Consider the following 57,671-nt stretch of genomic DNA (forward strand, 5'->3'; position numbering starts at 1 on the left):
CCCATCCCCCAGTCACCTTCTCTACGCCCCTTGCGTATTACGGCACCGGCCGAGCGCTTACTACTGCCTGGTCGCATACGGGTCGTACCGGCGCAATAGTCCTTCCTCTGAACTGGCACCCCACACTGACTTGAGTTCCGTCCATCACTTTGTGATGCCAGAGCACCATCGAATTACCTGACGGCAGCCGCTCCTCTACGACTACGACATCGGTGCCCAGTACTTGTCTGCGTTCCGGCGCGGACTTTGTCTCATCCCCGGCAACGGAGCTGCTCAAAGCAGCGGCTAGATGTTCAAGCGCCATGTCCTGCGAAAGCGGGCTAGCGAGCACCAAGACGCGCATATCTCCTCCATCCACCGCAATCAGACGGTCTAACGGACTTGCCGAGTCAAGCTCCCACCCGCCGGGAAACCGAGCTTCCACGCCCGCATTGGTCAGTTTGACTACGGGAGCAGAATCGGGACCTGGTTTCGATGTGGATGGAGGCGTCGTTACAGGAGGCGTAGTTACAGGAGGAGCCTGTGCGTGCGATGTCTCACGCTGCTTCTGTCTCCCTTCGTTCTCCCTAACTATGCCGCCACTAATGAGCCATGCAGCAATCCCAACAATCAGAACCACCACCGTCAACAAACCAACGGCAGCTACTGACACAACTGTGCTTTGATTCGACGCTGAGCTGACTTCTGCCCTGGCTGCAGGACGCCGCCCCGCGAAATCCTCCGACGGCTCCACTTCACCGGCTTCAGCGTCGCCGATGTTTTTCAACCAGGCCGGATTTACGCACTCCCCGAGCCGCGATGCTGGGCAGTCGAAGACTAAAAATCCACGGTCGCGCAGACGATCGACTAGTAGAGCTCGCCGCGGGTTCGCTAGCCCGGGTGGAACTTCGCCGACGATGAACTCAATATCCTCCTGCCAGCGGGGCGGATACTCAGTGATACCGCGCCCACCACTAACTTCCACATCATCGGGTATCCCCTGGGGCGCATCCGGATACATGGTCAGCTGATAAGCCAGCGCAATGACTGTTTCCACCAATGGTGCGCTGTCGTTCGCTCCGACCAAATGTGTCATCCGACTGGCAATGTGGCCCCCGCTCAGACGAGTGACACAGACACGCGTTTCCTCTACTTCCACCAACACGCTATGAGACACAGTTGCCTCATCGAGTTCCACAACGGCGTCGGCAAGCGTCAGGATGTACGGATTGAGTTCGGTAGCCAATAGCGCGGAGGCCAGCCGGCACTGTCGCACAGCACCCCAATAGCTGGGCACAATGACTGTTTGCATGCTCTCGAGAAGCGGTCTAGGGCCATGCACCGCCAGTTCTGCGGTGTCTGCAGGTGCCGCGAGTCCCCACAGGTGCCAGGTGCCGTGGCGCAGCGTCGGGGTCTGGGTGGTGGAAGAAGATTCGACCCGAATCATCAACTGTCCTCCTGGTCACCAGCGGTATCCAACCAACCCAACTGCACAATCTGCGGACTCTGGCCGTGCGCCACCCAATAGCCACGGCCCGGCGGCTGCTCGCAAGGCTTTACGCCGAGGATGGGGCCGTCGTCGCGTGTGCCGTCCATAACAAAGACGCTGGCACCCTGGTCCTTAACCGCACCCATGACCGGGTCGTGGAGGGATCGCAACGCCCCGCTGATTCGACGGGCAAAAAAGATATTGAGCCCAATGTCGGCGGCGTGAGCGATGACTTCTGCCAGCGGCTGCAAGGGGTTACCCCGCGAGCCGGCCACGAGGTCATAGTCGTCCACGATGACATTGATGGTTGGACCACTCCACCAATTTCGGGCCTTCAACTGCGCTGGGGTGATATCCGGTTGCGGGAGACGGGCCTTCAGTACCTCTGCCAGCTCTGCCAGCATGGGTGTCGCCACCGCAGCCGAGCCCGCATAGCCGGCCAGCCGCTCTTGGGGCACGGCCTCCATTAGCCCACGGCGGTAGTCAATTACGACGAATTTCGAGTCCGACTGCGAGTACCGCAACTGGTGAACGATGCCCCTCAACGCGGCGGTTCTGCCACTGCCTGCCGAACCGAATATCAGTAGGTGACGATCCTTATCTGGGTGGAATATCACCGCGCCCAGACCGGCTTCTTCGAGCCCCACTGCAATCGCACCTCTCGCAGCGGCCGCTGGTCGCGGCAAACGCGCAATATCAATCCGCCGTGGCAACAACTGGAGCTTTGGTGCCTGCTCACCGTGCGGCGCTGTCTCTGCAATCCGCTTAGTGTCTGCAGCGCCGGTGAGAGCTACCAGCATCGCAAACCCGCCCGGCGCGACTCCGCGTCCTGGGCTCTCCGGCACCAGCTCCGCTGCCTTGCGGTCAATCATTGAATCCATCGACTCCGCCTGCCGCAGCTCAATCCGAGTACCAATCAGGTCGCGAACGGCAGGTCTCATGTCCGTCCAGCGATAGGCCGTGAGCAGGACATGAATTCCCACCGCCAATCCATCTGCAACCAGCGCCTGCACATCGTCACTCAGCGCCGGAAACTCCGTTTTGAACGCACCCCAGCCGTCAATGACCAACACCGAATCCGGCTGACCCGCCGCCCGTGCTGCTTCCGGAGAGAGCCATCCATTAGTGCGAAAGAGCTGTTCCCGACGACTTACCTCACGACGCAAGAAACCAATCGTACGGCGAATAAGCTCCTCGTCTCCGCGGTGTGCAACCGACGCGACATGCGGCAACTCAGCCAGGTCGCTCAAGCCGCCCGCACCACAGTCGACGATATAAAAATGCAGGTCACGGGCGCTGATGCCGTCGGCAAGCGCGAGGATCACTGTGCGTGCGGCAGTGGTCTTTCCTGACCGCGGCGCTCCGACGATTGCCATGTGCCCGCCGGTCGTGCGCAGGTCAATACGCAGTGGGTCCTGACGCTGAAACAGCGGCTTGTCCACCAGCCCAATCACACCGGTCAATCGCTGTCGCGGCAGCTGTTCGTCGGGCTGAAGCTCGATGGCCTCCGGCAATGGTGGCAGCCACACCCGATGCGCACGTGTCGATACGTGCGACACCGCTGCCACCACGGCACCGAGCACCGTCTGCTCCGATGTCTGCACAGGCGGATCGGCCATTCCACCATCGCTTGACGACGCACCGAAAGCCTCCCGCGTCCAATTTTCAGCGGTAAATTCAGCGACAGCTGCAGCCTGGCCCTGCAGCCCCTGCTCTGCCCCAGCCGTCGCACCGTCAATAGGCTGCGGACGGACCACCGGGCCGGAAACATACGCCGACCGAAACCGCACCGGCTCGGCGGCAGCAGATTTGATATATCCGATGCCCGGGATGGCCGGCAGATGATAGGCGTCCGGAACGCCCAGCACGCTGCGGGACTCCGCGACGGAAAAGGTCTTCAACCCAATACGATAGGAAAGATGGCTTTCCAACCCGCGCAAGCGGCCTTCCTCCAGGCGCTGACTGGCCAGCAGCAAATGCATGTGCAAACTGCGCCCCAACCGACCAATCGCAACGAAGAGCTCAGCAAACTCCGGGCGTGCGGAGAGCAGCTCCGAAAACTCATCCACCACAATCAGCAACGCAGGCATGGGTGGCGCATCTATCTGCCCAGCGCGTCGGGCTTGCTCATAATCGCTGACACCGGCAAAATTCCCCGCAGCGCGTAGCTGCTCTTGACGCCGCGTCATCTCACCCCGCAGTGCGTCTTCCATGCGGTTGACCAGGATAAGCTCCTGCTCCAAGTTGGTAATCACCGCCGAAACATGAGGCAATTGATCTAGGCCCAGAAACGTCGCCCCGCCCTTGAAGTCCACCAGCACAAAGTTCAACTGATCCGGGCTGTGCGTAGCTGCGAGCCCTACCACGGTCGTTCGGAGGAATTCCGACTTACCCGATCCTGTGGCACCAACGCACAGACCGTGTGGCCCCATGCCGCCCTCGGCACTCTCCTTAAAATCCAGATAGACCGGCGCGCCGCTGTCATCAGCCCCCACAGGAATTCGCAGACGCGCACTGCCGTAGCGCGGTCGGTAGCGCAGAGTTGTCGGAGGCGGATACAGCCCGAGCTCCTCCATCACCGGATCTTCTGAGGTCTTAACGGAATCATCTGCGCTTGTTGGCACTTCAAAACGCGCCAAGCTCCGCCCAAGCACCTCCGCTTCTGCTGGACTCAGCTGATCAGGTACGCCAATCTCCTCCCGTCCGGACGCGGTTTCCGCATGCACAGCAGTAGTGGAAACAACCAGCGCGATGCCATGGTGAACCGCTGCCTCCCACAACGTTGACTGCGCTTCCACGACGGTCAGCAAAACTACCGAGGTCTCCGACCCCGCCGCGTCAAAAATCGGTGTCAGTTCAGTGACATCGTGCTGTCCGTTCGAATCCGCCAGCACAATCAGCACTGCAGCTGGCAGTGTGTCGATAGCCGTGAGCAGCTCAGTCAGCTGCGCACACGTCGCCGCCCGCAACCGCGCTGGGCCACAGGCATCAGTAACTGCGGGGTGTCCGTGGTGTGGCGTCCATTTCAGCCATTCCCACTCATCTCCCACAACTGCAATCAGGCAATCCTCCGGATGATGCAGCGCAGCAGCTTGGGCGACCATTGCTCGAGCCAGCCCCTGCGCCGCGGTATCTCCAGTGAGCGCGATGATCTCAAAGGCCGACACATCTATGGCAAAGGGCACTCCCTCAACCTGACGAGCCGATCGAATAACTTCCCGCAGTGCTACGGCGGAAACCGGATCCAGTTTCTCCGGCGCCGGAATTGCCGGTGGTGTTACGGGCGTTGCGGGCTGCTGCGTTGCCACCCCGATGCGCAGCTGCAAGAAATCCGGGTCCCCCTTTCGGCGTTCGCACGCCCGCCCCATCACCCCCAGCTGCCACAGAGTTCCAGGCCGAGGGTGGATAAACTGCGCCGATTCACGCTGCATCCTCGCTGCTTTCGCCACCGCGCGGCGAATACTGGACAAATGCCTCTGATAGTCCTTCCGCGCCGGTGCCATGTCCTTATTTCCCGCCCCTCCCGACACCATCATGCCCACAGTGGAAAACACCATCATCAGCGGAAACATAAACGACATCGGGTTACGTCCCATCCCAGAGACAAACATCAACACCACCATGCCGACCACCGCCACGACCATGATTAACGGCATGAGTGCACGCATCAGCGGCACCGGCTGTGGCTCGGGCGCTTCTGGAGGCGCATCCGGCGCGATTGTGCCCGTCATAGGCTGCGGCCCCGCTTTTCGGGTAGCCGAAATCTCCGCCTGTGCACTAGTCACAAAAATCCCCCCGCTATGTGTCGCCCCTTGTGTTCACTCGACGGCCAATCCCCCGACCAATCGGTGTACGCATAGCTTAAAACACACTCCGGATTCTCGCAGCGCATGACCGAAACTGATAGCGGGGGCACGCGCAGTTACTACTCCGAGTAGCGCTCTAGCGAGTTGTACGACACTCTAGAGGGACTAAAGCATGCAGAATTCATGGGGGAAATACATGCTGGGGGAACTCATTCGCGTGCGCATTGATGCCGCACACATGCCCGAAGACACCAACCGAGCACACGCAGACCTTGCGTTACCGACCAACGTCGCAATCGCCGCACTTGTACCGGATATCCTGCAAATTTTCGATATCGACATTGCGGACTTCCCGCTGGCACAGTGGCAGCTACGGACCGCCACTGGCACGATTTTGCTTGCCGACGACACCCTGAACGATGCCGGTATTGCACCAGGCGAACGCCTGGTTGTTATCAACGACCCAGGTCCCGTGCCCAAACCTCGACTCTTCGATGCCGCCGATGCTATTACCGACACCACCTATACCGACGGTATCGGGACGGCTGATTTGGTTGTTGGCTGTACCGCCGCCCTCGTGGCCACGGCTTCAATCGCAGCTGCCTCACTGAGCTTGAGCAGTACCGATTCCACACTGGCCGCGGCAATCAGCTTCATCGCGCTGCTGGCAGTAGCGGGTGGACTGCGCCTGGCTCTGTTGCGTAGCGCAAAACCGGCGATTGTCATGTCCCTGGAGCTGCAAGTGCTCATTCTGGGCACCGCTTCGGGACTCTGCTTCGTTGGCCTCGACCTACACCGCATACTCACCGACTGGCCGCCGACTGCTGCGATTAGTGTCGCGCTTGCCGTCATCGGTTTGATTTTTCTCATTTCCAACACCGGCGACGGCGACAACCGCATCACCGTTACCCTGGGCGCGACGAGTCTCAGTGCTGCAGTTACCTTCGGTATTTACGCTGCGGCTGTCGCACTTTTCCACAACTCGGTTCAATCAGGAGCGCTCACCGCTGCTAGTGCAGTCATCCTGATACTGCTGGCACCTTCCATCGCTATCAAGGCTGCCGGTATTCGCGTACCCAAAGTCCCTGCCGCCGGCGAGAGCTTCGATGACAGCGAAACTCCCGAAATATCCCACAACGCACCTAAGCGAGCGGGGTGGATTCTCGATGGCATCCTCTGCAGTGGCACCGGAAGTCTCAGCATCTTCACCCTGGTGGTACTTTTCTCCGGAGCCTATGCGAACAAGTGGTGGCCTCTAGGCATGGCTGCTGCTGTCATAGTCTTTTGTGCAATTCACTCCCGTGGCCAAGCCCGGAAAGTAGCTTCCACCTGTACTGCTTTAGCTGGTCTTGCCGTCATTGTGGCCGTCGCCTTTCAACAGTGGTTCGAGGGCAATTGGCCAGTCGCCGCTGGCCTGGTCGTCCCCATGCTTGCAGCCACCGCCTTAGCCGCATTTCCCGCGTCACGCATCTCACCTACAACGCGCCGCATAGCTGAGCTAACCGAGGCCTGCAGTATCGCCGTTATTTTGCCCATTGCGGCCATCATTGCCGAATTCCCTGAGTTCGTAAGTGGGTTCTTCCAGTGAAAAACCCACTTTTCATGAATGCCATAAAAACTCGTCTCACCGCCACGGCCGCACTTTCCACAGTGCTTATCTCGACGTTGACGGCGGCCACCGCAGTAGCACCGTCGGGCATCGCACCAATAGCGGCTGCCCAGAACAGCCAGGACTGCGTGGCCACGATGCTGTCGTCAGAAAGCGCACTGCATGAACCGACGGTGATCGAAAAAGCTCTTCGGTTTCGCCAAGCATGGCAACTGACGACGGGTGCGGGGATTACGGTGGCGGTAATCGATACCGGGGTCTCACCCAATGAGCGCCTGGGCGAGGTTCTCGACGGTGGCGATTTTGTCGACGGCAACAGCGGGTTCGTAGACTGCGACGGTCACGGAACTCTAGTAGCCGGCATTATTGCAGGTCGGCCCGGTGCCGATGGTTTCGCCGGACTGGCGCCCGACGCGCACGTGTTGTCGATAAGGCAAACGGCCGATGGCGAAGGCAATTTGGAGTCGCTGGCACAAGCTATCGACAGGGCCGTCGCGGAGGGCGCGCGGGTCATCAATATCTCGCTCACATCGTGTGCCCCGGCAGGCGTAATGCCCCAAGGTGCAACGGATGTTGCCGAGAGCGTCGCTCGCGCGGAAATCTCGGGCGCAGTAGTGGTCGCAGCGGCAGGCAATAAGGGCGATAGCTGTCAGGACGGATCCGTAGCGTGGCCCGCAGTCCTGCCGGAGGTAATCGCAGTATCAGCAGTACAGTTCGACGATGCTGGCCAAGCACAACCCGCGGAGTATGCAATCACAGGACAATGGGTCAATGTTTCCGCTCCCGGCGGCCCCGTACTCGGCCCCGATCCGCGCACCCCTACCGGTCTCATAGACCGCCACGTGTTCGGGTCCGGGGATAACACCCGAGCTCAACAGATTGCCGGCACCAGCTTTGCCACACCAGCCGTGTCGGGCACAGCTGCCCTACTGCTGGCACGAAACCCAGAGCTTTCCCCAGCACAGGTTCGCGACATCATCCTTAATTCCGCGAGCCCAATTAGTTCCGGGCTCGGCCTTGGTCGCGGCATCATTGCACCTTATGACGCTCTGATTTGGACCACGGTGGACACTGCCGCGCAGCACGCAGCCAACCCCGCGGCCGCACCGGCTCCACCGGATCTGCTTTCTTCGCAGGAGCGCAATGCACCGCTCCGGGCGACTGGACTGCTCCTGATATGCGCACTGGGCCTAGGTGCCTGGCTGCTCTCGCGCCCCAGACAGCGGCCCTAGCGCCGCCTGCTTACTCAGCTCAGGGCCTCCGCGCAACGCGGCCAGCACTTCCCAGTCCACTGGTCGCGTGCCACCGCTATCGGCATTGGTTGATGCATTAAACCCGAGGGCAGCCAACGTCGTGCGATCGTGCACAGCAAAGCGCATCCCCTCTGGCGAAATGACGTGTACGGCCCCATTTACGCTTACTGCAATTGAGCTGCGCTTACGACTGCGACCATCCACGAAACCGTCGACGGCCGCACCCGAACCGTCGGCATGTGGGTAATCCACGTGCCGCCCCTCCGGAGCATGCTGCGACCACTGCACCAGAGCTTGCGGCCGTCCTGCTATCCGGCCGGCACACAACCAGCCATCAGCATCGGCAAACGTCAACGGCTTTTCAGGTAGTCCCGGGACTGCTGGTGCATTCGCAACGGGAACTGCCGCCAGCTGCCCCTCACTGGCCTGCAGAACTGGGCTATGCGCAGCTAATAGCTCTCCTAGCACCGGGGGGAGAATCGCGGCACCGTCGTCAAGCACGATAACGCGCCGCTGCCCGACCTCAACCACATTGCCGACTGTGTCGAATGGAGCGGCGAAGTGCGTGGGTGCGCCGCGGTTCGGGATTGCTGGCGCGGCCAGAATCGGAACCTCCGGAATCGTTCTGAGCAACGCAGGGCTGACAGGCCGGACTGCGGCGCGTTCCAACCCCAGCGCTCGAGAAACAGCGGCGTGCTCCGGGTGGTTGACATCCAGCCGCGAGCGGTAGCCCTGCGTAATCAGCCAGAGGTTTTGGCCATCGGCAACGACGGCACTGTCCGAGTGGGTTCGGGTAAGCTGCTGCGGTTCCCCACGGACTTCTTCAAGACGCGCAAGCGACTCTGCAACAATCCACGGCTGCCCGAGGTCTTGCACCGTCCGCTCGCATAAAGACAGTGCCAACTCCGGCGCACCTGCACTGCCCCTCTTGGCAGCTCCCGAGGCACCAGAGCCTGCCGGCGCGGCCGGAACTGCTGGTGCGCCCTCAATCCCGACAGCAAAACTGATGTCCTCTTTGTCCAACTCGCTACTGCGCACCCGCTTCGGCTCAGCAGGATTGCCCAAAATTAACCGCGCCGATGCGAGATTCGCGACTGGATGCAATCGACCATTGACACGTACATGCAGGCCCTCCGACCCCGATACGACAATCAGCTGCTCATTGGAGCTCGAACCGCCCTGCGGCCGCACCAACGACAGCACCGCAGTGCCGGCGGCCAGTAAAACCACCAGCGCACAGCCGATAAACAGTGCTCGCGTACGCGTGCGCAGAGGATCGTGCAGCATTCGCGAATCCGCACGCACAAGCGCATGCTCAATCCGACGAATCAAGAATCGATGACCGCTGACCTGGCTAGGCGTAGTCGGCGTACGTGGCATGAGTTTCCCCCAAAACTATTCCCCCAAATAATCTCTACCCTGCAGAGTAAGCCAGGCCGCGCTACTGTGCGACCAGGGGAATTTTAGTGGGGAACATATTGGGGGGATTTTCACATGCCATTGTCATTGTGGCTGCTCATTACAGCAATAACCATCACTGCAGGCGCGCATGTCCCTGTGCGCGGCCGCAGCCTTCGCGACCGCCTGCGACGCACCGAACCAGGACAACTCATCGGGCTACGTCTCACGCCAGGCCTGCGCAGCCAGCTAAGCGCTGCGGATATCGTCTCGCTTGCCGACGACAGCCCAGTGACCCTGGATGCGCTGTGCTTTTATCACATTGCGCCGGAAGTCCGCGGAGAGCATGCGCACCGCTACTTCCGAGCAGCCGAGCGCTCCGGCACAGCCCCTGAACCCTGGACACATCTGGTGGCAACTCTTCCGGTGGAAGCCTCCGCTGACAAAGCCCTACGCTTCCTCATCCACCGGCTGGGAACCCTTGGTATTCGCGCACGGCGATTGACGGCACCGGAATGTGCTCTGACTGAGAGCTCTGCGGAGGTCGTGCAGCTACGCCGCACTGGACGCTCTCATCATGTGGCGGCGTTGGGACGCAAACCGCACCTGTGGTTAAGCCGACAACGTGACATCGCTATCACTAATGGTCCGGCGCAGGTCATAGGGGCCGGGAGCAGCGGACAAACCATCACAATGTGTCCCGCGAACCTCCCCCGATTGGAGGTCGACTGCGGCAATCAGGACATTTGTGAGCTGCTCATCGGAATGCTCTCGCTCGGCTATCGAGTCGGAATTCGCACGTCCCGTCCACATTTCTATACTGTGGCTCTTGATTTGGGCGCAGTACTTCTCGCTCGAGCTGGAGACGACACCGTCGATGTGGTTGTTGTCGAAGAGTATGAGCCCGACCTGTGTACTGGAATCGCCAGAATCATCGAGGTCAGTCGTACAGGTTCGCCCACGGAAGCAGCGGAAATGCCAGCTTCGTGCCCTCGACTGGCGATGGGCGAATTCACCTGGACGCTATCTACCGCCCGCACTACCGATGAACTGCAGCCACTAGCTATGCGGGCAACTAGCGGTTCAGTCCCGGAATCAACGCACCCAAATCTGGCAGACCGCCCGGCGCCTGGGAGCCGTCAGGCTCACCCTGCTGCGCCGAGTCATTCGGAGCGCCATTTTCTTGGCCACCCGGCTGACCGCCTGCTGCAGGAGGCACATCCTCCTTCGGCATCTGTGCACCGGTGACATTGCCATTGTCGATAGTGGCAGCGCCCGCTGGTCCCGAGCACTCCAGAGTAGACGGGCCATAGGCCGCGCAGTTGTAACCGAATGCGCTCAACTGAGAATTCGCTGGCAGCGTCTTCATCTCACCCGCCGGCGGGAACGTAAGGACCTCGTAAGTAACTCCCCCCGGGTTCCAGGACACAGCATTGGCGGGAACCTTGTTTCCCGTGCCGTCATCGACCATCGGAGGATTGGCAAGATTCACCTGGCAGGCCAAGTAGGCGTCACCGCTCAGATCGTTGAGGAAGCAACGTGTCGTGCCATCCTCCAACTGAAAGAGTCGAGTATTTGGGCCGTCCGCCGGGGTGTAGTCCGCATCATTGACCTGGGTGATTGCAGGAGTTTCCGTCGGCGTCTCTGATTTTGTCGGTGTCGTCGACTCCTCAGTCGATTTCGGCGGAGTCGAGGATTTGGTCTTTGCGGAAGAACTGACGGAGCGATTCGAGACTTCCGGCTTAGCCGGCTCGTCGTCTCCACATCCGGCCAGCGCGAAAGTCATCATCACACCGGCTGCGATCGTTGCCATAAATTTATTCATCCGCATGGTGTCCTAACCTACCCGACCATCGCTCCATCCCCTAGTAGCCGAGGGAGGAATTACTTCCGGAGAACTAGCTCGCATCTCGTCGATGCGTTCTGGCGTAATCACGTCATTGAAGGCGAAGATAGTTACTTCCCTATCTCGATAAACAGGGGTTACCCCTGGAGCTACCCAGAGCCCTTCACCAGGAAACTCTAAATCCTCCTTGGAATCCCAAATACCCGGGGGTGACAAATAGATGAATCCCACGTTCAGCTTTCGGGCTGAGCGATCGACATCGTTCACCCCATCCGGCCGATCGGGGTCTGGAAAACCGAGGTAATCAGCGTGCCAATACAGCATTGAGGTAGCAGTCCACTTATTCGCCACTGGCCAATCATAGTGCGGGAACACTACCGGCAAGTCATTGCGAGCGTACATCCAGCTGGACCCCTCCGGCGGATTGGTAAACGTGCGGTACTTATGTGCCTCCGGCTGCTCGGCCAACCAATCAAATGCCTTTAAGTCAGCCTTGGAAATGATTTGCCATTCCCTAGGGCTCTTGTAGGCGAAATCCGCAGCGCTAGCATTAGACGCCACTCCATAGACCACAAGTACAGCAGAGCTCACCGTCGCTAAGCTCAACCCCAGAACTCGCCCCGTCGATGGCACTTTTGACTCACTAATTCGAGCCGCCCACGCGCAGCCCCACGCAACGGCGATACCCGCAAGCGCGGAATACAGGTACGCGGTGACCATCACCAACCGGTGAGGCGTCGAATAGTGAAGATCCGTATACAGCGCGAGAATATCGCCCGGCACGCCACCAAAATGATTGAGCGCGTGGGTCGTCATCAACACCGAAACAAACCAGGCCGGTACTACCCACACCCGTCGGCGCGAAGTATCCGCGAAAACCAAAAACGCCATCCCGATGAAACCGAGGATGATGATTGGCCAGAACGGCCGGAATTCCTCAGTGTGGCGGGTCAGCATTGTGGCGCCTCGATACCACGCATCGAAACGATCGAGGTCGTCTACTTCAGCGCTAACCGCGCGCACATCCTCGGTCTGAGAAGTTCCCGTAAGCCACTGCGGCAGTAGTACTGCCACTGCTGGCACAAAGGCGGCTGCAATCACCGCGACGTCGTAAAGCTTGGCGCGAACCGCACCCAGTTCAGGATGCGCGGGACGCGGCAGGCGGTAGCACAACCACCAAATTGCACCGAGCATAACGACTGTAGGCACCGATGCCGGATGGAGCTCTCCGATACCGATTATCGAAAGCGCAGCGCTCAAGATGCGCTGAGGTGCGTGTGGGAGCGACGTAACAAAGGCAAAAACGGTAATCGCTAGCGCAATCGAGACCTGGTACGGCCAGGCCCCCACGAAGACCCCGACGGGCATCAATACCGGAAGCGCTGCGGAAACAAGCGCCGCAACCCCCGCAGCAACGGCGGTGGACAGCTTTCGGCGATCAATAATTCGCCAGGTCAGCGCCGCAGCCGCCGTGGGTATGGTCACGGCCGGAATGATAATGCCGAGGTAATTGACCGCCTCGGTGATTGGTAGACGGACAATCAATATCCAAAGCGCACCGAACGCATGCCATGCGGCGGGATAGTAGGACACCGCCTGAGTTTCCACATTCTGGATCTCGCCCATTCTAGTGGCCGAGGCCATGCCGTCTTCCGTAATCGAACGGAGCACACTTGCATGCCAGAGTGTGTCCCAGCCTTGCTGGATGGTCGCCATCCCCTCGGACATTGAAGCGATGCGGCCGATAGCGGTCCACGTGAGAACCGCCGCTGCGATGATGACTCCGATACTTGCGATTAGCCCATAGCCCAACTCGCGCCATCGACTTGCGGCGGGCGGCTGCGTCTCGGCCGACACTGAGCGATCGACACTACCGCGCCGCCGCCGAATCAAAGCGCTGCCGCCACTCCAGCAAAGCGCGAGAAGTAGTGTCACGGCCCAGCAGATAGACGCACTGACCAAGGTGAAGCGCACATCGATAGCGCCGAGCGCCCACCCTGCGGTACCTGCGATACCAAACGTCACCGCAGGACCGAGGGCCAGCGCCCACGGAGTACGAACGCCGCTGGCTCTCACTACAACAGCGCCGGGGATTACGAGCAGCGCAACCAAGCTAACAATTGCCCACACCACTACCGAACACTCCTCCTACGGTCACTTTCTTCAGGGAATATTACCGAGAGCTTGTACATTTAAGCCTCGTCCACATCTGTCCGGGCATCACGACGCTCGCGGGTCTGCTCCGCCCTGGCCGCCAAATCAGCATCGCCGGGGTAATCAACACCTACCAGGCTGAGCCCACGCGCCTCTGCCACCGGGACCAACGGGGAACGCTTCTCTTCACTCAACAACTGTTCAGTGAATCCAACCGCACGTCGCCCCTCACCGACACTAAGGCAGGCCCCAACCAGTGAGCGCACCATAGACCAGCAGAACGCGTCGGCAGTCACATGGGCCTCGTACAGCTCTGGTTCTTCCCGCGTAGATACGTCGAACCACTGGAACTGCTGTAAATCTCTAGTGGTCGTCGCATGCGGCTTGTGTCGGCAAAAAGCGGCAAAGTCATTGAGCCCCAGTAGGGCATCAGCCGCCACCTGCATGCGGTTGATGTCCACTGACCGCCGCCAGTGGGCCGTATCGCGAGCACGGGTAGGAAGCGGGCCACTGACGCAACTAGTGACACGGTAGACATAGTGCCGACGTAACGCGGAAAAGCGGGCATCGAAACCCGGGGGCGCAAACGAGGTGCCCCGAAGCGTCACGTCCGCGGGCAATAGTCGCGCTACACGACGAACCAAATTACCCGGATCCCCTGCGATAGAACGTGTGTCTAAACAGGCGACAGGAACATCTGCGTGAGCCACCTGCCCGGAGGCATGGACACCAGCATCTGTACGACCGGCCACAGTCAGTTGCACTGGAGTGCGCAACACCTTCTCCAGAGTGGATTCCAACGTCGCCTGCACAGTCCGCACCGGTTCTCCCGTGGGCTTATCGCGCTGAGCAGCCCAACCGTGGAAATCTGTCCCGTCATAGGCAATGTCAAAACGCAACCGAACCAGGTCGGAGTCGGTGCTCCCCATAGCAGCACAATCGGGAGAATCGCACGGGGTATCCGGAGTCGTTGGAGTAAGTGATGTCACGGTTAACAGATTGTAGCCGGGACCCCGGATTAGAGAATCAGCAGTTTCCACCGCAGGGTCTCCGTATGGCTCTCAATGTTGGTGCGTAATCCGTCGGTGTAACCGGAGGCAGAACTGGAGTCGGGCGCTATGCACCGTCGTCAAGCACAAAGAACCCCCGGAAGAGCGTTCAGATATGAACTGCTCAACGGGGGTTCAAAGCTGTGACGGTCAGAAGCCGTCGGCGAGGGGAATTACTCCTCCTCTGCAGCCTCAGCCTCAGTAGCCTCAGCCTCTTCGGCCTTTGCCTCTTCAGCCTGCTTGGAAGCAGCAGCGCGAGTTGCGCGAGTTGCCTCAGCAGTTGCGGTCTCTTCCTCAACCAGAGCGATCAGAGAGATCGGGGCATTGTCGCCCTTGCGGTTACCCAGCTTGATGATGCGGGTGTAGCCGCCGTCGCGATCAGCGAACTGCGGACCGATCTCGTCGAACAGCTTCTTAACTGCGTAGTTGTCGTTAAGCAGCTTTGCAACGTTGCGGCGATCTGCGAGAGTGCCGCGCTTTGCCTTGGTGATCAGCTTCTCAACGTACGGACGCAGCAGCTTGGCCTTGGTGTCGGTGGTCTTAATCTTGCCGTGCTCGATGAGCTGCTTCGCGAGGTTGGCCAGAATCTTCTTCTGGTGCGAAGCGGAGCCGCCGAGACGGGAACCCTGCTTAGGGGTAGGCATAGGTATCTCCTCGTTTTAATGAAGTCGCGTCGGTGAACTACTCGTCGTAGCCAGCGCTTGCGCCATCAGTCCAGTCAGCGTCATCGCCCGAGGCAGCGTCCAAATCAGCGACAGCAGCCGGGTCGAAGTTGTTCGGGGAATCCTTCAGAGCGAGGCCAAGCTCAGCGAGCTTCTCCTTGACCTCATTGATGGACTTGTCACCGAAGTTGCGGATATCCAGCAGATCCGACTCGGTACGAGCAGCGAGCTCACCGACAGTGTGGATCTCCTCACGCTTGAGGCAGTTGTAGGAGCGCATAGAGAAGTCCAGATCCTCAATCGGAGTCTGGTACGCAGCGACATCCTCAGCCTCGCGCGGGCTCGGGCCAATCTCGATGCCCTCAGCAGCCTCGTTCAGCTCACGTGCCAGACCGAACAGCTCAACCAGAGTCTTGCCTGCCGACGCCATTGCGTCGCGGGCGGTGATCGAGTTCTTGGTCTCGACATCGATGATCAGCTTGTCAAAGTCGGTGCGCTGCTCAACACGAGTAGCCTCCACCTTGTAGCTGACCTTCAGAACTGGCGAGTAAATCTGGTCCATCGGAATGCGGCCGATTTCGCCACCGGAGTTCGGGGTCGCCGGCACGTAGCCACGACCACGCTCAACGATCATCTCAATATCCAAGCGACCGGAATCATTGAGAGTAGCAATGTGGTGATCCGGGTTATGAATCTCCACACCTGCTGGGCACTCAATGTCTGCAGCGGTCACCGCACCTGCACCTTCGCGACGCAGGTAAACGGTAGCCGGCTCATCGAACTCGCTCGAGAGCACCAGACCCTTGATGTTCAGGATGATGTCGGAGACATCTTCCTTCACGCCCGGGATAGTGGTGAACTCGTGCAGCACACCGTCAATGCGGATGCTGGTGACTGCAGCGCCCGGAATGGACGACAGCAACGTACGACGAAGAGAGTTACCGAGGGTGTAACCGAAACCCGGCTCCAGCGGCTCAATGACGAACCGGGAGCGAGAGGAATCAATGTAGTCCTCAGTCAGCGTTGGGCGCTGGGAAATGAGCATTTTCGAAAATCCTCCAGGTGGCGACCGCTATATGACGCCATAGGGAATGAATGGATGCAAGCGAAGTTGGTTATTACTTCGAGTAGAACTCGACGATCAGCTGTTCCTGAAGCGGAATGTCGATCTGTGCGCGTTCCGGGGTCTGGTGCACGAGGATGCGCAGGGACTCAGGAACAACCTGAAGCCATGCCGGGACGACAGCGTCGACCAGGTTCTCCTGTGCCTCTTCGAACCAAATCATCTTCTGCGACTTCGGGCGCACGTCGATGATGTCGTACTGGCTTACCTGGAAGGACGGCACGTTGATCTTCTTACCGTTAACGGTGAAGTGGCCGTGGGAAACCAGCTGACGAGCCTGGCGACGGGTACGAGCCAGACCAGCGCGGTAGACAACGTTGTCGAGACGCGACTCCAGCAGGACGACGAGGTTATCGCCAGTCTTGCCCGGACGACGGTGAGCCTCGGCGTAGTAGCGACGGAACTGCTTCTCCATCACGCCGTAGGTGAAACGTGCCTTCTGCTTCTCCTGGAGCTGGAGCAGGTACTCCGACTCCTTGATACGAGCGCGGCCAGCCTGCCCCGGAGGGTAGGGACGACGCTCAAAGTTCATGTCGCCACCGACGAGGTCGACGCGGAGACGACGGGACTTACGGGTTGCGGGACCGGTATAACGGGCCATTTCTGTTCTCTCCTTACCCTATTCCTAGACGCGACGACGCTTCGGCGGACGGCAGCCGTTGTGCGGCTGAGGGGTCACATCCGAGATCGAGGACACCTCAAGGCCAGCGGCCTGGAGGGAACGGATGGCGGTTTCGCGGCCCGAACCCGGACCCTTAACGAAAACGTCAACCTTCTTCATACCGTGCTCCATGGCCTTACGAGCAGCGTTCTCGGCGGCCATCTGAGCAGCGAACGGAGTGGACTTGCGAGAGCCCTTGAAACCGACGTGACCAGAGGAGGCCCACGAGATAACAGCGCCCTTCGGGTCCGTGATGGACACGATGGTGTTGTTGAAGGTGGACTTGATGTATGCGTGGCCCTGAGCCACGTTCTTCTTTACAACGCGACGGCCGGTACGACGGCCGCGTGCGGACTTCGGAGCTGCCATGTTTTACTTCTTCTTTCCGGCGATCGTCTTCTTCGGACCCTTACGCGTACGAGCGTTGGTCTTGGTGCGCTGACCACGGACTGGCAGGCCACGACGGTGGCGCAGACCCTGGTAGGAACCAATCTCAATCTTGCGGCGGATATCAGCCTGAACCTGGCGGCGGAGGTCACCCTCGACCTTCCAGGTAGCTTCAATCACGTCACGCAGCGCAGCAACCTGCTCATCGGTGAGAGCGTCGGTGCGCAGATCCGGAGAGATGCCGGTCTTCTCCAGCAGCTCATTGGCACGGGCAGGGCCGATGCCATAGATGTAGGTAAGAGCGACCTCCATACGCTTGTTGCGTGGCAGGTCAACTCCAGCAAGGCGTGCCATACGGCAATTTCCTTCCGGTTGATGCGGTGGTTTACTCCACTGCCATCCTTCCCAGACCCGGCTTACTCGGTCGGATGCCGAGTCGCGCAGGTGTTATAGAAAGGCTCCAGCCACCGTTGCCGGAGGTATTCTCGCTTACTTCTGTGGAAAAGCTTTCATAAAGAACCACCGCGCCGAACTGCTGAGACACCAGGTCTCAACATCACGCGGCCGTCACCAGAAGCAGCTAGGACGGTGGAGTTTCTGTCTAGTTAGTAAATAAGCCCATAACCACTACCAACAGTGGTCAGGTCGATTTACTTGTAGCGGTAGACGATTCGCCCACGCTCGAGATCGTACGGAGAAAGCTCCACTACGACTCGGTCTTCCGGGAGAATACGGATGTAGTGCTGGCGCATCTTGCCACTGATATGGGCGAGCACCTTGTGCCCGTTGTCCAGCTCCACTCGGAACATCGCGTTCGGCAAGGGCTCGACGACGCGACCCTCAACCTCAATTGCGCCTTCCTTTTTAGCCATGTCCTCCACGTCTCTCTGGCGGATACCCGGGACAATCCCGGCACCAGTTGGGAAATCTCTACTCTGCCTGGTGTTTTAGCAGTTCCGTGCAGGGATAATCATCACTGCAGCGACACTGCGCCCACACCATCGCCCAACTTTACACGCGACCTGCGTTTTTACCAAATACGACCGCTGTGGAGCCGCTTGCAAGCGATGGCAGGCGGACTCTCTCCCCGCGTTCAGAATTCATCGCAGCCTTTATGGCAACATTCTGACCTTTCGCGTGGCCCCTCCCGCACTAGTTATTCATATCGAGGAGTCAAAATACGGGGGCCGTCCGCTGTGGCGGCAACTGTGTGCTCCCAATGGGAGGCCGGCATTCTATCGGCGCTGACAACCGTCCAGCCGTCGTCAAGCTCATCACTACCCCACTCGCCGCCGAGAATGAGCATCGGTTCAATGGCCAATACGGAGCCTTCGACGATGCGGGGCCCCTTTCCTGCTTTGCCTTCGTTGGGAAGGAAGGGATCCATGTGCATCTCGCGCCCAATGCCGTGCCCGCCGTATCCATCGACGATGCCGAGTTCAATATCGTGGCGCAGTTCAGCCTCACGGGTGGCCATTTCAAGCGCATACGAAATATCGGTGAGGCGAGCGCCCGGCACCATGGCCTTAATACCTTCGGCGAGGACCTCTGATGTCGCAATGTTCAGTTTTTCGACATCGTCACTCAGCTTTCCGACGCCGAAAGTAAGTGCCGAATCGCCGTGCCAGCCATCCAGGATTGCGCCACAGTCAATTGAGACTAAATCACCATCGGCGAGAACCGTAGACGAAGACGGAATGCCGTGGACAATCACTTCGTTCACTGATGCGCAGACAGATGCCGGGAAGCCTTCATAGCCAAGGAAGGACGGCGTTGCGCCAGCATCGATAATGACCTGGTGCGCAATCTCATTGAGATCTGCCGTGGTGACCCCTGGCTTAGCGGCGTCTCGGCAGGCTAGCAATGCACGACCGACGATCTCGCCGGCCGCTTGCATCGCATCCAATTCTCCCTCGGTGCGGGCAGGAACTACTTTGCGGCGGCGTCGAAAACTCATCACGCTGGTTGAGTCTACTCTGCCCCAGAAGGGAACCACCGGCTAGCTGTACCCCGCCACCTACGAGGGCGCCGCTCGGATCGCTGCCACTTCCGAGAAATTTACACCCAAAGATGAGCTGCCCTACGATAACTGGCATGCATTCACTGTTGAAGTCCGCGCAGACTGCGGGCGTTGTTATTGCTGCCAGCTCGCTTTTCCTGGTTGGCGCATGCTCAAGCAACCCCGAGCCGTCGCCGGCGCCGACTGTCCCCTCCACTTCCCCTGCCGCGGAATCGCCGGAGGCCCCTGGAAGCACCTCGGGTTTCATGGGCGCCTCTGCACTGCCTGAGTCGATCCAAAACTTCACACCTGATGCAATTAAGGAGGCGATTGGCAGCTGCGTCGAGTCGGATGACTCTAAACCCGTCATTTTTGGCAGCGAGAGCGTACATGGCTTCACCTGCGTAATGGCGGTTGGCGACGGTGGCACCGCAATGCTCAGTACGGCCGAGGACCCGGCCACTGTCGAGCGCATTAACGAAAAGGCTGAGTCTGTCGAAAACTACGCACCATACGAGCTACCCGGCAAGCACGCATTTAGCGGCATCAGCAAGGGGTCCCCTTTCGTTATGGTTATCGACGAGGATAACCGCATCTACCAAGAGTTCGTTTTCGCGAATATTGGCACCGAGGCCGCACAGCCACTTATCGACGAAATCATTCAGGACTTCCAGTAGCCCTCACTATCGGCTGCCCCCCCCTGCCCCAGCCCAGCCCCAACAGCCACACACAAAAGCCGCCCTTCCAAACCTCAACGGTTCGAAAGGGCGGCTTCAACAACCATCTACAACCGGCAAACCCATCGGCCCCAGCCAGCGAAAAAGCTAGAGCGTCTAGTTACCCGGCGCGCCAGGAGCTTAGTTCAGCTTCTCCAGCTCAGCCATCGTGCGCTCGTTAATCTCCTCAACGGACCCCTCAGCGGCAATCTTGATGATCTTCTCCGAGTAGTAATCCAGCAAAGGAGCGGTCTCATTGGTGTACACATGCATGCGGTTGCGGATGACCTCTTCAGTGTCGTCTGCGCGACCACGGGCCAGCATGCGCTCGACGACGACATCCTCAGAAACGTCGAACTGTACGACCGCATCCAGCTCAGTGCCGAGGTTGGACAGCAGACGCTTCAGCTCTTCTGCCTGACCAACAGTGCGCGGGAAGCCATCCAACAGGAACCCCTTGGCAGCGTCGTCCTCATTCAGACGGGACTCGACCATACGCACAGTCACGTCATCCGGAACAAGGTTGCCGGCGTCGATGTAGGACTTCGCCTCAATGCCGAGCGGAGTGCCTTCACCGATGTTTGCGCGAAACAGGTCACCGGTGGAAATGTGCGGGACACCGAGCTTCTCCGAGAGGATAGCTGCCTGAGTGCCCTTGCCTGCACCGGGAGGACCTACAAGTACGAGTCGCATTACTTCAAGAACCCTTCGTAGTTACGTTGCATCATTTGGCTTTCAACCTGCTTGACCGTCGTCAGCGCAACACTGACCAGAATCAGCAGGGCTGTACCTCCAAACATACCGCCTGTACCGGAGTTCGCGTCGCCAAGCCCCATATCAAGAGCGACATTTGGCAGAACAGCAATCAGCGCCAGGTACAGCGAGCCGACAGTCAGCAGGCGAATCAGGACGTAGGACAGGTATTCAGCAGTCGGACGGCCCGGGCGGAAGCCCGGAATGAATCCACCGTATTTCTTCATGTTCTCCGCCTGCTCGTGCGGGTCGTACTGCACGGAGGTGTAGAAGAAGGAGAAGAAGATGATCATCAGGAAGAACAGCAGAATGTACTGCCAACTGGACGGCGCCAGCAGGTACTGAATGACATTGCGCTGCCACCAGTTGTCCATGTTCGGATTCGACTGACCGGACTGAACAATCTGGGTAATCAGAACCGGCACGTAAATCAGCGAGGACGCGAAGATGACCGGGATAACGCCGGCCTGGTTCACCTTCAGCGGCAGGTAGGTGGAAGATCCGCCGTACTGGCGACGACCAACCATGCGCTTTGCGTACTGCACCGGAATACGGCGCTGTCCCTGCTCAATGAAAATAACGCCGATGATGAGAATCAGCACGGCAACAATCACGGTGGCGAACACGACACCGGTAGTGGAGCGCAGAATGTTCGCTCCCTGCGCCGGCATACCAGCGGCGATACCAGAGAAAATCAGCAGTGACATACCGTTGCCGACGCCCCGGTCAGTGATGAGCTCACCCATCCACATGACCAGCACGGCACCGGAGGTCATCACAACGACCATCACCACGAGGTCAAAGACACCCGCATCCTTAACCAGCAGCGACTGCGAGCCGCCCAGCAGGGCGCCACGGTCTGCCATGGCCACAATGCCCGCAGACTGCAGCAACGCCAACGCTACTGTGAGGTAGCGGGTGTACTGGGTCATCTTTGTCTGACCCGACTGCCCTTCCTTCTTCAACTGCTCGAAGTGTGGAATCACCACCGTGAGCAGCTGGACGATAATCGAGGCCGTAATGTACGGCATAATGCCGATGCCGAAAATCGCCATCTGCAGCAGAGCGCCACCTGAGAACAGGTTAATCAGCGAGTAAACGCTGGACTGATCTTTCGAAATCTGCTCGAGCTGCGCGTTGACCAACTGGTAGTCGATACCAGGGGTTGGAATCTGTGAGCCGATTCGGTACAGAATGATCATCGTCAGAGTGAAGAAGATCTTCTTACGCAAATCGGGATCGCGCAACGCCGCAATGAGACCGGAAGCCACGTGCATCCTCCCGAGGTCAAGAAATCCGCTTCTCCCACGCTTTTCCCGAAAGACTTACCCGCTTAGCCGCCAGTAGTCTCCCGCTTTAGTTAAGCAACGCGGATGACGTATTCCTCAAACCTTTAATTGACAGTATTTGACGTAGTGAGTCTACCAGCGTTTCTCCACATCGTCGCAATACGCCTCCATATCACCGTTAGTACAGCGCTCCGCTCATCACCTCTTTTCGCTTGACGACGATCCCAGCGCCTCTCCTCTCTGGGCCCATGCCGCCCTCACCGTGCACCACCCAACTTTCTCAAACAAAACTTGAACAGTGTTAAAGTTTTGCTCTGTGAGTACCTACAGCATCCGCATGCGATCTAGCGCCGATGGCTTCCATATCTCTGGCGCTGAACGTCTTGCACCGGCCACCGAACTATCTCAGCTAGCGTCTGCAATGGCTAGCCGTGCACTTCACCACGACAAGGGGCGAGCCGACACAATTCACATCACTGCGGACAAGATTGATGAGTCGACCATCAGCACCGTGCCCGCGTTAACTCCTCTTCTAGAGTCGAACCCCAGCCCTGGTGACGCACGCAGTCTCATTGCTCAACGCCTACGCACTGCAGGTATACAGGCAGCCGATATCGCCGTCGAGATGGCCTATTCACTCACAGGTCTCCGCGGCGCCGCCCTCATCGACGCCTCCTCCGGTGAGCGGCTCGACCCAAACCCTGCCCGCGGTGTACGGGTTTCCACTTTTGATGCCATCTCGCACCCCAGCAAGGACTGCACCAAGGATCATTTTCACGAGGCACTCATCCTCGCATCTAAAGTTCACAGCGCCCCGGGTATCGTCGCAGAAATCTGCCTCTCCGATGACCCCTTTTACACGCGCGGATATCTCGCACTGGACGGAGTCTTCCACCGTATCCCAAATATCAAGGACCACGGCAGCACTCTTGGTACTCGCATCTTCATCGTTGAACCCGGCACCGATATCCCCGAGCTAATCGATTACCTGGAGAATGCGCCGGTCTACGTCGAGCTCCCTTCTGACGCCAGTTCCTCGCCGGACGCTACCGCTTCCAACAGCGACCTCTCAACAATCGCCGCCCAAAGGAACACTGCCTGGGCCGCTGAAGGACTTGCCCGCACACTGCGCACCTTCGAAACCGCACAACTGCCACACAGCCGAATTGACGGAGCCGACTATCTACTATTTTCTTCTTCGGACTACCTCGGCCTGTCCACGCATCCCGAACTCATCTCAGCTGCCACCGAGGCAATTGGATATTTCGGTACCGGGTCCGGCGGCTCTCGCCTAACCACCGGCACTAGCATCCACAGCGCACTTGAGAATGAACTCGCGCGGTTCTTCGGTTTCGACGATGCCGTTCTCTTTGCTACTGGCTACCAGGCGAACCACTCAACCATCGCTGCCATCGCCACCGCCGACGTTGAAGTCTTCTCCGACGCCGCCAACCATGCTTCTATCATTGACGGATGCCGCAATGCCCGAGCTAAAGTCACGGTCTTTCCACACACTGACTACCAGGCACTCGATGATCTCCTCGCAGCGTCGAGCGCCCGCCACAAGCTTGTCATCTCCGACTCCGTGTTCTCTATGTCAGGCGAGGTTATTGACGGCCCCGCACTCGAGCGCACCTGTCGCCGTCGCAACGCATGGCTGATGCTTGACGACGCTCACGGCGTCGGCGTTATCGGAGAACAAGGTCGTGGCACTGCAGCGCACCTGGGCATTCGCCCCGACATTGTGGTCGGCACCGCGAGCAAGGCTCTCGGTGCCGAAGGAGGATACGTTCTCTGCTCGGCACCAGTTGGCGAACTGCTACGCAATCAAGCCCGTAGCTTCGTGTACTCAACGTCCATGAACCCCGGTTCCGTCGCAGCTATCCGCGCCGCGTTGAAGCAGTTGGAGGCTGGGGACGTCGTCAGGCGATTGCAGCGTAATATTGCGCGCGTCCGCTCCCTGGTTGGCGCACAGTCAGACCCCGCATCTGCGATTATCCCGCTGCCCGTTGGCGACGAGGCCGAAGCGATGGAGGCCTCAGCGAAGTTGGCGGAGCGTGGCGTGTTCATACCTGCAATTCGCTATCCGACGGTGCCCCGTGGTGAGGCAATGTTGCGATTGACCATTACAGCGCTCCATACGGACGCTGACATCGACCGACTGGAGCAGGCTCTGCGCAACACCGGCCTGCTGTAAGCGGGCGGTTTGCGCTGCCCTCCCCTCCCCTTTCCTCCCTTTCAATACAAAAAGAGCTCTTAACCACTTGGGTTAAGAGCTCTTTTGTTAAAGCTTAAATGCTTTAAGCCTCAGTGACAGAGCCGCCTGCAGCCTCGATCTTGGACTTTGCGGAGCCCGAGAACTTGGTTGCGGTGACGTTGACGGAGACGTTGATGTCGCCGTCGCCGAGGACCTTCACCGGCTGGTTAGCGCGGACGGCGCCCTTTGCAACCAGGTCGGCGATGGTGACGTCGCCACCGTTCGGGAACAGACGCTCCAAATCCGAAACGTTGACCACCTGGAAGGTGACCTTCGCCGGGTTCTTGAAGCCCTTCAACTTCGGCAGACGCATGTGAAGTGGCATCTGGCCACCCTCGAATGCTGCCGAAACCTGCTTGCGGGCCTTGGTGCCCTTGGTGCCGCGACCAGCGGTCTTACCCTTGGAAGCCTCACCACGGCCGACGCGAGTCTTCTTCTTCTTAGCACCCGGAGCCGGGGCCAAGTCGTGGAGCTTAATTGGTTCGCTCATGGTTTACCTACTCCCCCGCTACTTCTTCAACCTCGACCAGGTGACGCACAACGTTCACGAGACCGCGCACAGCCGGAGAATCCGGGCGGACGACGGAATCGTTGATGCGCTTCAGGCCGAGGGTGCGCAGCGAATCCTTCTGCTTCTGCTTGGTACCAGCGGTACCACGGACCTGGGTAATCTTCAGTGCCATGGAAATCACGCTCCCTGACCTGCGCGTGCGCGCAGCATACGTGCCGGGGTAACCTCTTCGAGGGACTTGCCACGACGTGCGGCGACCTCTTCAGGGCGGACCAGCTGCTTGAGAGCATCAACGGTTGCGTGAACAACGTTGATGGAGTTGTTGGTACCCAGCGACTTGGACAGAACATCCTGAACACCGGCGCACTCGAGAACCGGGCGGACAGCGCCGCCGGCAATCAGACCGGTACCCGGAGCAGCCGGGCGCAGCAGCACGATGCCAGCAGCGGTCTCACCCTGAACCGGGTGGGTGATGGTGCCAGCAATCATCGGGACGCGGAAGAAGTTCTTACGAGCCTCTTCAGCACCCTTCTGGATAGCTGCCGGTACTTCCTTGGCCTTGCCGTAGCCGACGCCGACCATGCCCTCGCCGTCACCGACGATGACCAGAGCGGTGAAGCTGAAGCGACGACCGCCCTTGACGACCTTGGAAACTCGGTTGATAGTTACTACGCGCTCGATGTACTGCGAACGCTCGTCCTGCTGGCGACGGTCGTTACCGCGGCCACCACGACGGTTGTTGTTCTTGTTGTCAGCGGAGTTACGTCCGCCTTCGCGCTTATCGCGTTCCGACATCACGCATTCCTTCCGTTGGACTTGTAAGTGCGCATTAGAACTTCAGACCACCTTCACGGGCAGCCTCGGCCAGAGCAGCAACGCGGCCGTGGTACTGGTAGCCACCGCGGTCGAAAACGACCTTCTCGATGCCAGCATCCTTAGCGCGAGCAGCAATCAACTCGCCGACCTTGGCGCTCTTGGCCTTCTTGTCGCCCTCGAAGCCACGGAGATCTGCGTCCAGAGTGGAAGCAGCGGCCAGGGTACGACCGATGGAGTCGTCGATAACCTGAGCGGTGATGTGGCGGGAAGAGCGGTGCACGACGAGGCGCGGTGCCTCGGAGGTGCCGCGGACGTTCTTGCGCAAGCGTGCGTGACGGCGGGCACGGGCGACACGACGACGAGTCGAGATGTCCTTGCCTACCGGGAGGCGCTTTTCGTTGGTGTTGCTCATTACTTACCCGTCTTTCCGATCTTGCGACGGATCTGCTCGCCATCGTAACGAATGCCCTTGCCCTTGTAAGGATCATCCTTACGCAGACGACGGATGTTAGCTGCGAGCTGTCCGACCTGCTGCTTATCAATACCTGTAATCGACAGCTTGGTGGTGCCGTCGACGTCGAAGGTGATACCTTCCGGTGCTTCGATCAGGACTGGGTGCGAGTAGCCCAGGGAGAACTCGAGGTCCTTGCCCTTCTTGGCGACACGGTAACCGACACCGAAGATTTCCATCTTGATGGTGTAGCCCTCGGTCACACCGACAACCATATTGTTAATCAGCGAACGGGACAGGCCGTGCAGGGAGCGGCTCTTGCGGTGGTCGTCCGGGCGGTTGACCACAATCTCATTCTCCTTCAGCTCAACGGTGATTGGAACCGGGATAGAGACAGACAGCTCGCCCTTCGGGCCCTTGACGGAAACGTCCTGGCCGTTGACCTGGGCAGTAACGTTTGCCGGGACAACGACAGGGTTCTTACCAATACGAGACATTGTGTAGTTCCCCCTTTACCAGACGTAAGCGAGGACTTCCCCGCCAACCTTCTTCTCGTAAGCCTGACGGTCAGTCAGCAGGCCCTGAGACGTGGAGATGATAGCCACGCCCAGGCCACCGAGGACCTTCGGCAGGTTAGTGGACTTTGCGTAAACACGCAGACCCGGCTTGGAGACGCGACGCACGCCAGCGATCGAACGCTCGCGGGACGGGCCGTACTTCAGGTTCAGGGTCAGGGTCTTGCCGACCTTGGCATCCTCGACTGCGTAGTCCGCAATGTAACCCTCAGACTTGAGGATCTCGGCGATGTTAGCCTTCAGCTTGGACGACGGCATCGAGACAGAGTCGTGGTACGCGTTGTTAGCGTTGCGCACGCGCGACAGCATGTCGGCGATTGGGTCAGTCATGGTCATGGTTAGTGACCGCTTCCTTTCTCGCTGCGGTTCCTTCCCACCTCGTGGCTAACTCCAATGACCGCGCAAACAGCAACTGTCACACGGCGAAAGCTTAAGTTGGAGCGAGTACCAATATCGTGATTCCGGCGATTTAAGGGCTACTGTTCGCCAACTCGGTTCAATAGCCGAGTCAGCTCGCCACCCAGGTGACGCCAGAGACGATGCGAGGCGAGGGGCCTACAGCAAAGTTCTTACATTTTTACTGCCGCACCTCTTATAGAGGGCAGACCTGGTGATACTAACAAATACCGGCCGAAATGCAAAAACGCCGCAGACGGACGTTAGTCCGCTCGCGGCGTGAAGCCCCACCAATTAGCAGTGGAACTCAATTCCTAGCCGATATGGCGCCGGCTAGAGGAAATTAGTAGAGCTGGTCGGCGATGATGTTACCCATTGCCTTTTCACCAGCCACCGTCGGGTGGTTGGTCATCGGGCCCATCACCGGGTCTGCGAAACCAGCGACGAAGCGCTCATCCGGGTTCGGGTTGCAGGTACCGTGGCCGAGGGTTGCCTCGTAGACGTCAATGAAGCCGGCACCTACATGCTGAGATGCGGAGCGAATGCTGTCACGGAATGCACCCTGGATCTCGCTGGCACCCGGTGCCGGGATCGGGAAGGTCTGGTCCGAGGTGTTCACCAGGCACAGCTGGTCATCAGTGGCGTACTCAGGGTACGAAGCCAGGACGACCTGAGCGCCCGGAGCAACCTGGTGGACGCGGTCAGTGAACTGACGCAGCGTCTGCTTGAACGCAGAAGGAGCCTTGGGGTCCGGCTTTGCGACCAGCTCGCCTGCCACGTCAACCCACTGGACCCAGTCCATGCCGCCGTACATCAGGACAACCTTCTCAGTGCCCTCTCCGATGTCGCCGTACTGGATGGAAGCTTCCAGGTATGCGAGGAGCTGACCCGGGAAGCCGCCAAGACCGTTACAGGACCAGTCACCCAGGGACTTGTTCAGCTTCGTAGCTGCTATCTTCGGCCAGTTTTCCATGTCGGTAGCGCAGTTGGCGACCAGTACGTTCTGCCCCGGCGCCAGGCCACGCGGACCACCCTTACCGGCATTAGCGGTGAAGGAGTCACCGAAGGTGACGATCTGCTTGACGCCCTTCGGGCCGGTGTCGCCGATACCCGGAATCGGAATGTTCGGCATTTCCGGCATTGCTGGCTGTGCGTTGGCAGCACCTGCACCCAAGCTCAGACCCAGAGCCGCAACAGTTGCAATAGCAGCCGAGCGGACGGCCACGGAGAAGTTCTTCATGTAGTTAATCCCTTTGCGTTTTAACTTAAGAACCGCTCTGTGTAGAACCACTGGCTCAATCACACAGAAGCTGAGGTCACTTAAGTCTTGCCCAAATTGATAACGACCACAATGCATTTTGGCGGCCGTCACTATGACGAATGGCAGTTTACAACGAAATCATCACAAACGCCTAACTTTCAACTGAGAAACCTTGTGGCTTTACTAATTTTCAACCCCCAAAAAGGGTCAACTTTCCCACCGGCAACACTGGTAACTTTTACGCAGATCCCGCACAGCAACCTCACTCCCCCACGGACATAAGCAGTTAACAGAGCAGCAAAAAGCCCCGGAGGCCAAGCGGCATCCGGGGCTTTAGGCAAAAGCTACCGAAGAGGCAAAACTACTTCTTGAACGGGAAGCCCAGCTCGCGCAGCAGCGCGCGGCCTTCCTCGTTGTTGGTAGCGGTGGTCACGACGGTGATGTCCATACCGCGCGGGCGGTCGATCTTGTCAACGTCAATCTCGTAGAACATGGTCTGCTCAGACAGGCCGAAGGTGTAGTTACCGTGACCATCGAACTGCTGATCAGACAGACCGCGGAAGTCGCGGATTCGCGGCAGAGCCACGGTCAGCAGACGATCCAGGAACTCCCACATACGGTCGCCACGCAGGGTGACGCGAGCGCCGATGGCATCGCCTTCACGGAGCTTGAAGTTAGCGATCGACTTGCGAGCGCGACGGGTCTCCGGCTTCTGACCGGTGATCAGAGTCAGGTCGTTGATAGCACCGTTGATCTGCTTCTTGTCCTGAGCAGCAGCGCCGACGCCCATGTTGACGACGACCTTGGTGACGCCCGGAATCTGCATGACGTTCTCGTAGGAGAACTCTTCCTGCATCTTGCCGCGAATCTCATCGCGGTAACGGGCCTTCAGACGAGGGGTGTAATTTTCGCTCATGCTTAGATGTCCTTCCCGGTACGGCGGGAGATGCGAACCTTCTTGCCATCCTCATCGAAGCGGTAACCAACGCGAGTCGGGGTACCATCTTCGTCGACCAGCATGACGTTCGACACGTGAATCGGAGCTTCCTGAGTGACAATGCCACCCGAGGATGCACCGCGCTCCGCAGCGGAGTTTGCAACGTGCTTCTTGATACGGTTAACGCCCTCGACCAGGACCTTGTCGCGCTTCGGGTAGGCCTCGATGACCTTGCCCTGAGCACCCTTGTCCGGACCGGAGATAACCAGCACGGTATCGCCCTTACGGATCTTCACTTAAATCACCTCCGGTGCGAGCGAGACAATCTTCATGAACTTCTTGTCGCGCAGTTCACGCGCGACCGGGCCGAAAATACGGGTGCCCTTTGGCTCACCGTCGGCCTTGATGATGACAGCTGCATTCTCGTCGAACGAGATGTAGGAGCCGTCCGGACGACGGGTCTCCTTCTTCGTGCGAACGATGACTGCCTTAACGATTTCGCCTGCCTTGACGTTGCCGCCCGGAGTAGCTTCCTTGACAGTTGCGACAATGGTGTCGCCAATGCCAGCGAAGCGTCGGGTCGAGCCACCGAGAACGCGGATGCACAGAATTTCACGTGCACCAGTGTTGTCGGCAACGCGCAGACGGGATTCCTGCTGAATCACTGCGTTTCTCCTGACCTGGTTGCATTGTGCGTCAGATTTCCGTCCTAAACGCACGCGGTCTTTATGTCTTGCGTTTACGCTTTACGACGGAAGCACCTGCTAGAGGTAGCTTTCCTATCGCTTTGACCTCGTGCTTACTACGGTTCTAGACCGTTGAGAGCAGCACGCAGTCACTTCGCGCAACCTGTGTATTATGGCACGTTCGTGCGGGACAACAAAATCCCTTATTTTCATGCCCCCAACATGGTTTATGCCTTCTGCGGCAACCCTATACTGAGACAGTGACAAATCAACATTCCGAGAGTGCTCAGACAAAGCCAGCACAGACGCTACCGGTATCGCTACTTGCCGGGTTGGCCTTGTTATCCGCCGCCGCCCCGTTCGGCGCAGATACATATCTGGCATCCTTCGTGGAGATTGCACGCGAGTTCTCCACGACCGAGTCGATGGTTCAGCTCACGCTGACCACCTTCATGATTGGTATGGCTGCTGGGCAGCTCGTCATTGGCGCTCTCTCCGATAGTTTGGGCCGCAAGAATCTGCTTCTCATTGCGACTTTGGTGTTCTTGGGCTCGTCAATCCTCTGTGCAGTAGCACCGAATATTGGCACGCTTATTGCAATGCGCCTGTTCCAGGGGTTAGCTGGTGGCTCCACAGTTGTTCTGGCTCGTTCTGTAGTACCAGACCTCTTGACGGGCAAGGCATCAGCGAGAGCTTTCTCCACGCTGATGGGCATTTCCTCCATCGCCCCGGCAATCGCTCCCCTTGTGGGCGGTTTTCTAGGCCCCGCATTCGGCTGGCGCAGCGTGTTCTGGTTTCTCGCAGCCATCAACGTCGCCATGGTCGCGATTGTGGTTCTGATGGTTCCGGAAACTCTGCCGCCTGAGCGACGCTCCACAGGTGCTCTGCGCAATCTCCTACCCAATATTGGCCGGCTGCTGCGGCGGCCAGTATTTGTCGGCTACTTGTTGGCTTTCGCTGGTGGCTTCTCGGTGATGTTTTCGTACATCGCTGCGTCACCCTTTATCTTCCAGGAGCTGCTGGGGCTAACCCCTACTCAGTTTTCTCTCGTATTCGCATCCAATGCAGCGATGTTGACATTTGTGTCAATCCTCAACGGCAAGATGATCAACCGGCTTCATCCCCGCAAGGGCATTTTAATTGCCCTTACGGTCATGCTCGTGACGTCGATAGGCCTGATTATTAATGCCACCGTCGGGATTACTTTCTTCACTACTTGGCTGTTGCTGTTCATTACGGTACCGATGATGCCGCTAATCTTCGCCAATGCCACGGCACTCGGAATTGAGGAGGTTCGAGATATCGGAATTGGCTCAGGTTCCGGTCTCATGGGCTTCACACAGTTCCTCGCGGCCGCCACGGTTTCCCCGTTGGTGGGGCTTGGTTCCAATCTGCCCCTCTCGATGGCTATTTCGATGTTGACCTGTGCATTGATTGCACTGACCGCGGTGTTGACATTGACGCGCGCCGACCTCCACAAACGCTCACACCGACTGACATAAGAGCTACGAGCGAGAGGACTCCCCGCGTTTCACTTCACTGGTTGAGAATGTGCCCGAATCGGCATTAAATCGATGGTGCGGCCTCGTACCACCCGTAGGCATGGGGCTGACATCTGCTCTTCGGGCAGGCTGTCGGTTAGACCGTCAGATAGGTGCCCGGTTAACGCACAGCGAAGCTCAAAACCTAGTCAACATAGCTGGTCTTCGTCTGGTTCAACCAGGCGTAGACCGCGCCGATTCCCAGGCCACCACCTACAAAGTTGCCGAGCCACACGGCCACCCAGTTAACAGTTATGTGCAGACCATCGAAGCCTGCAGGATGCGGATCAGCGAAAAAGGCCAAGGAAAACAGCGAGAAGTTCGCAATCACGTGCTCGAGTCCGAGCCCGACGAACACTGCAATAATCGGCAGAATCACAACGAACTTCGAAATGATTTCTTTGGCTTGAAGTGCACCTAGGACAGCCATATTGACCACGAAGTTCGCACCCATCGCCTCCACGAAGGCACCGAAGAACGACTTGGCCAGCTTCCCCTCAGTCAAGGTGGAAATCAGATGTGTGTCATCAATCCCACCGAGCTTGGCGCTCTGGCTGAGCACCAGCGCCACAACCGCCGCACCGATGAAGTTGTAGAACGTAGCGACGGCCACCATTCGAAAGGCCACTCCCCACGCCATGCGTCCGCGCGCGGCGGACCAGGACACAAACATCATGCTGCCGGTCGCCAGCTCCGCGCCGAGCACCACAATGGCGAACAACCCAAGCCCGAACAGGCACGCAAAAACCAGTCCCCCGGTCCCCGGCGCGACGCCCTCTGCTACTTGGCCAGCGACCGCTGCAAAGGCCGTCCCGAGCGTCAGGTACATGCCCGCCAGGACCGCTCGCACGGCAAAACGTCCGTAGTCCTGCGTCAGCAGTTCCTGTTTCTTGTCGCCAGCCGTATCCAGCGTTTCGTATAGCGTCACCGCCGAAGCCTTTCCCTGCGTGCCGTTAATTGCAGTTATTCGCATAAAAGAATAACGACAGCCCGGCGCGGAAGCGCAACCGCTTTACGACGATCACAGCGCCCTCCCCCCTCCTAGGCGCTGCAACCAGGAACTGCGATTCACCGCCGAAGGTCGGTGGATTTACTCCGAAAGACAACTGAACCCAGCGTTTCCAGCAAGGCCATTCGGGTCGTTCAGTCGACCCTGCGGCGGTGATAGATGGTAATTCGGCCAATAGCTCATACTGCCCGATATTGTTGAAGCCATGGCTATTTGCGTTTGCGGCGAAGGTCTAGTTGACCTCGTTCCGGTATCTCCTGGCAGCCTCAACGACCACGTGCCGGCGCTCGGTGGGGGTCCCTACAACGTTGCAGTCACGGCCTCTCGCCTCGGTGCAGACGTTGTTTTCCAGTCGCGCCTATCTACGGACGGATTCGGAAATGAGCTGGTCAAACACTTAGAAAACGAAGGGGTCAATACCTCTTACATCCAGCGTGGCCCAGAGCCAACCATTTTGGCTGTGACCACCATCCACGAAGATCGCTCCGCGACGTACACCTTCTATACCGATGGCACCGCCACTCCGCTTGTGGAGCCAAGGCTTATCGATGCGAATATCGCATGCTTCGGAACACTCTCGCTGGCGCTGGAACCAGGCGCCAGCCGGCACGCGGAATTGCTCAAACAGTTCGCTGCCAATGGCGCTTTGGTCGCATTAGATCCGAACATTCGCCCGATATACGCAACGAATGCGCACCGCGAATTCCTCATGGGCTTGCTCCCCTACGTCAACTTATTGAAGCTTTCCGATGAGGAAGTCGAATTCCTTGGCGAAGAGGCGCTGACTAAAGTTCCGGCCGCCGTCATCACGCGAGGTTGCGATGGGCTTACTTTGCTTGCCGACGGCAGCCGCATCGATGTCCCAGCCGTCAACGCGAATGTCGTTGACACCATCGGCGCTGGCGACACAATTATGGGCGCGCTATTGGCTCAAATCGATGAGTGTGGCCTGACGGCCGCTGACCTGACTTCCGTATCAGCAGATCAGTGGCGCGAGATCTTGCACTATGCGGCCGCCGCGGCTGCCATCACTGTGTCCCGCAAGGGCGCGCAGCCGCCGGCCAAGCTTGAGGTTGAAGAATTGCTGTCTCAGCTCACCTAGTCCGCACTACTTAGCCCGCTGTCGTTAGCTGACTCAAGCACTGCGACCAGGAACTGAGACTCATCGTCAAAGGGACGAAGATCCCACGTGGAGTAACGCTGAATCACGGTGAGCCCAGCCTCCTGGGCAGCGGTTTCAAAATCCGCAAAGTCCCAGCCGCGGCCGGCGCCGAAGCCGACGATGGCACGGCCCTCTTCTGGCTTTAGTGCCTCTGCGAAGCCCTGCAGTACCTTCGCGCGGTCTTCTGGCGCTACAAAAGTCAGCACATTGCCGGGGCAAATGATGACATCGAAGGCAGCTGCCGTGTCGTCGTGGGGTGTGTTCTCCAGGCCGTCGTCAAGCACGTGCGGCAGCTGCGCCAAATCCCCTACCAACCACGTCGCGTCCGGGAACTGTCGCTTTGCCTCGTCGATGAGATAGGGGTCGACATCGACACCGACGATCTGGTGTCCAGCCTTCGCCAGGTAACCGCCGACGCGCCCCTGCCCGCAGCCGGCATCCAGAATTCGAGCGTTCCGCGGTGCCATCGCATCCACCAACCGCGCCTCACCGTCAATATCGCGGCCCTCGCGCACGAATCCCCGCCACCGGTTGGCGTAGCGACGAGAATGCTGCGGATCGGCGGCGATGATTTCTTTCCAAGTGCGGTGGTTGTGGTTGCCATTGCTCATGGCCACCATTATGGCGTAGTTGCTCTCTTTTCTATACCGTCGACGCCCCTGTGCGACGGGGCCTAAATTCCCAATACTGACTTAGCGATCAGGAAGTAGATGATCAGGCCGGAGGCATCGACGAGAGTTGTAATGAACGGGTTAGCGAAAACGGCTGGGTCGATGCCGAACTTCTTACCAATCAGCGGCATGATTCCACCGACCGTTGCGGCGAGAGTACAAATACCCAGCAGCGTCAGGCCAATCACTAGGCCGATGTCCCAACCGTAAACCAAGCCAGCTAGCAGCAGTCCGAGAGTGCCAAGCAATAGACCGAGGAAGGCACCGACCCTCACCTCCCGGAGAATGACTTTGAATATATCGCGGGGTTGGACATCCCCCAGCGCCAACGCACGCGTAATCGTAGTTGCAGCCTGGTTACCGGTATTGCCACCTGTACCAATCAGCAGCGGCACGAACACCGAGAGAACCACCATCTGAGACAGAGTCTCTTCGAAGGTTTCTAGGACTTGCACGGTCAATGTTGCACCGATGGCAAGCACAAGCAACCAGACCACACGGGAGCGAACAATCTCAAAGATTGGCGTCGCGAGGTAGGGCAAGCGCAGCGGCTCGGAACCGGAAATACGAGCTTGGTCCTCGGAGTCTGCCTCTTCCAGAATCCGGAGGGCGTCGTCCACCGTAAGTAGACCGATAACACGCTGCTCGCTGTCGACAATCGGCAGAGCTAGGCGCTTACGATCAGCGCACATGCGGGCTACCTTCTCTTCGGATTCGGTAGCTTCTGCGTAATCGGCCTTCCGCAAAATTGCCGCAACGTGGATATCGCTGCTGGCGCGCATCAAGTCACGAAGACTGACCACGCCCACCAGGCGGCGATTCCGGTTCGACACCGGCAGGGTGTAGATCGATTCGGCATCATCCAGATGCTTGTAGACGGTCTCCAGAGCCTCCCCCACCGTCATATCGTCGTGAAGCGACACCAGCTCCGGGCTCATCCGGCGCCCAATGGAACCATCGGGGTAACCGAGGACGATGTTGGTCAGCTCTCGCTCATCGTCCGGTAGATCGGCGAGCAGTTTTGCAGCGACGGACGCAGGCAGCTCGTCGAGCAGTTCTGCTCGATCATCCGGTTCCATCTCCGCAAAAACTGCGGTGACTTCAGGATCACGGAGGCTGTCGATTAGGTGCGCCTGCAGAGCCGAGTTCAGCTCATCGAAGGTTTCAACCGCCGTGTCTTTCGGCAGTGTGCGGTAGAACAGCGCACGTTCCTCATGGCTGAGGCGGCGCATCTTTCGAGCGGCAGCCTTGGGCTCAATATCAGTTAAGAGCCGCGACAACGTCGCAACGTCAGGTGAGCGAAGCGCGGACTCGAGGTCTCGATCATCAATCCTGGTCACGTCAGTAGTCACCGAACTTCTCCCCTCACAAAGCACAAATCCTCGCCAATGCTATCAGAGATAAAAACCCAACAAACCTGCACTGAGGGGACTAGAAACACGAAGAAACTTGGCTTCCCAAAAACAAAACCCCGCCACAGAAAACACTTGCGTGTTTCCCGCGGCGGGGTTCTCGTCGTAAAGCCCTAGCTGAGTGCTCAGCTATCGGGTCTTACTTAGCCTTCTCAACGATCTCGAGCAGGCGGTAGTGCTTGTCCTTGGAGAGCGGACGGCACTCTTCGATGCGGACGCGGTCGCCCACGCCAGCCTCTTCGTTCTCGTCATGCGCCTTGACCTTAGAGTTCGTGCGCATGATCTTGCCGTACAGGGCGTGCTGCTTGCGGTCCTCGAGCTCGACGACGATGGTCTTCTGCATCTTGTCGGACACGACGTAACCGGTGCGCACCTTGCGTGCGCCAGCCTCGGTGGTGTTCATGTTTTCCTCACTCATGCTGCATCACCATCGGTTGGTGCAGCAGACAGGCCGAGCTCGCGCTCACGCATAACGGTGTAAATGCGAGCGATATCCTTGCGGACAGTGCGGAGACGGCGGTTGTTGGTCAGCTGACCGGTAGCGCTCTGGAAACGGAGGTTGAACAGCTCCTCCTTAGACTCCTTGAGCTTGGCAACCAGGTCATCGTTATCCAGCGAGCGGAGCTCGTGGGCGGGAATGCCGTTCGACATCAGTACTGATCCTCCTTCCGAACGATTCGGGTCTTAATCGGCAGCTTAGCGCCTGCGCGCTTCAGTGCCTCGACAGCAGTTGCCTCGTCCGGGTAGGACATCTCGAACATGATGCGACCCGGCTTGACGTTTGCAATCCACTTCTCGACCGGGCCCTTACCGGAACCCATGCGAACACCCAGTGGCTTCTGGGTCAGCGGACGGTCCGGGAAAATCTGGATCCAGACCTTACCACCACGCTTGACGTGGCGGTTGATGGCAATACGCGCTGCCTCAATCTGACGGTTGGTGATGTAGGCCGGCTCGAGAGCCTGGAGGCCGTAGTCACCGAAGGTCACCTTGTTGCCACCCTTGGACATACCAGTACGGGTCGGGCGGTGCTGGCGACGGAACTTAACGCGCTTCGGGATGAGCATGAATTAGCCCTCCTTCTTCTCAGATGCACGCTGACGACGCTTGCCACCACGACGCGGGCGGTCGTTGCCGCGACGCTGGCGGTCGTTGCCGGCGTTGATCTCGGACTCGCGACGGCCACCGATTACGTCACCCTTGTAGATCCACACCTTGACGCCAATGCGGCCGAAGGTGGTGTGAGCCTCGTGGGTGCCGTAGTCGATTTCCGCACGCAGGGTGTGCAGCGGAACGCGACCCTCGTGGTAGCGCTCGGTGCGGCCCATCTCGGCACCGCCGAGACGACCGGAGCAGACAACCTTGATGCCCTTGACGTGCGGCTGACGCATTGCAGACTGGATAGCCTTGCGCATTGCACGACGGAAAGCGACACGGTTGGCGAGCTGCTCAGCGATGGACTGAGCAACCAGCTTCGCATCCGCGTCAATGTTCTTGACCTCGAGGATGTTCAGCTGAACCTGCTTGCCGGTGAGCTTCTCGAGCTGGCCGCGGATGCGGTCAGCCTCGGAGCCACGACGACCGATAACAATGCCCGGGCGTGCGGTGTGGATGTCCACACGCACGCGATCACGGGTGCGCTCGATAACGACATCGGAGATGCCGGCGCGCTCAAGACCGGTGGACAGCAGATCGCGGATCTTGATGTCCTCGGCCAGGTAGTCAGCGTACTGCTTGTCGGCGTACCAGCGGGACTTCCAGTCGCTGGAAATACCGAGGCGAAGACCGTGTGGATGGATCTTCTGTCCCACTATCGGTCACCTTCCTTCTGGCTCTCGACGACCACGGTGATGTGGCTGGTGCGCTTGCGGACGTGGAAAGCACGGCCCTGCGCACGCGGGCGGAAGCGCTTCATGGTCGGTCCCTCGTTGGCGTAAGCCTCGGAGATGACCAGAGTACGACGGTCCAGGCCGAAGTTGTTCTCAGCGTTTGCAGCTGCAGACGCAACAACCTTGGCGACCGGATCAGCAGCACCCTGCGGAGCGTACTCCAGGATGTTCAGTGCCTCGTCGACGGACTTACCGCGAACGGTGTCCAGGACGCGACGTGCCTTCATCGGAGTAACGCGGACGAAGCGCGCAGTTGCGCGTGCAGAAGTAATGTCGTTGCTCATGGCTTATCGACGTCCCTTCTTGTCATCCTTGACGTGACCCTTGAAGGTCTTGGTCGGGGCGAATTCGCCCAGCTTGTGGCCGACCATAGAGTCATCCACGAACACCGGCACGTGCTTGCGACCGTCGTGAACGGCGAAGGTGTGGCCGATGAAATCGGGGAGAATCGTGGAGCGGCGAGACCAGGTCTTAATGACCTGCTTGGTGCCCTTCTCGTTCTGTGCATCGACCTTCGCGAGGAGGTGCTCATCGACGAACGGGCCCTTCTTAAGGCTGCGTGGCATTCTCAGTTCCCTCCTTAGCGCTTCTTATTCTTGTTGGTACGACGGCGACGAACGATCAGCTGGTCGCTTGGACGGTTCGGCTTACGGGTGCGGCCTTCCTTCTGGCCCCACGGGGAAACCGGGTGGCGACCACCGGAGGTCTTACCCTCACCACCACCGTGCGGGTGGTCGACCGGGTTCATGACAACACCGCGGACAGTCGGGCGCCAGCCCTTCCAGCGCATACGGCCGGCCTTGCCCCAACGGATGTTGATCTGATCCTGGTTTCCGACCTCACCGACGGTTGCACGGCAACGTGCGTCGACGCGACGGATCTCAGAGGACGGCATACGCAGAACTGCGTACTTGCCTTCCTTACCGAGAAGCTGAATAGAAGCACCAGCAGAACGGGCCAGCTGTGCACCAGCGCCTGGCTTGAGCTCCACGCAGTGAATAGTGGAACCGGTCGGGATGTTGCGCAGCGGCAGGTTGTTACCAACCTTGATGTCGGCATTAGCGCCGGACTCAACGATGGCACCCTGCTTCAGGTTCTTCGGAGCGATGATGTAGCGCTTCTCACCGTCTGCATAGTGCAGCAGTGCGATGTTGGCGGTACGGTTCGGGTCGTACTCGATGTGAGCGACCTTTGCCGGAATGCCGTCCTTGTCATTACGACGGAAGTCGATGACACGGTACTGGCGCTTGTGTCCGCCACCCTTGTGGCGAGTGGTGATGTGACCGTGAACGTTACGGCCACCAGTCTTCGACAGCGGGCGCAGCAGAGACTTCTCAGGAGTCGAGCGAGTAATCTCGCTGAACTCGGAGACGGAGCTCTGGCGGCGACCCGGCGTAGTCGGCTTGTACTTACGAATAGCCATACTTTTGCTCTTCCTTAACTTCCTCGTCGGCTAGCGGCTAAGCTGCCGAACCGCCGAAGATGTCGATGGGATCGCTGCCGGCCGCGAGAGTCACGTAGGCGCGCTTGGTGTTCTTGCGCTTGCCGTAGCCGGTGCGGGAACGCTTGCGCTTGCCCTCACGGTTGAGGGTGTTGACGGAAGCGACCTTGGCACCGAAAATCTCCTGGACCGCGATCTTGATCTGGGTCTTGTTAGCGTCGGTGTGGACCAGGAACGTGTAAACGCCCTGCTCCATGAGTCCGTAGGACTTCTCAGACACTACCGGTGCAACAATGATGTCGCGGGGATCTGCGATGGTAGCCATTACTTCTCCTCCTTACCGGCGGTGCGAGTGATGAAGTCATTGAGTGCCTGAACGGCGAAGATGACGTCATCGGCCTTCAGAACATCGTAGGTGTTCAGCTGATCCTCAGACAGGATGTGGACACCTGGCAGGTTACGAACCGACTTCCACGAGTTGACGTCCTCGCGCGGCAGAACGACGAGCACGTTGCGGCGCTCAGTCAGACGCTCGACAAAAGTACGAGCTGCCTTGGTGGACGGGGTCTGGCCTGGGACCAGTTCCTCGACAACGTGGATGCGGTCGTGGCGAGCACGGTCAGAGAGTGCGCCGCGCAGAGCAGCTGCAATCATCTTCTTCGGGGTGCGCTGGCTGTAATCGCGAGGCACCGGGCCGTGGACAACGCCACCGCCGGTCCAGTGCGGAGCACGGATCGAACCCTGACGAGCGCGACCGGTACCCTTCTGGCGCCACGGCTTGCGGCCACCGCCGCGAACCTCACCGCGGGTCTTGACCTTGTGGGTGCCCTGGCGAGCTGCTGCACGCTGCGCGACAACAACCTGGTGCATCAGGGCGATGGACACCTCCGCGTCGAACACGGAAGCAGGAAGCTCAACCGAACCGTTCACGCCGCCTTCAGCGGTGTGTACGTCTAGCTTGAGGTTGGTCATGCGTGAGCACCACCCTTCGTGGCAGTCTTAACAACCAGCAGGCCGCCGCGTGCACCCGGAACTGCGCCCTTGATGAGCAGCAGGTTCGCGTCAGCGTCAACCTTCTGGATCTTCAGGTTCTGGGTCGTGACCCGGTCGTTACCCATGCGGCCTGCCATGCGCTTGCCCTTGAAGACGCGTCCTGGCGTGGCGCAAGCGCCAATGCCACCAACACGACGGTGAGCAGCCTGGTTACCGTGAGCGGCACCCTGGCCAGCAAAGCCGTGGCGCTTCATACCACCGGCGAAGCCGTGGCCCTTAGAGGTACCAGTGACGTCGACGTACTCAATTTCGCCGAAGATGTCGACACCAACGGACTGGCCGACCTCGTAAGAGGAAGCGTCCGGGGTGCGAATCTCAACGCTGTGGCGACGCGGGGTCACACCGGCCTTCTTGAAGTGGCCGGCCTCCGGCTTGTTGACCTTTCGCGGGTCAATTTCGCCGTATGCAATCTGGACGGCGTCGTAGCCGTCGGTTTCCTTAGTGCGCACCTGAGTCACTACGCACGGCCCAGCCTCAACGACGGTAACCGGAACAACGCGGTTCTCCTCGTCGAAGATCTGAGTCATACCGAGCTTCGTGCCCAAGATGCCCTTGATCTCGTTTTCACTCATTTATCTTGTCTCCGCTACCAAAAGTCCAGGATCACTGAATGTTCACATCGACACTTGCCGGAAGGTCAATGCGCATAAGTGCATCGACTGTCTTCGGCGTTGGATCGAGAATGTCGATCAGACGCTTGTGAGTGCGCATCTCGAAGTGCTCGCGCGAGTCCTTGTACTTGTGCGGCGAACGGATAACGCAGTAAACGTTCTTTTCGGTTGGCAACGGCACCGGGCCAACGACGCGTGCACCCGTACGGGTAACGGTCTCCACGATCTTTCGCGCAGAAGCGTCGATAGCCTCGTGGTCGTAGGCCTTGAGCCTGATGCGGATCTTCTGTCCGGCCACGCTTGTCCTCTCCTCGGTCGGCGCGCCCCAATTAAAGGGGCGTCGACCCTGTCAATGTTTCTCGACGCCGTCAGCAACTATGGCCAGCGCCAGAAATTAAAACTGGGTTGTGCATTACTTCAAAGCGATTTCGTCTTCGATCGTCATGGCAAATTAACTTTTGGCCATGACCCGAGCGGACGAATAACGCCTTGCACTCAAATCCCAGTGGAAAACAAGTCCCCCTCGTGGGGCTCTTCATTTGCCTACTGCCGCTGTTAATTTGCCATGCCACCTCCGACCCCCGCGGTCGGGCGTGTCGCCCATTTTCTCCGTGAGGCACGATCGGGAAGAAACTTCCCTACGTGGTCATGCTCGCCTTACCATAGGCGCTATGTCCAATTTCGTACTGGTTCCCAACTGGGCCTGATACAACAATTGGCGCGAACGCCTTTGTTAAAGCAACCTCCGTATTAAAGCACGTCCGGGCTACGAATGTAAAATCACGATTCCAAAGTGCAACGTACATCACACCCATTACGGCACAGTCTGCTTGACGACGGCTATTGCGCCGCCCCCACCCCGTCTAGTGTCGGCTATGTACAGATACAAAAATCCCGACTCCCGCTTACGCGGAGTCGGGATTCTTCTAAGACTTAAGTTAAAGCATTTCCCCTATGGGGAGAAACCTTACTTAACGATCTTGGTAACGCGGCCAGCGCCGACGGTGCGGCCACCCTCGCGGATAGCGAAGCGCAGGCCCTCGTCCATTGCGACCGGCTGGATCAGCTTGACAGACATGTCAACGTTGTCGCCCGGCATGACCATCTCGACACCTTCCGGCAGGGAAACGACGCCGGTGACGTCGGTGGTGCGGAAGTAGAACTGCGGACGGTAGTTGTCGAAGAACGGGGTGTGACGGCCGCCCTCATCCTTGGACAGGATGTAGACGGAACCCTCGAACTCGGTGTGCGGGGTGTAAGCGCCCGGCTTAGCAACGATCTGACCGCGCTCGATGTCCTCACGCTTGGTACCGCGGAGCAGCAGACCACAGTTGTCGCCAGCCTCAGCGGAATCCAGCAGCTTGCGGAACATCTCGATACCGGTAACGGTGGTCTTCTGGGACTTCTCCTTGATGCCCAGAATCTCGACCTCGTCGTTAACGTTCAGAACGCCGCGCTCAACACGACCGGTAGCAACGGTGCCGCGACCGGTAATGGTGAAGATGTCCTCAATCGGCATCAGGAACGGCTTGTCGGTCTCGCGAACCGGATCCGGGATGTTCTCGTCGCAAGCTTCCATCAGCTCGACGATGGAGTTGACCCACTTCTCTTCGCCCTCAAGAGCCTTCAGAGCGGAGATGTGGACGATCGGAGCTTCCTCGTCGTAGTCCTGCTCAGCCAGCAGCTCGCGGACCTCCATCTCGACGAGCTCGATGATCTCTTCGTCGTCGACCATGTCGCACTTGTTCAGCGCAACGAGGATGTACGGAACGCCAACCTGGCGAGCCAGCAGAACGTGCTCGCGAGTCTGCGGCATCGGGCCGTCAGTAGCAGCGACAACCAGGATTGCGCCGTCCATCTGAGCAGCACCGGTAATCATGTTCTTGATGTAGTCGGCGTGGCCCGGGGCATCGACGTGAGCGTAGTGGCGCTTCTCCGTCTGGTACTCAACGTGGGAAACGTTGATGGTAATGCCACGTTCCTTCTCTTCCGGTGCCTTATCGATGGCATCGTAAGCGAACGACTCGTTCAGGTCCGGGAACTTGTCAGCCAGAACCTTGGTGATAGCGGCGGTAGTGGTGGTCTTACCGTGGTCAACGTGACCAATGGTACCGATGTTGACGTGCGGCTTCGTACGCTCGAACTTCGCCTTTGCCACTTTTAGTCCTCCTGGAGGTCTAGGTGGCCACGACTCTCGCAGCCACAATTTTGTGGTCACTCAATCCGCCTTCACAACATCAGAAGCCTTCAAGCTGTTCGCTTATGACTTCGGAACGTGCGCGCGCAAAAGAGCACTATTCTTTCACTGTGCCAGTTACTCGATACTAGGGCAGGATACTGGAGTTTTCCAAACCAGACCAACCCCCTAGTTAAGGGTGGGTAACGGCCAGCAACTCACATCGTCATTTACCTGCATAAATGCTAGATATTTGAGTTGCGATTTAAAATCGCCCAACGATATGAATTGCGAGCAGCTACCCCCTAGAGCTTGCCTGTGCTAACACACGCCAACAGTCTGACGATGTCTTAGCACAGTCAAAGCTAGAGGGAATCTACTAAAGCTGCAGACCCTCGCACTGCGTTCCCTAAAAAGAGCGACACTGCAGTGCGTGCAGGGATGGGGTCAGCTCTGATTGAGTGCCCCACCCTGCCGGCGCGATTTAAGCGCCGGTACGAGCTGCAATGATCTCCTCGGCCACGGAGGACGGAACCTCAGCGTAGGAGTCGAAGATCATGGTGTAGTTAGCGCGACCCTGGGTCTTGGAGCGCAGGTCACCAACGTAGCCGAACATCTCGGACAGCGGAACCAGAGCCTTGACAGCCTTGACGCCGGTGCGGTCTTCCATGGAGTTGACCTGGCCACGACGGGAGTTGATGTCACCGATAACTTCGCCCATGTACTCTTCCGGAGTAATGACCTCAACGGCCATCATCGGCTCGAGCAGGACCGGCTTAGCCTTCTGAACAGCTTCCTTCATAGCCTGCTGACCAGCGATCTTGAAGGCCATTTCAGAGGAGTCAACTTCGTGGTAAGCACCATCGAGCAGGGTTGCCTTGATGTTCACCAGCGGGTAGCCAGCGAGGGTACCGTACTGCATTGCGTCCTGAATACCAGCGTCGACAGACGGGATGTATTCCTTCGGAACACGACCACCAGTGACCTCGTTGACAAACTTGTAAGTGGTGGACTCGCCCTCTTCCACCTCGTGAGTAGCCGGAGCGTACGGCTCCAGAGCAATAATGACGCGGGCGAACTGACCCGAACCACCGGTCTGCTTCTTGTGGGTGTACTCGAACTTCTCGACCGGCTTGCGGATGGTCTCACGGTAAGCAACCTGCGGGTTACCGATGTTTGCTTCAACCTTGAACTCGCGCTTCATGCGGTCAACCAGGACGTCGAGATGGAGCTCGCCCATACCGCCGATAACGGTCTGGCCGGTTTCCTCATCCAGGTGAACAGTGAAGGTCGGATCCTCTTCAGCCAGACGCTGAATAGCGGTACTCAGCTTCTCCTGGTCGGCCTTGGACTTGGGCTCAATAGCAACGTCGATAACCGGATCCGGGAAGGACATGGACTCCAGAACAATCGGAGCATCCTGTGCACACAGGGTGTCACCGGTGGTGGTGTCCTTCAGACCGATGAAGGCGTAGATGTTACCTGCCACTGCCTCGTCAACAGGGTTCTCCTTGTTGGCGTGCATCTGGAACAGCTTACCGACGCGCTCCTTCTTGTCCTTGGTGGCGTTCAGGACCTGCTGACCAGGCTCCACGCGACCGGAATAAACGCGGACGAAGGTCAGCTTGCCGAAGAATGGGTGAGCAGCGATCTTGAATGCGAGAGCGGAGAACGGCTCATCCTTAGACGGCTTACGGACCATATCGACGTCCTCGTCGCCCATCTGGTGGCCGTGAACTTCACCGATGTCCAGCGGATTCGGCAGGAAGTCAATGACAGCGTCGAGCAGCGGCTCAACACCCTTGTTCTTGTAAGCGGTACCACAGTAGACCGGGTAGACCTCAGAGTTCAGGACCATCTTGCGGATGGCACCCTTGATCTCGTCCATGGTCAGCTCTTCGCCACCGAAGTACTTCTCCATGAGCTCCTCGTCGGACTCAGCGACGGTCTCAATGAGCTTCTCACGGTACTCGTTAGCCTTGTCGACCATGTCCGCCGGAATCTCCTCGACCTGCGCAGGAGTGCCGATCTCAACCTTGCCCGGCCACATGAGGGCCTTCATCTCCAGCAGGTCAACAACGCCGTCGAAGTCATCCTCAGCGCCAATCGGCAGCTGCATAACCAACGGCTTAGCACCGAGGCGGTCAACGATGGTGCCAACGGTGTAGTAGAAGTCAGCGCCCAGCTTGTCCATCTTGTTGACGAAGCAAATACGCGGGACATCGTACTTCTGAGCCTGGCGCCAAACCTGCTCAGACTGCGGCTCGACACCTTCCTTACCGTCGAAGACTGCGACGGCACCGTCGAGCACACGCAGGGAACGCTCGACCTCAACGGTGAAGTCGACGTGGCCCGGGGTATCGATGATGTTGATCTGGTTGTCGTTCCAGAAACAGGTCACAGCAGCGGAGGTAATGGTAATACCGCGCTCCTTCTCCTGCTCCATCCAGTCGGTTGTGGACGCACCATCGTGAGTCTCGCCGACCTTGCGGTTAATACCCGTGTAGTACAGGATGCGCTCGGTCGTAGTCGTCTTACCAGCATCGATGTGCGCCATGATGCCGATGTTGCGGACCTTGTGGAGGTCCTTCTTTACGGGAAGTGCACCTTCAGCCACTTGATTCCCCACTCGTTTCAAATCGGTTTGGCGGTGAGACTCAATCACGGGATTGCAATTGGCCGTCAAATCCGCCGTCGGTCGGGTTTGCTTTATCTATAATGCCACCGTCTTGGCGCGAAGTCGCGCCGTGACGTACACCTATTGCGTAAATTCTACGCAAGACATCGGGTGTAAGCGCCGGGCTGGCCCCTATTGAGTGACCCTTAAAGATCTGTGGACCGCGACCGACGCGCGCCGTTGACATACCGGCAGCTGCTTTACGACGGTGACCACTCGCGGCCTCCGTCGATAAGCGATTACCAGCGGTAGTGAGCGAATGCGCGGTTAGCTTCCGCCATCTTGTGAGTGTCCTCACGACGCTTGACGGATGCACCCAGGCCGTTGGATGCATCGAGGATCTCGTTAGCGAGACGCTCGGTCATGGTGTTCTCACGGCGCTGACGGGAGAACATCAGCAGCCAGCGCAGTGCCAGCGTGGTGCCACGGCCCGGACGAACCTCGACCGGGACCTGGTAGGTGGCGCCACCAACACGGCGGGAACGAACCTCAAGAGCCGGCTTGACGTTCTCGATTGCGCGCTTCAGAGTCAGCACCGGATCAGTACCGGTCTTCTCTTCGCACATCTCAAGTGCACCGTAGACGATGCGCTCTGCAGTCGACTTCTTACCGTCGATCAGAACCTTGTTGACCAGCTGCGACACCAGAGGGGAGCCGTAGACCGGGTCGTTGACGACAGGACGCTTCTGTACTGGGCCCTTACGTGGCATGGCTTACTTCTCCTTCTTTGCGCCGTAGCGGGAACGAGCCTGCTTGCGATCCTTGACACCCTGGGTGTCAAGGGAACCACGGACGATCTTGTAGCGGACACCCGGGAGGTCCTTAACACGACCACCGCGAACGAGCACCATGGAGTGCTCCTGCAGGTTGTGGCCCTCACCCGGAATGTAAGCCGAAACCTCGACACCGGAGGTCAGGCGAACACGAGCGACCTTACGAAGAGCCGAGTTCGGCTTCTTCGGGGTGGTGGTGTAAACACGGGTGCAAACGCCGCGGCGCTGAGGGGAACCCTTCAGAGCTGCGGTTGCAACCTTAGCCTTCTTGTCATGGCGGCCCTTGCGGACCAGCTGCTGAATAGTGGGCATGAAGCCTCTTTCTGTTTTCAATCCTCGCTGGACATTCTCACGCCCGATGCCAACCGCAGCGGAGTAACCACCTTCCGTGTGAATGCATCACAAGAAAAGTTATTACTCATCCAGTGGTGAGCCCATCGGTTGAACGCAAGAAATGGAGGGATTTTGAACGTGCGAAACCCAGTCAGCCGCTCTCGCTGGCCTACTGGGTAATGTCTCAAGTTCCCAATTCTTTTCTGGGATCGTTGTATAACAGTACGCGAGCTGCGGGTTTAGTCCAAACACCCTGGTAATGGCACAAAAATTTCAAGCACTTTGAGCGCTTGTGGGCTTGGTGATCAAATTTTTGGGTGTTCAGCACGGCGCGCCTCGCCCCAGAAGACGCAGACGTTACTATGCCGGTTTGAATCGATAACGCGGCCAATTCGGCCGTCCGTTCGGTTTGCCCATAGTACTGTCCTGCATCAGCACTGGAGAAACTTAATCGCCATGTTCACCACAGGCGAATGCCTTCTTCATTGCCAGCAGTGTACTGGCAGCGTATAGGTGGGGACATGTCTAAGAAGGTTATTGTCATTGGCGGCCACGGCAAGGTGGCCCAAATCGCTACTCCCCTACTTATCGACGATGGCTACGAGGTCACGTCTGTTATTCGCAACCCCGAGCAGGTTCCGGATATCGAGGCTCTCGGCGCCACACCAGCCGTTTACGACATCGCCAGTCTCTCGACCGAACAGTTTGCGGACCTTCTCAGCGGGCACGACGCTGTGATTTGGTCCGCCGGCGCTGGTGGAGGTTCACCAGAACGGACGTACGCGATCGACCGCGACGCAGCTATTACTTCGATTGCCGCAGCCGAGCAGGCTGGCGTTAAGCGCTACGTGATGGTCTCTTACTTTGGTGCGGGCCACGACCATGGCGTTCCAGAGGATCACAGCTTCTTTGCCTATGCCGAGTCCAAGGCTGCAGCCGACGAAGCGCTGCGCGCTTCAAACCTGAAATGGACCATTCTCGGCCCGAGTGCGCTCACGCTCAACGAGGGCCAGGATTCCATCGACACCACGGCGGACAAGGCAGGCGAGGTCGCTCGCGCGACCGTTGCCAATGTCATCGCGCAGACCGTGTTCAACGAGGCTACCGTTGGTCGCATGATTAACTTCAACGAGGGCAACACCCCGATTGCAGAGGCTCTCAAGATGTAGAGGAGGGAGGTCGGGACGGAACCCCTAGGCCTTTCCTCCCCTGCCCCTTGCCTCTGTTCCTATCGCCTTTCTTCAGTCTCCAGCCGAGTTTTCCAGTTGGGTTTTCCAGTTGGGTTGCCTCGACAAAGCAAAATCCTCCGGCACGACCGTGACGAACTAGCAATCCGCTAGTAAGCCACAACTGTGCCGGAGGATTTTTCCGGTTGCCACCTAACAGTTAGCGCACGAAGCCCCAACTGTCAGGCGAGGTGCTTTGCCAGACAGTGACCGAGGGAATTCTCCCGCTCCCCCAGCCACTGCCGCAAAGCTATTGATTTCTACTCGAAGGTTCCGATGTCATCCAGCGGAACTGCGGAACCGACCTGGTCGATGCCGTAGGTGTCCTCGGCGCCGTAGAAGCCCTCACCGAAGGAAGCGAACGGGGCGGCTGCCTGGCGGGCAGCTTCCTCAGTCGGCTCAACCGTGATGTTTCGGTAGCGCGAGATACCCGTACCAGCCGGGATCAGCTTACCGATGATCACGTTCTCCTTCAGGCCGATGAGCTTATCCGAGCGCTTGTTGATAGCGGCGTCGGTAAGCACGCGCGTCGTCTCCTGGAAGGAGGCGGCGGACAGCCAGGACTCGGTGGCCAGCGATGCCTTGGTAATACCCATCAGCACGCGACGACCCTCGATGACGCTGCCACCGGAGGCAACAATCTCGCGGTTCTTAGCCATGACCGTGGAGCGCTCGACCAGTGCACCTGGCAGCAGATCGGAGTCACCCGGCTTAGACACAATCACGCGGCGCAGCATCTGGCTGACGATAACCTCGATGTGCTTGTCGTGAATGGCCACACCCTGGTCACGGTAGACCGACTGGACTTCCTCGATGAGGTGGCGCTGGACGCCTCGGCGGCCCAGGACCTCGAGGACCTCGTGCGGATCGGCAGCGCCCTTGAGCAGCTGCTGCCCCTTGACCACATGGTCACCATCGCGGATGGCGCGACGACGGCCATCGACGGTGATCTCAGCCAGGCCCTGACGCTTGGACAGCTTGTCGTAGACGACCTCGTCCTCGCTGTTGGCATCCGGGATGAGGGTCAGCGTGTAGAAGTGCTCGTCCTCTTCCAGGCGCACGCGACCGTTTTCGCGGACCAGCGGAGCCTTGTTCTTCGGCACGCGGGCCTCGAACAGCTCCTGGACACGCGGCAGACCACCGGTAATGTCGCCACCGACACCACCCTGGTGGAACGTACGCATGGTCAGCTGGGTACCCGGCTCACCAATGGACTGCGCAGCGACAATACCGACAGCCTCTCCGATGTCGACCAGCTTGCCGGTTGCCATCGAGCGACCGTAGCACTTGGCACAGACACCGGTTGCGGTCGAACAGGTCAGAACCGAGCGGACCTTGACTTCCTTGACACCGTGGCTGAGTGCCAGGGTGATGTGGTCGTCGTTCAGGTCGGTGTCAGCCTCGATAAGGACATTGCCCTCAGCGTCGGTAACATCGGCTGCCAGCACGCGAGCAATCGCGGCGGTCTCGACGTACTTCGCACGACGGATCTCGCCGGTCGGGTTGCCGGTTGCGTCCAGAACATCCTCGCCGATTTCGACAATGACACCATCGTGGGTGCCACAGTCCTCTTCGCGAACGATGACGTCCTGTGCAACGTCGACCAGACGACGGGTCAGGTAACCCGAGTCAGCGGTACGAAGCGCGGTATCGGCCAGACCCTTACGGGAACCGTGCGAGTTGTTGAAGTACTCGAGAACCGACAGGCCTTCGCGGAAGGAGGTCTTAATCGGGCGGGTGATGTATTCACCACGCGGGTTCGTAACCATACCCTTCATGCCGGCCAGCGAGTGAATCTGGCCCATGTTACCGGCAGCACCCGACTTCACGATCATCGGAATCGGATTGTCATCCGGGTACAGAGCTTCGACCTTTTCACCGACCTCAGCCGTCGCAGCCTTCCACAGGTTAACCAGCGACTCGTGACGCTCAGCAGCCGAGAGCTTACCGCGGCGGAACTTCTTCTCCACCGTGGCGGCCTTCTCTTCGTAGCCGTTTAGGATCTCCCGCTTGTTCGGGAGAACCAGCACGTCAGACATAGCAATGGTGACACCAGAACGGGTAGCCCAGTAGAAACCAGCATCCTTGAGCTTGTCGACGGTCTGAGCGACCGTGATCATCGGGTACTTGGCAGCCAAGTCGTTGATAATCGCAGCCTGCGGCTTCTTAGCCATAACGCCTTCGACGTATGGGTAGTTCCACGGCAGCAGGTCGTTGAACATAACGCGGCCCAGCGTGGTCGAAGCCAGCCAGGTATCGCCCTTGTTCCAACCGTCTGGGAACTGCTCGGATTCAATCTCAGCCGGCGGACGCAGGTGGCTGATGCGCACCTTAATCGGACTCTGCAGGCCAATTGCACCGCGGTCGTAAGCCATGATGGCCTCGGCCGGGCTGGTGTAAATACCCTGCTCCGGTGCGTCCTCGGTGGCATCCTGGTGGCCACCCGGCAGCTCCGGCTTCTCCAGCGTCAGGAAGTACAGGCCAGTGACCATATCCAGACGCGGCATAGCCAGCGGCTTACCGGAAGCCGGCGACAGAATGTTGTTCGAGGACAGCATCAGGACGCGAGCCTCGGCCTGTGCTTCAGCGGACAGCGGCAGGTGGACTGCCATCTGGTCACCGTCGAAGTCGGCGTTGAAAGCCTCACAAGCCAGTGGGTGCAGCTGAATTGCCTTCCCCTCAACCAGGACCGGCTCGAACGCCTGAATACCCAGGCGGTGCAGCGTAGGTGCACGGTTCAGCAGAACCGGGTGTCCGGTAATGACATCTTCGAGGACGTCCCAGACCTCTGGGCGCTGACGCTCAACCATGCGCTTTGCGCTCTTGATGTTCTGCGCGTAGCTCTTGGCCACGAGCTCCTTCATCACGAACGGCTTGAACAGCTCGAGAGCCATCAGCTTCGGCAGACCACACTGGTGCAGCTTCAGCTGCGGGCCGACGATAATAACCGAACGGCCGGAGTAGTCAACACGCTTACCCAGCAGGTTCTGACGGAAACGACCCTGCTTACCCTTGAGCAGGTCGCTCAGGGACTTCAGCGGGCGGTTACCCGGACCAGTGACCGGGCGGCCGCGACGTCCGTTGTCGAACAGTGCGTCAACGGATTCCTGAAGCATGCGCTTCTCGTTGTTGACGATAATCTCCGGAGCGCCGAGGTCGATCATGCGCTTCAGGCGGTTGTTGCGGTTGATGACACGACGGTAGAGGTCGTTCAAGTCCGAGGTCGCAAAGCGGCCACCGTCGAGCTGCACCATCGGGCGCAGCTCCGGCGGAATCACCGGAATGCAGTCGAGCACCATAGCGGCCGGGTCGTTGCCGGACTGCAGGAATGCAGTGACAACCTTCAGGCGCTTGAGGGCGCGCATCTTCTTCTGCCCCTTGCCGTCGCGAATAATCTCGCGCAGCTCCTCGGCCTCCTTGGCCAGGTCGAAGTTGCGGATCAGGGTCTGAATAGCCTCAGCACCCATACCACCGGTGAAGTAGTCCTCGTAGCGGTCGACGAGCTCGGTGTAAATACCCTCGTCGATAATCATCTGCTTCGGCTCGAGCTTGATGAAGGTGTTCCAAATCTCGTCGAGACGATCCAGCTCGCGCTGGGCGCGCTCACGGATGTGGCGCATCTCGCGCTCGGCTGCAGACTGAACCTTCTTACGGGCGTCAGCCTTGGCACCGGCTGCCTCGAGCTCAGCCAGATCCTCTTCCAGGGTCTGGGCACGCTCGGCCAGCTCCTGGTCGCGGTCGTCCTCAACCAGCTTCTTGTCCACGAGCATGTCTGCTTCGAGGGTTTCCTGGTCGTTGTGGCGAGCCTCTTCATCCACAGAAGTGATGATGTTGGCGGCGAAGTAGATGATCTTTTCCAGATCCTTCGGAGCCAAGTCGAGCAGGTAGCCGAGGCGGGACGGCACACCCTTGAAGTACCAGATGTGAGTGACCGGAGCGGCCAGCTCAATGTGGCCCATGCGCTCACGGCGAACCTTCGACTTGGTCACCTCAACGCCACAGCGTTCACAGATGATGCCCTTGAAGCGAACGCGCTTGTACTTACCACAAGCACACTCCCAGTCACGGGTCGGGCCGAAGATACGCTCACAGAAAAGGCCATCCTTTTCCGGCTTCAGCGTACGGTAGTTAATCGTCTCGGGCTTCTTGACCTCACCGCGAGACCAGCGGCGGATGTCGTCGGCGGTAGCGAGCCCAATCCGGAGCTCGTCAAAGTTGTTGACGTCGAGCACCTGTTTTCCCTTTCCCTCCGCATCGAAGTAATGCGGAAACCAAATTCTCTGCGGAGGTTTTTGTACGTTGTCGTCTGTGTTGGGTTATTCGCGAGTTAGGGCTTCCCGACCCTGATACTCACGCAATGTTTCGTCGTTAAGCGAGAAACTATGCGGAGTCAGCGTCGGAACGCTCATCGCGGGACAGGTTAATGCCGAGGGAAGCGGTCGCGTGGTCGAGTTCCTCATCGTCGGAGGAGCCCAACTCAACCGGAACGCCGTCGGCCGAAAGGACCTCAACGTTCAGGCAGAGCGACTGCAATTCCTTCAGAAGCACCTTGAACGACTCCGGAATACCCGGATCCGGAATGTTGTCGCCCTTCACGATTGCCTCGTAGACCTTGACGCGGCCAACCACGTCATCGGACTTGATGGTGAGCAGCTCCTGCAGGGTGTAGGCAGCGCCGTATGCCTGCATTGCCCACACCTCCATCTCACCGAAGCGCTGACCACCGAACTGAGCCTTACCACCCAGCGGCTGCTGAGTAATCATGGAGTACGGACCGGTGGAACGAGCGTGAATCTTCTCGTCGACCAGGTGGTGCAGCTTCAGCATGTACATGTAGCCCACCGAAACCGGGAACGGGAACTTCTCGCCAGAGCGGCCGTCGAACAGCGTGGCCTTACCGTCAGCGTTGACCAGCACCTCGCCGTCACGGTTCGGGCGGGACGACGCGAGCAGACCAGCGAGCTCCTCGTTCTCAGCACCGTCGAACACTGGGGTTGCAACCAGGGAGTCGGACGGAACGTCGTGCAGGTCAGCCGGAAGACGCTTAGCCCAATCCGGGTCGCCCTCAATGCTCCAGCCGGCCTTCGCCAGCCAGCCGAGGTGAACCTCGAGGACCTGGCCGATGTTCATACGACGCGGAACACCGTGGGTGTTCAGAATGATGTCGACCGGGGTGCCGTCCGGCAGGAACGGCATATCCTCCTGCGGCAGGATCTTGCCGATAACACCCTTGTTACCGTGGCGACCTGCCATCTTGTCGCCGTCCTGAATCTTGCGCTTCTGCGCAACGTAGACGCGGACCATCTCGTTGACACCCGGTGCCAGGTCGTCATCGTCTTCACGGGAGAAGACGCGGACGCCGATGACCTTGCCGGACTCACCGTGCGGAACACGCATGGAGGTGTCACGGACCTCGCGGGACTTCTCGCCGAAGATAGCGCGCAGCAGGCGCTCCTCCGGAGTCAGCTCAGTCTCGCCCTTCGGCGTGGTCTTAGCGACCAGGATGTCACCGTCGCGAACGTCGGCACCGATGCGGACGATACCGCGGTCATCCAGATCCTTCAGCATCTCCTCGGATGCGTTCGGGATGTCACGGGTGATTTCCTCCGGACCCAGCTTGGTGTCGCGGGCATCAATCTCATGCTCCTCGATGTGAATCGAGGTCAGGATGTCCTCCTCAACCATGCGCTGGTTCAGGATGATGGCGTCCTCGTAGTTGTGTCCTTCCCACGGCATGAATGCCACGAGCAGGTTCTTACCAAGTGCCATCTCACCGTTGTCGGTACCCGGACCATCAGCGATGACCTGGCCGGCCTCAACACGCTGGCCTTCGTCAACCAGTGGCTTCTGGTTGTAGCAGGTGCCCTGGTTGGTGCGTTCGAACTTGCGCAGCAGGTAGGTGTGGCGCTGGCCCTCATCATCCATGATGGTGATGAAGTCTGCCGACACGGTCTCGACCACACCGGTGGCCGAAGCGACAATGACATCGCCGGCGTCGTAAGCCGCACGCTGCTCCATACCAGTACCGACGAACGGAGCCTCCGAACGCAGCAGCGGCACAGCCTGGCGCTGCATGTTCGCACCCATCAGGGCACGGTTAGCGTCGTCGTGCTCGAGGAACGGAATCATGGCGGTAGCCACGGAGACCATCTGACGCGGGGAAACATCGAGGTAGTCGACCTCATCGGCGCGGACGGACTCGACGTCACCACCCTTCTTACGAACAGACAGAGTCTCCTGAACGAAGTGGCCGTTCTCGTCGATCGGGGTGTTGGCCTGCGCGACGACGTAGCGGTCTTCCTCATCAGCGGTGAGGTAGTCGACCTCGTCGGTGATGACACCATCGCGGACGCGACGGTACGGAGTCTCAATGAAACCGAACGGGTTCACGCGTGCGTAGCAGGACAGCGAACCAATCAGGCCAATGTTCGGACCCTCTGGGGTCTCAATTGGACACATGCGACCGTAGTGGGACGGGTGAACGTCTCGAACCTCAAGGCCAGCACGGTCACGGGTCAGACCACCCGGGCCCAGTGCAGACAGACGACGCTTGTGGGTCAGACCCGACAGCGAGTTGTTCTGGTCCATGAACTGGGACAGCTGGGAAGTACCGAAGAACTCACGGATAGCCGCGGAAACCGGGCGCACGTTAATCAGGGTGGTCGGCTGGATCGACTCCACGTCCTGAGTGGTCATGCGCTCACGAACCACGCGTTCCATGCGGGACAGACCCACGCGGACCTGGTTCTGAATCAGCTCGCCTACGGTACGCAGACGACGGTTACCGAAGTGGTCGATATCGTCGGTCTCAACCGGGATTTCGACACCTTCCGGCGAGGTCATAACATTCTCGCCGTCGTGCAGGCGCACAAGGTATTCGATGGTGGTAGCAATATCCTGCTCGGTCAGAACCATCTCGCCGGAGGCATCAGCGCCCAGACCCAGCTTGCGGTTGACCTTGTAGCGACCGACCTTAGCCAGGTCGTAGCGCTTCGGCTTGAAGAAGTTGTTCTCCAGCAGAGCCAGCGCGGACTCGCGCGTCGGCGGCTCACCCGGGCGCTGCTTGCGGTAAATCTCCAGCAGAGCCTCGTCGGTGTTTGCAACACCGTCCTTCTCCAGGGTGGCCATCATGATCTCAGAGAAGCCGAAGCGCTCCTTGATCTCCTCGGTGGTCCAGCCGAAAGCCTTCAACAGAACCGTGACCGGCTGGCGACGCTTACGGTCAATACGAACGCCGACGGTGTCCCGCTTGTCGACGTCGAACTCCAGCCACGCACCGCGCGACGGAATAATCTTCACCGAGTGCAGCGGGCGCTCGGTGGACTTGTCGATGGTCTCATCGAAGTAGACGCCCGGAGAGCGCACCAGCTGAGAAACAACGACACGCTCAGTTCCGTTGACGATGAACGTACCCTTGTCCGTCATCATCGGGAAGTCACCGATGAAGACAGTCTGGCTCTTGATCTCACCGGTCTCGCGGTTGGTGAACTCCGCGGTGACGTAGAGGGGAGCCGAGTAGTTGATGTCCTTATCCTTGGACTCATCCACGGTGTTCTTAACGGAGTCGAACCATGGGTCCGACAGCGTCAGGGACATCTTCTGGGAGTAGTCCTCAATCGGAGAGAGCTCTTCTAGAATATCTTCGAGACCGCTGGTAACCCGAGCGTCTTCTCCGAGCTCCTCCTGGCGACGAGCACGCCACTCAGGCGTGCCAATGAGCCATGCGAAAGACTCACGCTGCAGGTCGAGCAGACCAGGAACCGCAATCGGCTCCTGAATCTTTGCAAACGAGTACCTCTTCGAAGCTCCGGGAATACCGGTTACTGCCTTGGTCTGGCGGGAGACTGCCAAGATGCGTCCTTCCAGCACCTCACGCGGTGGAGCACACCGGCAACCGGTGGTGCGCTCCGCCCGCTTGGTTTATACGCGATTCAAGTTGCAGGAATTATTTCTGTTGCGCACCGGGATACTTTGCGTCTAACCTTTGGTCACACACGAAAGTGATTCCCCCGCCACTTGGCCTCCAAGACCAGCCTTTAAAGGCGAGCCCCGAGCCCTAACGGCGGCGCCGCAGCAACTCCTTTAACAGCTAGATGCACGAAAAACGGTGCTACATAATAGCCCCGCGCTCCGAGCGCAAACTATAAAAGAGCTGGCGACAGATACACTAATTCCAGCGCAACGATTTAGCCTATATCAAAAACTGGCAGTTGTCTAGTACAACTTGACAAATCGGGCGTGTCGCATTCACCCGTTACCGATATAACGATGAGGCCTGGGCGCTATGGCCGTCGTAAAGCGTTACTCTGCTTTACGACGGGTCGAAGGACGCACGATGCCCACGATTGCGATGAATACCAGAATTGAACCGGACGCAATGAGGCCGATTGACCACGGCTCTAGAGCTGGGCGCTGGAAATTCTGTATTGCGCCAAAGAGAAGCTGATTGGAAAGGCCTTCGTCCATCTTGCCGTTGAAGCGCAGGTAGTCCATGATCGGCTCGCCGTCGCGGGTCTCCCACCAAAGGTGGATGTCCTCGGCCATATCGATGACCGAGCCAGACTTGGGCTCAACCCACAAATCACGGGTGCCCTGGTACTGGAGGAAGCCGGACTTGTCATCCTGGGTTAACTGAGAGACGTAAGAACGGTACTTCTGGGCGAGATTCGTCTTCTCAATGTCCTGACGGAAATGCAGGACACGGTTACCACCGCGCTCCTCTTCCCCGACAAACTTTGCTGGCAAGGAATCGTGGAGGAAATCATCAAAGATCAGGTATTCCTTTTCCTCCGTGTCGGCCGGGAGCTTCACCCAGTTCCCCTCGAAAGCCACTGACCGTGGAACGCCCGCCATGCGGTCGACAAGCGTCGCAGGAGCCAGCGCCTCGCCGGTGAGTCGATCGATGGTAACTGTCCAGATATTGGCCTCGATAAGCTCCGTCAGCGGGTCGGTGCCGATAACCTCAGGGGGAAGCTCACGCATTTCAGTCACGCCGACGCGGAGCGAAACCTTGTCCGCATCCGCGGGTTCGATGAGCACGCCGTGAAGCTGTCGCTGCAGCGGCGAGTGCACTTCTTCCCGCTTGCCCTCTTCGTTAATCCTGGTGGATACGCCGTCTTCCGCCCGCAGGGTATACGACACCGGCGGCAGGTCAAGCGGCATTTTGGGATCAACATTGAGCACTTTGGGCAGCAAAATGCCAGCAGCAAGCAGTGCGGTGCCTAGACCCAACAGAAGGATAGACAAAATTCTCGGCCGTGAGAGCATGTTAGATACTTTACAGGCCAATAAGGGTAATCAAGACAATGAGTGGGCTGGTTTTTGCCTCAACTCCCTGTGACGGGTGAGATTAGTGAGGTTTTGCCCGGGTCAGGCGGGTTAGCAAAGGCCCCAGAAACAAAAGAACCGCCAACCCCGGGAACGAAGCCCAGAATTGGCGGTCAGAATTGGTAGCTTTAGGCCACTACCGGGGCCGAGGCAAGTAATTGAATTACTTGAGGGCAACCTTTGCGCCAGCCTCTTCCAGCTTAGCCTTAGCAGCCTCAGCGTCGTCCTTGGAAGCACCCTCCAGGATAGCCTTCGGAGCGGACTCAACCATCTCCTTAGCCTCCTTCAGGCCCAGGCCGGAGACGAT

The 57,671-nt window shown here is 58.9% G+C and carries 54 protein-coding genes and 1 pseudogene (1 of these 55 running past the window's edge); 9 read left to right on the plus strand and 46 right to left on the minus strand.

Annotation, left to right across the window (positions count from 1 at the left end):
• Positions 1-37 precede the first annotated feature (37 nt).
• Both HMPREF2820_RS07265 and eccCa read right to left on the minus strand, forming a co-directional pair.
• Complete coding sequence (locus HMPREF2820_RS07265; protein ID WP_070603529.1) at positions 38-1,426, minus strand: type VII secretion-associated protein; 1,389 nt, start codon at positions 1,424-1,426, stop codon at positions 38-40.
• Positions 1,426-5,253: a type VII secretion protein EccCa gene (eccCa, locus tag HMPREF2820_RS07270; RefSeq protein ID WP_141751988.1), complete on the minus strand. Its 3,828-nt coding sequence runs from the start codon at positions 5,251-5,253 to the stop codon at positions 1,426-1,428. Before eccCa ends, HMPREF2820_RS07265 begins: the two co-directional genes overlap by 1 nt.
• A 193-nt stretch (positions 5,254-5,446) precedes the next feature.
• On the opposite strand from eccCa, the gene eccD reads away from it, so the two are divergent.
• Together eccD and mycP are read left to right on the plus strand one after the other, a co-directional pair.
• Positions 5,447-6,862, plus strand: a complete 1,416-nt coding sequence (gene eccD / locus HMPREF2820_RS07275; RefSeq protein WP_246822238.1) for a type VII secretion integral membrane protein EccD — start codon at positions 5,447-5,449, stop codon at positions 6,860-6,862.
• Positions 6,863-6,876: 14 nt separating this feature from the next.
• Positions 6,877-8,115, plus strand: coding sequence for a type VII secretion-associated serine protease mycosin (gene mycP, locus HMPREF2820_RS07280; RefSeq protein ID WP_246822239.1), 1,239 nt, complete (start codon positions 6,877-6,879; stop codon positions 8,113-8,115).
• Here mycP and eccB read toward each other — a convergent pair.
• The gene (gene eccB / locus HMPREF2820_RS07285; RefSeq protein ID WP_070603533.1) at positions 8,074-9,516 is read right to left on the minus strand and encodes a type VII secretion protein EccB; all 1,443 of its coding nucleotides are present in this window, start codon (positions 9,514-9,516) and stop codon (positions 8,074-8,076) included. The genes mycP and eccB overlap by 42 nt on opposite strands.
• Before the next feature lie 114 nt (positions 9,517-9,630).
• Between eccB and HMPREF2820_RS10705 the strand changes: the two genes are divergently transcribed.
• Complete coding sequence (locus tag HMPREF2820_RS10705) at positions 9,631-10,782, plus strand: hypothetical protein (RefSeq protein ID WP_083308449.1); 1,152 nt, start codon at positions 9,631-9,633, stop codon at positions 10,780-10,782.
• A 589-nt stretch (positions 10,783-11,371) separates the two neighbouring features.
• Here HMPREF2820_RS10705 and HMPREF2820_RS07295 read toward each other — a convergent pair.
• The 9 genes from HMPREF2820_RS07295 to map form a co-directional block, all read right to left on the minus strand.
• Positions 11,372-13,513 carry a DUF6541 family protein gene (locus tag HMPREF2820_RS07295; RefSeq protein WP_070603535.1) on the minus strand — a complete coding sequence of 714 codons (2,142 nt, stop codon included), beginning with the start codon at positions 13,511-13,513 and terminating at the stop codon, positions 11,372-11,374.
• Positions 13,514-13,572: 59 nt separating this feature from the next.
• Positions 13,573-14,463, minus strand: a complete 891-nt coding sequence (locus tag HMPREF2820_RS07300; protein WP_070603536.1) for a tRNA pseudouridine synthase A — start codon at positions 14,461-14,463, stop codon at positions 13,573-13,575.
• Positions 14,464-14,756: 293 nt separating this feature from the next.
• A complete protein-coding gene (gene rplQ, locus HMPREF2820_RS07305) occupies positions 14,757-15,227 on the minus strand; it encodes a 50S ribosomal protein L17 (RefSeq protein WP_016422080.1) in 471 nt (156 codons plus the stop codon).
• 37 nt (positions 15,228-15,264) lie between these two features.
• Positions 15,265-16,290, minus strand: coding sequence for a DNA-directed RNA polymerase subunit alpha (locus HMPREF2820_RS07310; RefSeq protein WP_016422079.1), 1,026 nt, complete (start codon positions 16,288-16,290; stop codon positions 15,265-15,267).
• 73 nt (positions 16,291-16,363) lie between these two features.
• Positions 16,364-16,969: a 30S ribosomal protein S4 gene (gene rpsD / locus HMPREF2820_RS07315; protein ID WP_005509964.1), complete on the minus strand. Its 606-nt coding sequence runs from the start codon at positions 16,967-16,969 to the stop codon at positions 16,364-16,366.
• Between the two features lie 24 nt (positions 16,970-16,993).
• Complete coding sequence (gene rpsK / locus HMPREF2820_RS07320) at positions 16,994-17,398, minus strand: 30S ribosomal protein S11 (protein WP_016422078.1); 405 nt, start codon at positions 17,396-17,398, stop codon at positions 16,994-16,996.
• 3 nt (positions 17,399-17,401) lie between these two features.
• Positions 17,402-17,770: a 30S ribosomal protein S13 gene (gene rpsM / locus HMPREF2820_RS07325; RefSeq protein ID WP_005509836.1), complete on the minus strand. Its 369-nt coding sequence runs from the start codon at positions 17,768-17,770 to the stop codon at positions 17,402-17,404.
• A 296-nt stretch (positions 17,771-18,066) separates the two neighbouring features.
• Positions 18,067-18,288, minus strand: coding sequence for a translation initiation factor IF-1 (gene infA / locus HMPREF2820_RS07330; protein ID WP_016422077.1), 222 nt, complete (start codon positions 18,286-18,288; stop codon positions 18,067-18,069).
• 284 nt (positions 18,289-18,572) lie between these two features.
• The gene (gene map, locus HMPREF2820_RS07335; protein ID WP_049190406.1) at positions 18,573-19,373 is read right to left on the minus strand and encodes a type I methionyl aminopeptidase; all 801 of its coding nucleotides are present in this window, start codon (positions 19,371-19,373) and stop codon (positions 18,573-18,575) included.
• A gap of 137 nt (positions 19,374-19,510) precedes the next feature.
• Between map and HMPREF2820_RS07340 the strand changes: the two genes are divergently transcribed.
• Positions 19,511-20,092, plus strand: a complete 582-nt coding sequence (locus HMPREF2820_RS07340) for a hypothetical protein (RefSeq protein ID WP_070603537.1) — start codon at positions 19,511-19,513, stop codon at positions 20,090-20,092.
• A gap of 180 nt (positions 20,093-20,272) precedes the next feature.
• On the opposite strand, the gene HMPREF2820_RS07345 is transcribed toward HMPREF2820_RS07340, so the two are convergent.
• Positions 20,273-20,824 (minus strand): adenylate kinase, encoded by a 552-nt coding sequence (locus tag HMPREF2820_RS07345; RefSeq protein WP_005509947.1) that lies wholly within the window; start codon positions 20,822-20,824, stop codon positions 20,273-20,275.
• Positions 20,824-22,155: a preprotein translocase subunit SecY gene (secY, locus tag HMPREF2820_RS07350; RefSeq protein ID WP_088611995.1), complete on the minus strand. Its 1,332-nt coding sequence runs from the start codon at positions 22,153-22,155 to the stop codon at positions 20,824-20,826. The genes HMPREF2820_RS07345 and secY overlap by 1 nt, the downstream gene beginning before the upstream one ends.
• Positions 22,156-22,510: 355 nt before the next feature.
• Here secY and HMPREF2820_RS11135 point away from each other — a divergent pair.
• Positions 22,511-23,170: pseudogene (locus tag HMPREF2820_RS11135) on the plus strand (6-carboxyhexanoate--CoA ligase); the annotation flags it as partial.
• 78 nt (positions 23,171-23,248) lie between these two features.
• Positions 23,249-24,370: an aminotransferase class I/II-fold pyridoxal phosphate-dependent enzyme gene (locus tag HMPREF2820_RS11140; RefSeq protein WP_371456011.1), complete on the plus strand. Its 1,122-nt coding sequence runs from the start codon at positions 23,249-23,251 to the stop codon at positions 24,368-24,370.
• A 103-nt stretch (positions 24,371-24,473) separates the two neighbouring features.
• On the opposite strand, the gene rplO is transcribed toward HMPREF2820_RS11140, so the two are convergent.
• The 10 genes from rplO to rplN form a co-directional block, all read right to left on the minus strand.
• The gene (gene rplO / locus HMPREF2820_RS07360; protein WP_016422071.1) at positions 24,474-24,920 is read right to left on the minus strand and encodes a 50S ribosomal protein L15; all 447 of its coding nucleotides are present in this window, start codon (positions 24,918-24,920) and stop codon (positions 24,474-24,476) included.
• Between the two features lie 7 nt (positions 24,921-24,927).
• On the minus strand, positions 24,928-25,113 hold the full coding sequence (gene rpmD / locus HMPREF2820_RS07365; protein WP_038629359.1) for a 50S ribosomal protein L30: 186 nt from the start codon (positions 25,111-25,113) through the stop codon (positions 24,928-24,930).
• A gap of 5 nt (positions 25,114-25,118) precedes the next feature.
• Positions 25,119-25,736, minus strand: a complete 618-nt coding sequence (gene rpsE, locus HMPREF2820_RS07370) for a 30S ribosomal protein S5 (protein WP_005510059.1) — start codon at positions 25,734-25,736, stop codon at positions 25,119-25,121.
• 34 nt (positions 25,737-25,770) lie between these two features.
• Positions 25,771-26,169 carry a 50S ribosomal protein L18 gene (rplR, locus tag HMPREF2820_RS07375; RefSeq protein WP_005510009.1) on the minus strand — a complete coding sequence of 133 codons (399 nt, stop codon included), beginning with the start codon at positions 26,167-26,169 and terminating at the stop codon, positions 25,771-25,773.
• The gene (gene rplF, locus HMPREF2820_RS07380) at positions 26,169-26,705 is read right to left on the minus strand and encodes a 50S ribosomal protein L6 (protein WP_070603539.1); all 537 of its coding nucleotides are present in this window, start codon (positions 26,703-26,705) and stop codon (positions 26,169-26,171) included. Before rplF ends, rplR begins: the two co-directional genes overlap by 1 nt.
• Positions 26,706-26,720: 15 nt before the next feature.
• Positions 26,721-27,119: a 30S ribosomal protein S8 gene (gene rpsH, locus HMPREF2820_RS07385; protein ID WP_005509822.1), complete on the minus strand. Its 399-nt coding sequence runs from the start codon at positions 27,117-27,119 to the stop codon at positions 26,721-26,723.
• Between the two features lie 403 nt (positions 27,120-27,522).
• A complete protein-coding gene (locus HMPREF2820_RS07390) occupies positions 27,523-28,419 on the minus strand; it encodes a GDSL-type esterase/lipase family protein (RefSeq protein WP_070603540.1) in 897 nt (298 codons plus the stop codon).
• Between the two features lie 382 nt (positions 28,420-28,801).
• Positions 28,802-29,356: a 50S ribosomal protein L5 gene (gene rplE, locus HMPREF2820_RS07395; RefSeq protein WP_005509901.1), complete on the minus strand. Its 555-nt coding sequence runs from the start codon at positions 29,354-29,356 to the stop codon at positions 28,802-28,804.
• A 2-nt stretch (positions 29,357-29,358) separates the two neighbouring features.
• Entirely contained in the window at positions 29,359-29,673 is a 315-nt protein-coding gene (gene rplX / locus HMPREF2820_RS07400; RefSeq protein WP_005509963.1) for a 50S ribosomal protein L24, read from the minus strand.
• A complete protein-coding gene (gene rplN, locus HMPREF2820_RS07405) occupies positions 29,674-30,042 on the minus strand; it encodes a 50S ribosomal protein L14 (protein WP_070438093.1) in 369 nt (122 codons plus the stop codon). It abuts the gene before it with no gap.
• A 281-nt stretch (positions 30,043-30,323) separates the two neighbouring features.
• Here rplN and HMPREF2820_RS07410 point away from each other — a divergent pair, with 281 nt between their 5' ends.
• Complete coding sequence (locus HMPREF2820_RS07410) at positions 30,324-31,565, plus strand: multidrug effflux MFS transporter (RefSeq protein ID WP_070603541.1); 1,242 nt, start codon at positions 30,324-30,326, stop codon at positions 31,563-31,565.
• A gap of 184 nt (positions 31,566-31,749) precedes the next feature.
• Here the strand turns inward: HMPREF2820_RS07410 and HMPREF2820_RS07415 are convergent, their stop codons facing one another.
• Complete coding sequence (locus HMPREF2820_RS07415) at positions 31,750-32,532, minus strand: formate/nitrite transporter family protein (protein ID WP_070603542.1); 783 nt, start codon at positions 32,530-32,532, stop codon at positions 31,750-31,752.
• Positions 32,533-32,818: 286 nt separating this feature from the next.
• Between HMPREF2820_RS07415 and HMPREF2820_RS07420 the strand changes: the two genes are divergently transcribed.
• Entirely contained in the window at positions 32,819-33,715 is an 897-nt protein-coding gene (locus tag HMPREF2820_RS07420) for a carbohydrate kinase family protein (RefSeq protein ID WP_070603543.1), read from the plus strand.
• On the opposite strand, the gene HMPREF2820_RS07425 is transcribed toward HMPREF2820_RS07420, so the two are convergent.
• The 17 genes from HMPREF2820_RS07425 to rpsL form a co-directional block, all read right to left on the minus strand.
• The gene (locus HMPREF2820_RS07425) at positions 33,712-34,395 is read right to left on the minus strand and encodes a class I SAM-dependent methyltransferase (protein WP_070603544.1); all 684 of its coding nucleotides are present in this window, start codon (positions 34,393-34,395) and stop codon (positions 33,712-33,714) included. The two genes, HMPREF2820_RS07420 and HMPREF2820_RS07425, sit on opposite strands and share 4 nt — an antisense overlap.
• A 53-nt stretch (positions 34,396-34,448) precedes the next feature.
• Complete coding sequence (gene mgtE / locus HMPREF2820_RS07430; RefSeq protein WP_070603545.1) at positions 34,449-35,798, minus strand: magnesium transporter; 1,350 nt, start codon at positions 35,796-35,798, stop codon at positions 34,449-34,451.
• A 199-nt stretch (positions 35,799-35,997) separates the two neighbouring features.
• A complete protein-coding gene (gene rpsQ / locus HMPREF2820_RS07435; RefSeq protein ID WP_048760623.1) occupies positions 35,998-36,276 on the minus strand; it encodes a 30S ribosomal protein S17 in 279 nt (92 codons plus the stop codon).
• Entirely contained in the window at positions 36,273-36,509 is a 237-nt protein-coding gene (rpmC, locus tag HMPREF2820_RS07440; RefSeq protein WP_005509851.1) for a 50S ribosomal protein L29, read from the minus strand. Before rpmC ends, rpsQ begins: the two co-directional genes overlap by 4 nt.
• Entirely contained in the window at positions 36,509-36,925 is a 417-nt protein-coding gene (rplP, locus tag HMPREF2820_RS07445) for a 50S ribosomal protein L16 (RefSeq protein WP_070603546.1), read from the minus strand. Before rplP ends, rpmC begins: the two co-directional genes overlap by 1 nt.
• Before the next feature lie 3 nt (positions 36,926-36,928).
• Positions 36,929-37,669, minus strand: coding sequence for a 30S ribosomal protein S3 (rpsC, locus tag HMPREF2820_RS07450; protein ID WP_016422058.1), 741 nt, complete (start codon positions 37,667-37,669; stop codon positions 36,929-36,931).
• On the minus strand, positions 37,669-38,031 hold the full coding sequence (gene rplV / locus HMPREF2820_RS07455; RefSeq protein WP_005509775.1) for a 50S ribosomal protein L22: 363 nt from the start codon (positions 38,029-38,031) through the stop codon (positions 37,669-37,671). Before rplV ends, rpsC begins: the two co-directional genes overlap by 1 nt.
• 3 nt (positions 38,032-38,034) lie before the next feature.
• Positions 38,035-38,313: a 30S ribosomal protein S19 gene (gene rpsS / locus HMPREF2820_RS07460; RefSeq protein WP_005509882.1), complete on the minus strand. Its 279-nt coding sequence runs from the start codon at positions 38,311-38,313 to the stop codon at positions 38,035-38,037.
• 14 nt (positions 38,314-38,327) lie between these two features.
• A complete protein-coding gene (rplB, locus tag HMPREF2820_RS07465) occupies positions 38,328-39,170 on the minus strand; it encodes a 50S ribosomal protein L2 (protein WP_016422056.1) in 843 nt (280 codons plus the stop codon).
• A 37-nt stretch (positions 39,171-39,207) separates the two neighbouring features.
• Positions 39,208-39,513 (minus strand): 50S ribosomal protein L23, encoded by a 306-nt coding sequence (gene rplW, locus HMPREF2820_RS07470; RefSeq protein WP_005509869.1) that lies wholly within the window; start codon positions 39,511-39,513, stop codon positions 39,208-39,210.
• A complete protein-coding gene (gene rplD, locus HMPREF2820_RS07475; RefSeq protein ID WP_016422055.1) occupies positions 39,513-40,160 on the minus strand; it encodes a 50S ribosomal protein L4 in 648 nt (215 codons plus the stop codon). The genes rplW and rplD overlap by 1 nt, the downstream gene beginning before the upstream one ends.
• On the minus strand, positions 40,157-40,813 hold the full coding sequence (gene rplC / locus HMPREF2820_RS07480; protein WP_005509762.1) for a 50S ribosomal protein L3: 657 nt from the start codon (positions 40,811-40,813) through the stop codon (positions 40,157-40,159). Before rplC ends, rplD begins: the two co-directional genes overlap by 4 nt.
• Positions 40,814-40,844: 31 nt before the next feature.
• Positions 40,845-41,150, minus strand: a complete 306-nt coding sequence (gene rpsJ, locus HMPREF2820_RS07485; protein WP_003938093.1) for a 30S ribosomal protein S10 — start codon at positions 41,148-41,150, stop codon at positions 40,845-40,847.
• A gap of 669 nt (positions 41,151-41,819) precedes the next feature.
• Positions 41,820-43,010: an elongation factor Tu gene (tuf, locus tag HMPREF2820_RS07490; RefSeq protein WP_016422054.1), complete on the minus strand. Its 1,191-nt coding sequence runs from the start codon at positions 43,008-43,010 to the stop codon at positions 41,820-41,822.
• Positions 43,011-43,512: 502 nt separating this feature from the next.
• The gene (gene fusA / locus HMPREF2820_RS07495; RefSeq protein WP_083308451.1) at positions 43,513-45,645 is read right to left on the minus strand and encodes an elongation factor G; all 2,133 of its coding nucleotides are present in this window, start codon (positions 45,643-45,645) and stop codon (positions 43,513-43,515) included.
• A 299-nt stretch (positions 45,646-45,944) separates the two neighbouring features.
• Positions 45,945-46,415 (minus strand): 30S ribosomal protein S7, encoded by a 471-nt coding sequence (rpsG, locus tag HMPREF2820_RS07500; RefSeq protein ID WP_049193220.1) that lies wholly within the window; start codon positions 46,413-46,415, stop codon positions 45,945-45,947.
• Positions 46,416-46,418: 3 nt separating this feature from the next.
• Positions 46,419-46,790 carry a 30S ribosomal protein S12 gene (gene rpsL / locus HMPREF2820_RS07505; protein ID WP_038627636.1) on the minus strand — a complete coding sequence of 124 codons (372 nt, stop codon included), beginning with the start codon at positions 46,788-46,790 and terminating at the stop codon, positions 46,419-46,421.
• Between the two features lie 542 nt (positions 46,791-47,332).
• Between rpsL and HMPREF2820_RS07510 the strand changes: the two genes are divergently transcribed.
• On the plus strand, positions 47,333-47,980 hold the full coding sequence (locus HMPREF2820_RS07510) for an SDR family oxidoreductase (protein ID WP_070603547.1): 648 nt from the start codon (positions 47,333-47,335) through the stop codon (positions 47,978-47,980).
• A gap of 317 nt (positions 47,981-48,297) precedes the next feature.
• Here the strand turns inward: HMPREF2820_RS07510 and HMPREF2820_RS07515 are convergent, their stop codons facing one another.
• From HMPREF2820_RS07515 to rplL, 4 genes are all read right to left on the minus strand, one after another.
• Positions 48,298-52,269, minus strand: a complete 3,972-nt coding sequence (locus HMPREF2820_RS07515) for a DNA-directed RNA polymerase subunit beta' (protein ID WP_048732411.1) — start codon at positions 52,267-52,269, stop codon at positions 48,298-48,300.
• Between the two features lie 148 nt (positions 52,270-52,417).
• Positions 52,418-55,906, minus strand: a complete 3,489-nt coding sequence (locus HMPREF2820_RS07520) for a DNA-directed RNA polymerase subunit beta (RefSeq protein ID WP_042388391.1) — start codon at positions 55,904-55,906, stop codon at positions 52,418-52,420.
• 432 nt (positions 55,907-56,338) lie between these two features.
• Positions 56,339-57,304 carry a cell envelope lipid trafficking protein PgfA gene (locus HMPREF2820_RS07525; protein WP_070603548.1) on the minus strand — a complete coding sequence of 322 codons (966 nt, stop codon included), beginning with the start codon at positions 57,302-57,304 and terminating at the stop codon, positions 56,339-56,341.
• A 223-nt stretch (positions 57,305-57,527) separates the two neighbouring features.
• Positions 57,528-57,671 carry the end of a 50S ribosomal protein L7/L12 gene (gene rplL / locus HMPREF2820_RS07530; protein ID WP_016422047.1) on the minus strand. It continues 240 nt past the right edge of the window, so only the last 144 of its 384 coding nucleotides appear in the window; its start codon lies off the right edge, out of view — the gene reads right to left on this strand; the stop codon is at positions 57,528-57,530.

The sequence above is a fragment of the Corynebacterium sp. HMSC064E08 genome (assembly GCF_001811805.1).
Classification (GTDB): Bacteria; Actinomycetota; Actinomycetes; order Mycobacteriales; family Mycobacteriaceae; genus Corynebacterium; species Corynebacterium jeikeium_D.

What these genes read in the sequence shown, in the direction of transcription:
- rplR (WP_005510009.1), bottom strand. Translation starts at nt 26,169, where the DNA reads ATGAGCAACACCAACGAAAAGCGCCTCCCGGTAGGCAAGGACATCTCG.
- infA (WP_016422077.1), bottom strand. Translation starts at nt 18,288, where the DNA reads ATGGCTAAAAAGGAAGGCGCAATTGAGGTTGAGGGTCGCGTCGTCGAG.
- rplW (WP_005509869.1), bottom strand. Translation starts at nt 39,513, where the DNA reads ATGGCTACCATCGCAGATCCCCGCGACATCATTGTTGCACCGGTAGTG.
- HMPREF2820_RS07390 (WP_070603540.1), bottom strand. Translation starts at nt 28,419, where the DNA reads ATGAAGAACTTCTCCGTGGCCGTCCGCTCGGCTGCTATTGCAACTGTT.
- HMPREF2820_RS10705 (WP_083308449.1), top strand. Translation starts at nt 9,631, where the DNA reads ATGCCATTGTCATTGTGGCTGCTCATTACAGCAATAACCATCACTGCA.
- HMPREF2820_RS07510 (WP_070603547.1), top strand. Translation starts at nt 47,333, where the DNA reads ATGTCTAAGAAGGTTATTGTCATTGGCGGCCACGGCAAGGTGGCCCAA.
- rplV (WP_005509775.1), bottom strand. Translation starts at nt 38,031, where the DNA reads ATGAGCAACGACATTACTTCTGCACGCGCAACTGCGCGCTTCGTCCGC.
- HMPREF2820_RS07525 (WP_070603548.1), bottom strand. Translation starts at nt 57,304, where the DNA reads ATGCTCTCACGGCCGAGAATTTTGTCTATCCTTCTGTTGGGTCTAGGC.
- rplE (WP_005509901.1), bottom strand. Translation starts at nt 29,356, where the DNA reads ATGAGCGAAAATTACACCCCTCGTCTGAAGGCCCGTTACCGCGATGAG.
- rplQ (WP_016422080.1), bottom strand. Translation starts at nt 15,227, where the DNA reads ATGCCTACCCCTAAGCAGGGTTCCCGTCTCGGCGGCTCCGCTTCGCAC.
- rplC (WP_005509762.1), bottom strand. Translation starts at nt 40,813, where the DNA reads ATGAGTGAAAACGAGATCAAGGGCATCTTGGGCACGAAGCTCGGTATG.
- eccD (WP_246822238.1), top strand. Translation starts at nt 5,447, where the DNA reads ATGCAGAATTCATGGGGGAAATACATGCTGGGGGAACTCATTCGCGTG.
- rpsK (WP_016422078.1), bottom strand. Translation starts at nt 17,398, where the DNA reads ATGGCAGCTCCGAAGTCCGCACGCGGCCGTCGTACCGGCCGTCGCGTT.
- rpsM (WP_005509836.1), bottom strand. Translation starts at nt 17,770, where the DNA reads ATGGCACGCCTTGCTGGAGTTGACCTGCCACGCAACAAGCGTATGGAG.
- mycP (WP_246822239.1), top strand. Translation starts at nt 6,877, where the DNA reads ATGAATGCCATAAAAACTCGTCTCACCGCCACGGCCGCACTTTCCACA.
- rpmD (WP_038629359.1), bottom strand. Translation starts at nt 25,113, where the DNA reads ATGGCACTGAAGATTACCCAGGTCCGTGGTACCGCTGGTACCAAGCAG.
- rplP (WP_070603546.1), bottom strand. Translation starts at nt 36,925, where the DNA reads ATGCTCATCCCGAAGCGCGTTAAGTTCCGTCGCCAGCACCGCCCGACC.
- rplD (WP_016422055.1), bottom strand. Translation starts at nt 40,160, where the DNA reads ATGACCAACCTCAAGCTAGACGTACACACCGCTGAAGGCGGCGTGAAC.
- HMPREF2820_RS07265 (WP_070603529.1), bottom strand. Translation starts at nt 1,426, where the DNA reads ATGATTCGGGTCGAATCTTCTTCCACCACCCAGACCCCGACGCTGCGC.
- rplO (WP_016422071.1), bottom strand. Translation starts at nt 24,920, where the DNA reads ATGAGCGAACCAATTAAGCTCCACGACTTGGCCCCGGCTCCGGGTGCT.
- HMPREF2820_RS07420 (WP_070603543.1), top strand. Translation starts at nt 32,819, where the DNA reads ATGGCTATTTGCGTTTGCGGCGAAGGTCTAGTTGACCTCGTTCCGGTA.
- rpsL (WP_038627636.1), bottom strand. Translation starts at nt 46,790, where the DNA reads ATGCCCACTATTCAGCAGCTGGTCCGCAAGGGCCGCCATGACAAGAAG.
- rpsE (WP_005510059.1), bottom strand. Translation starts at nt 25,736, where the DNA reads ATGTCGGAACGCGATAAGCGCGAAGGCGGACGTAACTCCGCTGACAAC.
- HMPREF2820_RS07310 (WP_016422079.1), bottom strand. Translation starts at nt 16,290, where the DNA reads ATGCTCATTTCCCAGCGCCCAACGCTGACTGAGGACTACATTGATTCC.
- HMPREF2820_RS07425 (WP_070603544.1), bottom strand. Translation starts at nt 34,395, where the DNA reads ATGGTGGCCATGAGCAATGGCAACCACAACCACCGCACTTGGAAAGAA.
- rpsQ (WP_048760623.1), bottom strand. Translation starts at nt 36,276, where the DNA reads ATGAGTGAGGAAAACATGAACACCACCGAGGCTGGCGCACGCAAGGTG.
- HMPREF2820_RS07340 (WP_070603537.1), top strand. Translation starts at nt 19,511, where the DNA reads ATGCATTCACTGTTGAAGTCCGCGCAGACTGCGGGCGTTGTTATTGCT.
- eccB (WP_070603533.1), bottom strand. Translation starts at nt 9,516, where the DNA reads ATGCCACGTACGCCGACTACGCCTAGCCAGGTCAGCGGTCATCGATTC.
- rpmC (WP_005509851.1), bottom strand. Translation starts at nt 36,509, where the DNA reads ATGTCGAACGGCATTCCCGCCCACGAGCTCCGCTCGCTGGATAACGAT.
- rplF (WP_070603539.1), bottom strand. Translation starts at nt 26,705, where the DNA reads ATGTCTCGTATTGGTAAGAACCCTGTCGTTGTCCCGGCAAACGTTACT.
- rpsS (WP_005509882.1), bottom strand. Translation starts at nt 38,313, where the DNA reads ATGCCACGCAGCCTTAAGAAGGGCCCGTTCGTCGATGAGCACCTCCTC.
- HMPREF2820_RS07300 (WP_070603536.1), bottom strand. Translation starts at nt 14,463, where the DNA reads ATGGGGAGCACCGACTCCGACCTGGTTCGGTTGCGTTTTGACATTGCC.
- HMPREF2820_RS07345 (WP_005509947.1), bottom strand. Translation starts at nt 20,824, where the DNA reads ATGCGACTCGTACTTGTAGGTCCTCCCGGTGCAGGCAAGGGCACTCAG.
- rpsH (WP_005509822.1), bottom strand. Translation starts at nt 27,119, where the DNA reads ATGACCATGACTGACCCAATCGCCGACATGCTGTCGCGCGTGCGCAAC.
- map (WP_049190406.1), bottom strand. Translation starts at nt 19,373, where the DNA reads ATGAGTTTTCGACGCCGCCGCAAAGTAGTTCCTGCCCGCACCGAGGGA.
- rpsG (WP_049193220.1), bottom strand. Translation starts at nt 46,415, where the DNA reads ATGCCACGTAAGGGCCCAGTACAGAAGCGTCCTGTCGTCAACGACCCG.
- rpsD (WP_005509964.1), bottom strand. Translation starts at nt 16,969, where the DNA reads ATGGCCCGTTATACCGGTCCCGCAACCCGTAAGTCCCGTCGTCTCCGC.
- rplB (WP_016422056.1), bottom strand. Translation starts at nt 39,170, where the DNA reads ATGGCTATTCGTAAGTACAAGCCGACTACGCCGGGTCGCCGCCAGAGC.